This is a genomic window from Streptomyces pinistramenti, from assembly GCF_020564935.1.
Classification (GTDB): Bacteria; Actinomycetota; Actinomycetes; order Streptomycetales; family Streptomycetaceae; genus Streptomyces; species Streptomyces pinistramenti.
The window spans coordinates 1-57,671 of sequence record NZ_JAJCXB010000003.1 but is presented as its reverse complement, the minus strand read 5'-3'; the positions used below and the strand labels follow the sequence as shown (position 1 = coordinate 57,671).

Genomic DNA, 57,671 nt, shown 5'->3' with positions numbered 1-57,671 from the left:
CGCGGGTGTGGGAACAAGGCGCACCCGGTACCCCGGGGAGGACCGTTCGACGTGGGCCGCCATCAGGGCACGCGCTCGATCCGCGTCCCCCCGGGCGACCGCGTCCAGCACCGCGCCGTGGTCGTCCCATACCTGCGACGAACGCAGCGGGGTCTCCACGACGTACATCCACTCGATCTTCCGCCGCAACTGGGTCAGCAGCGCGGTCAGGCTCGGACTGCCGGCGGCCTGGGCCAGCGTCTCGTGGAACCAGCCGTCCAGTTGCGGCAGGTCGGCCGGGTGCGCGTGACGGGTCCGTTCGCGGCCCAGCCGCACCAGGCCGCGCAGCACCTTCAGGTGGGCGTCCGTGCGCCGGGTGGCCGCGCGGGCGGCGCCCAGCGGCTCCAGCAGCGCGCGCAGGTCCAGCAGGTCGGCGGCCTCCTGGGCGGTCGGTTCGGCGACGCAGGCCCCGGCGTGCTGCCGTGCGGTGACGAAGCCTTCGGACTGCAGGGTGCGCAGCGCCTCACGGACCGGAACGCGGGATACGCCGTAACGGGCCGCCAGAATGTCCTCGACGAGCCGTCTGCCCGGCGCGAGTGCACCGGAGACGATGTCCTCGCGAATTGCCGTGCAGACGACCTGCGCGGAAATATGACCTCGCATCGTGGGTGCCTCCGCCGTCATTCCCGGGAAACGCCGCCGAGCGACGGCCTTTTGGCAACTCTATTCGACAGCGGCGGATTTTCGGATGCGTTCATTCATTCATGGATACCTTTTGGCCATGCCGCGCTGCGCCCGAAGGCCGCGTACGCCTGTCCGCACGCGGATACGCCGAAGCCCCGGCCGCGGGAGGTGCCTGCGAGCGGGGCTTCGGCGTATGTGCGTGCGGAACGTCAGACGTTGACGCCGCGCGAGCGGAGGTAGGCGATCGGGTCGATGTCCGAGCCGTAGTCCGGGCCGGTGCGGGCCTCGAAGTGCAGGTGCGGGCCGGTCGCGTTGCCGGTGGCACCGGAGAGGCCGATCTGCTGGCCCGGGGTGACGCTCTGGCCGACCGAGACGCCGAGCGACGACATGTGGCCGTACTGGGTGTAGGTGCCGTCGTGCATCTTGATGACGACATTGTTGCCGTACGCGCCGCCCCAGCCCGCCTCGACGACGGTTCCCGCGCCCACGGAGTGGACGGACGTCCCGGTGGCGGCGTGGAAGTCGATGCCGGTGTGACTGCCGGACGACCACAGTCCGCTGGACGCCTTGTAGGCGGTGGAGACGTACGAGCCGGTAACGGGCGCGACGTAGGCGTTGAGGCGCTTGCGCTCCTCCGCACGGTCGGCGCGGACCTTGGCCGCACGCTCCTTCTCGGCCTTCTCCTTGGCCTCTTCGGCCTGCTTCTTGGCCTCCGCCTCGGCCTTCGCCTTCGCCGCTGCGGCCTCGGCGACGGCCTCCTGCGCGTCGGCCTGCGCCGCGACGTGGTCCGCGAGTTCGTCCCCGAGGACGACCGCGTGCGCAAGGCCGGTGTCCTGCGGGCCGGCCGCGGCCAGCGCGGGCGAGGCCACGGAGGCGACGACGCCGGTGGCGGCGAGACCGGCTATGCCGGCGATGTTGCGGGTCGTCCGAGCGGTGCGGCTCGCACGACGGTGCTTCCCGGTGGCACGGGTGAACGCCATGTGCTGGCTTGTCCTTTCCTTCCTTCTCGCCTACCGGGTTAGCTGACGGGTTCGGAGCAGGAAGGTCTCCTACGGGCTCCTCCGGAGAAGCACCCGATTCACCCCAGGGGACATGTGGGTCCCCGGCTCCCCTGGCTCGCGCCGTACGGGGACTCGGCGATGACTGTCCGGTGCCACGGTTGCGGCGTACGGCTGACGAACAGCGGGGTTGACGCTAATCGGGGCGTCTTTCGATCGGCAAACAGAACCGGCAGTTTGTGCGAAGCGCCACACCTGCACTACGCAACCAGCCGGGAATAATCCGGACATAAAGAGGGATCCCGGGGCGGCTGAGCGCCCCGGGATCCGCTGTGTCGCCCTATGGACGGCGGCTTACCGCAACCGTCCTGTCGGCCCGTCAGCCGCTGACGACCGTCACCTCTCCGATGCCCAGCGCCCTGACCGGCCCGGCGATCTGCGCCGCGTCACCTACCAGGACCGTCACCAGCCGGTCGACCGGGAACGCGCTGACCACCGCGGCCGTCGCCTCGACCGTGCCGGTCTCGGCAAGCCGCGCGTACAACTGCGCCTGGAAGTCGTCCGGCAGGTGCTGCTCCACCTGGTCCACGAGCGTCCCGGCGACCGCCGCGGCGGTCTCGTACCGGAGCGGCGCGACGCCGACGAGGTTCTGCACGGCGACATCCCGCTCGGCGTCCGTCAGGCCCTCCGCCGCGAGGGTGCGCAGCACCGTCCACAGGTCGTCGAGCGCCGGCCCGGTGGAGGCGGTGTCCACGGAGCCGCTGATGGCGAGCATCGCGGCGCCCGTGTGCCCCCCGGGGGAGTCGGGCGCCGAGGAGCGCAGCACCTGGCCGAAGGCGCGCACCCCGTAGGTGTAGCCCTTCTCCTCACGCAGCACGCGGTCCAGCCGCGAGGTGAGGGTGCCGCCCAGGCAGTACGTGCCGAGCACCTGCGCGGGCCACACCCGGTCGTGCCGGTCGGCGCCGATACGGCCGATGAGCAGCTGCGTCTGGACGGCACCGGGACGGTCCACGATGACCACGCGGCCGGTGTCGTCCGCGGTGATCGGCGAGGGGGTGACCGGTTCGGCGAGGGAGCCGGTCCAGGTACCGAGGGTGTCGGCGAGGGCGGCGTCCACGTCGACACCGGTGAAGTCACCGACGATGACGGCGGTGGCCGTGGCGGGGCGTACGTGCGCCTCGTAGAAGGCGCGCACCGCGGGGGCGTCGATGCGCTCGACGGTCTCCTCGGTGCCCTGGCGCGGCCGCGACATCCGGGAGGCGGCCGGGAACAGTTCCTTGGACAGCGCCACCGCGGCACGCCGCGCCGGGTTGGCGAGCTCGTGCGGGATCTCGTCGAGGCGGTTGCGGACCAGGCGCTCGATCTCGCTGTCGGGGAAGGCGGGGGCGCGCAGGGCGTCGGCGAGCAGGCCGAGCGCGCGGTGCAGCCGGGAGGCCGGCACTTCGAGGGAGACGCGGACGCCGGGGTGGTCGGCGTGCGCGTCCAGGGTGGCGCCGCAGCGCTCCAGTTCGGCGGCGAACTCCTCGGCGTCGTGCTTGTCCGTGCCCTCGGACAGGGCGCGCGCCATGATCGTGGCAACGCCGTCAAGACCCTCGGGCTCGGACTCCAGGGGCGCGACGATGTCGATCTCGACGGCGACGACCTGCTGCCCGGGGCGGTGACTGCGCAGCACCGTCAGCCCGTTGGGCAGCGCGCCGCGCTCAGGCGCAGGGAAGGCCCACGGCTTGGGCGCGCCGCCCCGAGGCTGCGGGTGGAACGCCATCGCGGTCATGGCGGAATCTGCGGTCGCGGCGTCGCTCACTGGGCCGCCTCCTCGTCGTTGTCGGCGGTCTCGTCGGCCGCGGTCGGCTCGTACACGAGCACCGCGCGGTTGTCGGGGCGCAGCCGGGCCTGGGCGACGGCCTGCACCTCCTGCGGCGTGATCTCCAGGACGCGCTGCACGGCCGACAGCGCGAGCTGCGGGTCGCCGAACAGAACGGCGTAACGGCACAGTTCGTCGGCGCGGCCGCTGACCGTCGCGAGGCGGTCCAGCCACTCGCGCTCCAACTGGGCCTGCGCGCGCTCCATCTCCTCCGGGGTCGGCCCCTCCGCGGCGAAGCGGGCCAGCTCCTCGTCGACGGCGCTCTCGATGTCCGGCACCTCAACGCCACCGGACGTCTTGACGTCCAGCCAGCCCAGGGACGGCGCACCGGCCAGCCGCAGCAGGCCGAAGCCGGCGGCGACGGCGGTGCGGTCGCGGCGCACCAGGCGGTTGTAGAGCCGCGAGGACTCGCCGCCGCCCAGGACGGTCAGTGCGAGATCGGCGGCGTCGACCTCACGGGTGCCGTCGTGCGGCAGGCGGTAGGCCGCCATCAGGGCGCGGGAGGGCACCTCCTCCTCGACGATCTCGCGCAGCTGGGCGCCGATGGTCTCGGGCAGTTCACCGCTGCGCGGCGGCTGCTTGCCGTCGTGCATGGGGATCGACCCGAAGTACTTGTCGATCCAGGCCAGCGTCTCCTCGGGGTCGATGTCACCGACGACCGACAGGACGGCGTTGTTGGGCGCGTAGTACGTGCGGAAGAACGCCCGCGCGTCCTCCAGGGACGCGGCATCCAGGTCGGCCATCGACCCGATGGGGGTGTGGTGGTACGGGTGGCCCTCCGGGTACGCCATGGCCGTCAGCTTCTCGAAGGCCGTGCCGTAGGGGACGTTGTCGTAGCGCTGGCGGCGTTCGTTCTTGACGACGTCCCGCTGGTTCTCCAGGGACTCGTCGTCGAGCGCGGTCAGCAGCGAGCCCATCCGGTCCGCCTCCAGCCAGAGCGCGAGCTCCAGCTCGTGGGCGGGCATGGTCTCGAAGTAGTTGGTCCGCTCGAAGCTCGTGGTGCCGTTCAGCGAACCGCCGGCGCCCTGGACGAGTTCGAAGTGGCCGTTGCCCTTGACCTGCGCGGAGCCCTGGAACATGAGGTGCTCGAAGAGGTGGGCCAGGCCCGTGCGGCCCTTCACCTCGTGACGGGAGCCGACGTCGTACCACAGGCAGACGGCCGCCACCGGCGTCAGGTGGTCTTCGGAGAGCACCACGCGCAGGCCATTGGCCAGCCGGTGCTCGGTCGCTGTCAGTCCGCCGGAGCCGGCTTGTTCTGTGGCCGTGTGACCCATGGGCATGTACGTCCCTTCGATCCGCTTGCGAGGAAGTTCTGTCACTGTATGCAAGCGCGTCGGCATCTGGCGAAGTTCCCGCCCGAGCGACCCCGTACGAGGGGTCTGCGGCCGGCGGCGGGCCGGCTGAGGGGGAGTCGCGGTCGGCGTTGTCAGTGGGGCGGTCCACAATGGTCCGCGTCAGACTCAGGCAGACTCACCGGTCGATCCCCCAGCCGGTCGGACCGGCGGCTGTTCACCCAACGGCCGGCCGACCCCAACATCGGCAGTAGACGCAGCAGAAGGAGCCGCAGCCGCGATGGCCCGCCGCAGCACGAAGACCCCGCCGCCGCCGGACGACTTCGAGGAGCGCATCCTCGACATCGACGTCGTCGACGAGATGCAGGGTTCCTACCTCGAGTACGCGTATTCGGTCATCTACTCCCGCGCCCTGCCGGACGCCCGCGACGGGCTCAAGCCCGTGCACCGCCGCATCCTCTACCAGATGAACGAGATGGGCCTGCGGCCCGAACGCAGCTACGTCAAGTGCGCCCGGGTCGTCGGCGAGGTGATGGGCAAGCTCCACCCGCACGGTGACGCCTCCATCTACGACGCGCTGGTGCGGATGGCACAGCCGTTCTCGATGCGGCTGCCCCTGGTCGACGGCCACGGCAACTTCGGCTCGCTCGGCAACGACGACCCGCCCGCCGCGATGCGGTACACCGAGTGCCGGATGGCGTCGGCGACGTCCCTGATGACGGAGTCCATCGACGAGGACACCGTCGACTTCGCGCCGAACTACGACGGTCAGGAGCAGGAGCCGGTCGCCCTCCCTGCCGCGTACCCCAACCTCCTGGTCAACGGCGCGTCCGGCATCGCGGTGGGGATGGCGACGAACATGCCGCCGCACAACCTCGGCGAGGTGATCGCCGCGGCCCGCCACCTGATCAAGCATCCGAACGCCGATCTCGAAACCCTGATGCGCTTCGTGCCGGGGCCCGACCTGCCGACCGGCGGCCGGATCGTCGGCCTGAGCGGCGTACGGGACGCGTACGAGAAGGGCCGCGGCTCGTTCAAGATCCGCGCCACCTGCACCGTGGAGAACGTCACGGCACGCCGCAAGGGGCTGGTCATCACCGAACTCCCCTTCACCGTCGGGCCCGAGAAGGTCATCTCCAAGATCAAGGACCTGGTCGGTTCGAAGCGGCTGCAGGGCATCGCCGACGTCAAGGACCTCACCGACCGCGAGCACGGCCTGCGGCTGGTCATCGAGATCAAGAACGGCTTCAACCCGGAGGCCGTCCTGGAGCAGCTCTACAAACTGACGCCGGTGGAGGAGTCCTTCGGCATCAACAACGTCGCCCTGGTGGACGGCCAGCCACTGACGCTGGGCCTCAAGGAACTGCTGGAGGTCTACGTCGACCACCGCTTCAACGTGGTACGCCGCCGCAGCGAGTTCCGCCGTGCCAAGCGGCGCGACCGCCTCCACCTGGTGGAGGGCCTGCTCACCGCCCTCGTCGACATCGACGAGGTCATCCGGCTCATCCGGTCCAGCGAGAACAGCGCCCAGGCCAAGGAGCGGCTGATCGAGCGCTTCTCGCTCAGCGACATCCAGACGCAGTACATCCTCGACACCCCGCTGCGCCGGCTGACCAAGTTCGACCGCGTCGAGCTGGAGTCGGAGCGCGACCGCCTGCAGACGGAGATCGAGGAACTGACCCGCATCCTGGAGTCGGACACCGAGCTGCGCAAGCTGGTCTCCGGCGAACTGGCCGCCGTCGCCAAGAAGTACGGCACGGACCGCCGAACGGTGCTGCTGGAATCGGCAGGCACCTCGGTCGCCTCGGTGCCGCTGGAGGTCTCCGACGACCCGTGCCGGGTCCTGCTGTCGTCGACCGGGCTGCTGGCGCGCACGGCCGGCGGCGACGTGCCGTTCGACGCCGACGCCAAGCGTGTCAAGCACGACGCCATCGTCTCCGCGGTGCCGGCGACGACCCGCGGCGAGGTCGGTGCCGTGACGTCAACGGGCCGGCTGCTGCGCCTCCCTGTGATCGACCTGCCGCAGCTCCCGGACACCGCCGCGGCCCCCAGCCTCTCCGGCGGCGCCCCGCTCGCGGAATTCCTGACCCTGGAGGACGACGAGCAGCTGATCTGCCTGACGACGCTGGACGAGTCCTCGCCGGGCCTCGCCCTCGGCACCGAACAGGGCGTCGTCAAGCGGGTGGTGCCCGACTACCCGGCGCACAAGGACGAGTTGGAGGTCGTCACCCTCAAGGACGGTGACCGCATCGTCGGCGCCGTCGAGCTGCGCACCGGCGAGGAAGACCTGGTCTTCATCACCAACGAGGCCCAACTGCTGCGCTACCAGGCGGCACAGGTACGGCCACAGGGCCGCCCGGCAGGCGGCATGACGGGCATCAAGCTCGGTGAGGGCGCCAAGGTCATCGCATTCAGCGCGGTCGATCCGGCCGCCGACGCCATGGTCTTCACCATCGCCGGATCACACGGCACCCTGGACGACTCGGAGGCGACGGCCAAGCTGACGCCCTTCGACCAGTACCCGCGCAAGGGCCGGGCCACCGGCGGCGTGCGCTGTCAGCGCTTCCTCAAGGGCGAGGACTGCCTGACCTTCGCCTGGGCCGGAGCCGCACCGGCACACGCCGCGGACGCCAAGGGTTCCCCGGTGGACCTGCCCGAGGTGGACCCACGCCGGGACGGCTCGGGCGTGCCGCTCACCAAGGCGGTATCGGCGGTGGCGGGCCCGGTGTAGCCACCCGGCGGCGGAGGCCACACTGTGGCCGTTGGGCGGCCCACCCGTAGTACGGGCACCGCTCGACGGCCACGTCGTGGCCTCTGCTTCGTCTCCGTCGTCCGGCCTCCGTCCACGGGCTACACGGTGGCGGCTACTTGCTGCTGGGCGTTGTGCTGGGCATGCATCCCTGCGCTCCGGCCCCTGACCGCGGTCGCTCGGCCCTCTACGACTCGGCGGCTTCCTGGCCGGCGACATACCGCAGCACGCCCCACATGCTCCGCTCCAAAAAGTCGCCCTCCGGAGCGGCAGGATCATGTCCGACGGCGTCGGTGCCCGCGCTGTGCGGCACGACATCACCTGCCGCAACGAGGCGACAGCCCTCCAACTCCTTGCGCAGCGCCGCCGCATCAATCCCGATGCCGATCAGCACGAGCTGCGTACTGCGTACTTCGCCGCGCTCCCACGGCGACGGGTAGAACCGCAAGAAGTCGCCGACAGCGTGCAGGCCGAACTTCTGCCGGCTACCCGGGACATCGAAGTGGACGAACCCCTTGATGCGATACAGGCCGACGGGACGGCTGTCGAGAAAATCCATCAACCGACGTGGGTGCATCGACTGTTCCGACGTGAACTCCACGCTCTCGTAGGCGCTGTGCAGATGCCCTACGTGACAGCCGTCGGAACACGGCTCACCGGTGACGTGAGTGTGCCCCCCGTACGCATCTGAGCCGACATATCGACGGCGCCGATCCCGCTGCGCGTCCTGGCTGCCATGTGACTGCGACCCGCTGCCGGACGACTCTGCGTCGCCGCTCGGCTCGTCGCTGCACAAGGCGCTGCCATACGGGCTGCCGTCGCGCGAATCGTTACTGTGCGCATCGTTGTACCCGTACGCGGTCCAAAGGTCCGGTACGTAATCCGACGGACCGGCGCTGCCGGCAGCCGCCGTCCGGTAAGCAGCTGTCTCCCTCAGCAGGTCCTCGAACGACAGCTGGCGCACAGCCGCATCGTCAGCCTCACCTGGCCCGCGGTCGAAGAACAGCTCCGGATCGACCCGACCGTACGCCGCGCTGATCACCGGCCGCCCCGGGGCAAGCTCCGCGAGCGTGTCCCTGAGCCTCGCTCGCCTCGCGTCTTCGATGCGGTCGGCCTTGTTGAGGACGACGAGGTCAGCGATCGCCACATGACGGTCGAGCTCCGGGTGGCGGACCCGTGTCGCATCGAACTCTGCGGCATCGACGACCTCAACCAGCCCGCCGTAGACGATGCGGTCGTTCTCGCTGGCCAGGATCATGCGAATGAGTTCCTGCGGCTCAGCCAAGCCACTTGCCTCGATGACGATCACGTCGATACGAGCCGCCGGCCGGGCAAGGCGCTCCAGATAGTCGTCCAGTTCGCTGGTGTCGACAGCACAACACAGGCAGCCGTTGCCGAGCGACACCATCGAGTCCACTTGCCCGGCGACGGTCATCGCATCGATTTCGATGCTGCCGAAGTCGTTGACGATCGCACCGATACGCGTACCGTCGCCGGCGGCGAGCAGATGATTGAGCAGCGTCGTCTTGCCCGACCCCAGAAAGCCCGCGAGGACAACGACCGGAATCTGTTGCGTGGCCAAGGGATGCGCCTCCATGGTGGGCGCCGGACTGAGCTGCGGATGGCGGACCGTGCGAACCGGCGGCGAACGAGCTGCCGATCGTAACGGACCGCCGAAACCGAAACAGGCCCCATCCCCACCCGTACCTCTGGTTGTGGCGGCGCCCGCCTCCCTCTCACTCAGCGACCAGTACGACGCCCTACAACCTCTACCGGGACCACCACGCCCGTAAGAATGCCGACGTGAGGGAGAAGTCGGTACCGTGGCGCCGCCGGCCCACTATCAAGGGGCGAGCGGTTAGCTGCTCGTCATCGCTGCGCACCGAGCGTGATCAACGTCGGCGCTCCCGTTGCCTGCGGGTTTCCCGCGGCCCGCTGTCCCTGGGCCGCGTGGCAGAGGCTCTGCGCCGCTGACTCTTCCCGCCTCCCGCCGCGCGAAAACGATGGTGCTGACGTCCGGGTCGGGAACGTGTCCCACGACGTGTACCGCCTGCACCTGCTTGGGCACCGTCCGCCCGCCTACCCACATCCGACTCTCGACCAGGCAGGTTAGGCTCACCTTTGTGAGCACCTGCACCACCGCTTCCCTCGAAGCGGCCGAATCCTTGGCCGGAACCGCGGCTACGGCCCGAACCTGGCTGCTTATCGAGCAGCCCGGCCCGTGGGGCGAAAAGGCGCTTACGGACAGCCACCTCGACCCGCACATCGGCCGAGCTCTGGAAACCGCGACAGCAGGTACCGGAGTCCGTGTCGCCCTCATCCGAAGGCCTGGACGACATGCCGACGGCCACGGAGCGTTCTCCCGACGGCTCTTCCTCGCGCACACCGCGCCAGGCTGCTCCTGGATCCGTACGACGACGGCCACCGATCTGAAGGATGCGCTCCGACTGGATTTCGCCGCCCTGGGGTTCGGCGATCATGGCGGGCTTTGGAGCCCGCACACGGGCGACCCCGTGGTCCTCGTCTGCACCAACGGCAAGCGGGACCGTTGCTGTGCCGTCCTCGGGCGTCCGCTCGCCGCTGAGCTCCACTCCAGCGGGGTCGACACCTGGGAGGTCACCCACATCGGGGGCCACCGATTCGCGCCCACGCTCTTTGTACTCCCCCACGGCTACGCCTACGGTCGCGCCTCGGCCCAGTTGGTCAAGACCGCCGTGGAAGCGGCGCGCAACGGCAGGGTCACGCTCGACCACTGCAGGGGCCGGTCCGCTTGGGATCGGCCTGGCCAGGCCGCCGAGATCGCCGTCCGCGGCCTTCTGGGGGAGGATCGGGCGGACGCACTCGACGTCGTACGGGCCGACTCGATGCGGCCCGAATCGAGGAGTGCCGGCAACACGCCTCCCGGCGACGGCGCCTCCGCGGGACATACCCCGGTCTGGACCGTGTCCGTCGCGCACTCCGACGGACGCATGTGGCGGGTCGCGGTCGAGCAACGGTCCGATGGAGCTCCGGCGCCCGCGAGCTGTGGCGCCCTGTTCGGCCCACCTACGCGTATGGCCGTGACCGACATCGCTGCTGTTCCTGGCAACCCGGCCATGCCCCAGATCGACTCGCCTACCCTTCCGATCGCCTGACTCACAGGGATCGACCAAGCGGCCAACTCCCTTGGCGGCGCCCGGCCGACGCGCCGTCTGCCCGATAGCGCCAGGACGTCTCCCATCTCGCATGCAGGCAACCCCGATGGCCAGCCCCAGCGCCATCGCCAGCCCCAAGCCGAAAGCCGAGGCCGCCACGTGCACGTCCCAGCCCTTCCACGCAACGCTCCGCAACTGTGTCACCACAGGCCCCGTTCCCCCGCCGACTTCATCGTTTCCAGCTCTTCTCCGCTCCGGCCGCTTCCGGCTCCCTGGCCGGACCGCGAACGCTTTCACCTCACACCCGCGAGACTAAGTCCTCACGATGTGTAGCCGGAAGGGCTGTGGATAACTCACCGAGCCCCGCCGAAGATCACTCAAAGTCGTGCCTCCATTGCTGCACGAGCACCTTCTGAAAGCCTTTGCACTGCATTACCGAGCCAGTCGCTGAGACGCTTACTGTCCGTTCATATGGGCGAGAAGGAAGCACCAGCTCCGCTCCCGAGAGCCACAGGGCTCTCGGACTCCGCACCATTTTCCCGGTCCCGTGTGCCCCGATGGAGCCGCGGCCAGTGAGCCACACAGCGCTGCTCGGCCGCTTTCAGGCATGACCTCGACCGGTGATCAATCTGCGGGTGACGCCGGCCGAACCGCCGCCCGCAAGCGCCCCACGCCTGGGATGGCCACGCCGCGTGTTCTCCCAGGTGCTGATGATGCAGCTGGCGATCACCACCGGCGTCACGGGGCTGGCAATCGGGCTGTTCCTCCTCACCACCGAACTCGACAATCAAGCGATGCACCGCCCTGGCAATTGCGCAATCCACCGCAGCCGAACCCCGCCTGGACGACGCTCTGGTGGCCTCGCGACCGACGCCTCACTGCCCCGTCCAGAATGCAGCCGAACGAATCCGTACCGCGACCGGCACCGAATACGTGGTGGTCATGAACGAGCACGGTATGCGGTGGTCACACACTGATCCCGACGAGATCGGACATCACGTCTCCACCGACCCCAGCGCCGCACTGTCAGGCCGCAACATCATGCAGATCGACGAGAAAACACCCTTGGAAGGTCCCCTTGCGGGACGATAACGGCAAGATCATCGGTGCAGTATCGGTTGGCATCGCGTACGAGAGCGTGCACGAACGGCTGTTGTCACCCGTCCCTCAACTACTAGCCTACGCAGGCGACGCCTTGGCTGTGGGCACCCTGGCCGCCTACCTTGTGTCCTGCCGTCACCAGCACCGCACCCACGACTTGGCGTTCTCCGACATCTCCGCCCTGCTCAGCGCACGTGAGGCGATGCTGCACGGCATCCGAGAAGGCTTCCTCGCTCTCGACCGGCACAGCCGGATCCGCCTGATGAACGACGAGGCGCAACGGCTCCTGGAGCTACGCACCGAGGACACCGGTCGTCCCTTGGGCACCGTGCTCCCCCGGCCGTACGGCAGACGTGTTGACCGGCCGGGTGTCTGGAACAGACCTGCTAGCCGTCAGCGGGCAGCGCGTGCTCGTCACCAACCGCATGCCAACCGACGACGGCGGTGCCGTTGTCACCCTGCGCGACCGTACCGAGCTGGAACGGTCGGAGCGTGAGTTGGATGGCACCCGTGGGCTGATCGACGCCCTCCGGGCGCAGGTCCACGAGCATGCCAATCGTCTGCACACGCTCCTCGGCCTGCTGGAGCTGGGCCTTCATCAGGAGGCCGCCGACGTCGTCATGCAAGCTGTCGGGTACATCGGGCAACAGCTGAGCAGGTCACCGAGCGCATTCACGACCCGCTCCTCGCTGCCCTCATGGTGGGCAATGCGACTGTCGCCGCCGAACGGGGCGCTTCGCTCAACATCTCCACCAACACGCGCCTCCCCAACCAACTGATAGATCCGCAGAGCCTCGTGACCGTTCTCGGCAACCTGCTGGACAACACTCTGGATGCGACGGCTACTGCACACGACGCTCAGCTGAAAGCGGAGGTACACGCCGAAGGCCGGACCGCGATCGTCCAGGTCTGCGACAACGATCCGGGCGTTCCCGAGGCGCAGCGCGCGGAGATCTTCACCGAAGGCTGGACAACGAAGGATCCACCAGCCCACGGTCGGCGTGGCATCGGTTTGGCGCTGACGCGCCGGCTCGCCGAGCGTTACGGGGGCAGGGCAGAGGTTGGTGAACTCCTCAGTGGCGGAGCGAGGTTCACTGTCACTCTCCCCGACGCCCTCTCCGACCCGCTTCCCGCCCCGCATACCGCGGCCGCCCCGGGACAGTCACGGAAACCCACACTCCTGATAGCGGCGAGGATGACGCACCCGCCCACTCCGGCAGCGCCACGGGAACCGGCCGGTGATCGACGTACCGGTCGTGGAGGACGATGTGCGCGTCGCGGAGATCAATGCCGCGTACGTCGCCAAGGTTCCGGGTCAGTCGCATGGCGCACACCTTGGCCGACGCACGGACGGCTCTGGACGCGCGCCCCGTGGATCTGGTCCTCCTGGACCACTACCTGCCCGATGAAACGGGCCTCCACCTGGTGAGTGCCCTACGCTGGTGTGGCCTGCTGACCGACGTCATCATGGTGACGGCGACTCGTGACATCACGATGGTTCAGGCAGCGATGCGTCATGGTGCGCTGCAGTATCTCGTGAAGCCGTTCACGTTTGCCGGCCTGCGCTCCAAGCTGGAGGGCTACGCAACGCTGCATCGCGTTTTCGAGGGCGGCGAGCAAGCGGAGCAGTCCGAAGTGGACCGGATCTTCGGCGCGTTGAGCACTTCCGGTGCGAGCCCAGCAGAACTGCCCAAAGGGCATTCCGTAGCCACCGCCGATCGTGTGCGATCCGTGCTGCGGACCGCCGACGCCCCGCTCTCCGCTCAGGACGTAGCCGTGCAGGCAGGCTTCAGCAGGCAGACGGCGCAGCACTATCTCAAGCTGCTCGAACGGACCGGCGCGTCCGTCTCACCCTCAGGTATGGCGAGACCGGACGCCCCGAGCACCGCTACGCGTGGGTGCAGGCCAAGGCTCGCACCTACGCTGCTCCTGCCCCGGTCAATGCCCGCACTTCGGTCTCCGCGTGCCGGGCCGCGTCGGCCGGTTCCGAGGAAGCCACAGTCCCCAGCCATCCCATGAGGAAGCCCAGCGGAATCGATACGACACCGGGGTTCTCCAGGGGGAAGAGCTGGAAGTCCAGTCCGGGGAAGATCGCTGTCGGGCTGCCGGAAACCACCGGCGAGAGAACCACGAGCACGATGGCCGGAACCAGGCCGCCGTACACGGACCAGACGGCGCCCTTGGTCGTGAACCGGCGCCAGAAGAGCGCATAGAGCAGTACCGGCAGGTTGGCCGATGCCGCCACGGCGAAGGCCAGCCCGACCAGGAATGCCACATTCAGGTCCTGGGCGAGCAGGGCAAGGGCGATGGCCACCGCGCCGACTGCGACAGCCGCGACCCGTGCCACGGTGACCTCGCTGTGCACCCGTCCCGGCTTCGTCCGACGGCTGCGCCGGAGTGTTGCGTAGAGGTCGTGTGCCACAGAGGCCGACGAGGCGAGTGTGATGCCGGCGACGACGGCCAGGATGGTGGCGAAGGCGACGGCCGCCACCACGGCGAACAGCACCGTGCCGCCCGTGGAGCCGGCGCCGCCGCCCAGGTCCAGGGCAAGCAGCGGAACGGCGGTGTTGCCCGAGCTGTTGGAGACGCGCACCGCATCGCTGCCGAGTACCGCCGCCGCTCCGAAGCCGAGCACGATCGTCATCAGGTAGAACCCGCCGATCAGGCCGATGGACCAGATGACGGACCGGCGGGCGGCACGCGCCGTGGGGACGGTGTAGAAGCGGGACAGGATGTGCGGCAGCCCGGCCGTTCCGAGGACCAGTGCGAGGCCGAGGCTGATGAAGTCCAGCCGTTCCGTCCAGCCACCGCCGTATTTGAGGCCCGGAGCGAGGAAGTCCCTCCCGTGGCCGCTGCGTTCGGCGGCGGTCGTCAGGAGGGTGTTGATGTCACCGTGGAAGCGGGTGAGTACCAGGACGGTCATTGCGATGGCACCGCCCATGAGGAGCACGGCTTTGACGATCTGGATCCAGGTGGTGGCCCGCATGCCTCCGCAGGCGACATAGACGACCATGAGGGCGCCGACGCCGACCACCATCCAGGCACGTTCCTGTGCACCCGCGCCTTCCAGCAGCAGAGCGACGAGGCTGCCGGCGCCAACCATCTGGGCGACCAGGTAGAGCACGGAGACAGTGACCGACGCGGTTCCGGCGGCGATGCGTACGGGGCGTTCGCGCATCCTGGCGGCCAGAACGTCGGCGAGGGTGAACCGGCCGCAGTTGCGGACGAGTTCGGCGACGAGGAACAGCACGACCAGCCAGGCGACGAGGAATCCCACGGAGTAGAGGAGGCCGTCGTAACCGAAGAGGGCGATGAGCCCGGAGATACCGAGGAAGGACGCGGCCGACATGTAGTCGCCGGCGATGGCGAAGCCGTTCTCCAGCGGGGAGAAGAGCCGGCCGCCGGCGTAGAACTCCTCCGCTGAGCCGTGCCGCCGGCGGCTCACCCAGGTGGTGATGCCGAGGGTGACGGCGACGAACACGCTGAACAGGATCAGGGCCAGAGACTGGTGGTCGCCGGTCAACGGAGGTTTCCTCCCGTCAGCTCCTGGGTCTCCCAGCGAATGTCCAGCGCGGCATTGTCCCGGCGGAGGCGGGCGTGGCGCGCGTAGGCCCAGGTGAGGAAGAACGTGGTGATGAACTGGCCGAGGCCGGCCAGCATCGCGACGTTGACGGCTCCGATGACGTGGAGGGCCATGAGGTGCGGTGCGGCCGTCGCGGCGATGACGTAGGCGAGATACCAGACCAGGAAGAGGACTGTGGCCGGGATGACGAAGCCCCGGTAGCGGCGGCGCACTTCTTGGAAGGCGGCGCTGCGCTGCACGGCGAGGTACACCTCGTCGTGCTCCGCTGACCTCGGTTTCGGCACCGGTGCAGCTGCCGACGCGGCATGTGTTTCGTATCCGTAGTCCGTCGGGTAGTCCAACTCGTCCCACCTAAGGGCGAGTGCGTCGCTCCAGGGGTCGTCGAGCGGTCCGACCTCTGGCTCTGCGGCCGTGCGGCCGTCGTGCTTGTCCACCGAACACTCCTTGTCGCACGGGCATGTTGACCGTGTGCGTCAAGGATGGACAGAAAGGAAGTTCCTGGACTCTTCCTTCCGTATCCTTCACCCCATCAGGTGATGGTTTACCTGGGTGGCTGCGCGAGGCCGTGACGGTACGCGTAGTGGATCGCTTGTGCGCGGTCCCTCAGCCCCGCTTTGCCGAAGAGGTTGTTGATGTGGGTCTTCACCGTGGCAGTGGAGACGTGCAAGGTGCGCGCGATCTCCGGGTTCGACTGCCCCTCGGCAACGAGCCGCAGCACTTCGACCTCGCGTGCGGTCAGGCCGTCGGGCGGTTCGTCCGCAGGTTGCGGCAGGTCACGTACGGGTTCCGCGAAGCGCTCCAGCAGTCGTCGTTGGATCTTGGGCGACAGGCCGGCTTCCCCGGACAGCACATCGTCGATGGCCCGGACGATTTCGTCGCCGTCCGCGTCTTTGGTGAGGTATCCGCGGGCTCCGGCCTGCAGCGCGGGGAAGAGCGAGTCGTCGTCGGCGTACGTGGTGAGCACCACCACCTGCGTGCCCGGGTGGTCCGCCCGGATGCGGCGGGTGGCTTCGACGCCGTCGCAGCGGGGCATCCGCAGGTCCATCAGGACGACGTCCGGGGCGAGTTCGGCGACCATGCGGACGGCTTCCTCGCCGTCCGGGGCGGATCCCACGACTTCGACACCCGGCAGCAGTCCCAGCAACATCACGATTCCCTCGCGCACCACGGTCTGATCGTCCGCGACCACCACGCGCGCCACCGGCCGCGCCGTCATGCGGGCACCTGCAACCGCACCACGAAACCCTCCTTGCCGGGGCCGGATTCCAGCGTTCCACCGAGAAGTTCGGCGCGCTCCCGCATCCCCAGGAGACCGTACCCGGACCCACTGTTGGCCAGTTCTCCGGGCTTGACGCGCCCTCCCGAGTTCCGCACCTCCAGGACGACGCTGCTTTCCGCATACTCCAGGAGGACGTTCACCCGGGCACCCGGGGCGTGTTTGCGTACGTTCGTCAGCGCCTCCTGGGCGACCCGGCGAACCGCGAGCCCGGCTTCCGGTGACAGCGTGCGGCGCTCCCCCGCCACGGCCAGCTGCGCGCCCTCAGCGGTCGTCAAACCGCGCAGGAAGTCCTCGGCCGGGGCCATCTCCCCGCGGAGCGCCGACAGCGCTTCACGGGTGCCGTCCAAGCCCTCACGGGCCATCCCCCGGCACGCCACCACCCGTTCGAGGATCTGGTCGCGGTCCGCCTCCAGATCGGTGCTGCGGTGGATGAGGAGCCTCGCCGCCTCCAGGTGGACCAGTTGTGCGCTCAGGCTGTGGGCGAGGACGTCGTGGATCTCGCGCGCGATGCGGCCGCGTTCGGCGAGCGCCGCCGTCTCGGCCTCGGCTTTGCGCGCGGCGCGTTCCTGCGCAAGCAGCCGGTGAGCGTTGCCGCGCGCCTCCGAGTCCAGTCGCATCACGTAGCCGGCGAGGGCGAGTCCCACCGTCGTCGTGATGGTGGTGAGCCAGCTGTCGTTGTTGACGGCGGCGTAGGCGCCGAGCGCGGTGGCGAAGCATATGACGGCAGCGCCGAGTGGCAGCCGTTCCATCGCGGTGACCGCGCAGCCACACCACAGGACCAGCGCGGGCAGCGACGCCCCTGCGGCGTGGAGGACGAGTGCGCCGAGTTCCATGGCCAGCAGCAGCCCGAGGGAGGGCCACAACTGCCGGCGCAGGGTCAGCCGGTAGAAGCCGCGGAACGCCAGTACACCCAGCACGATCCCGGCGACGCCGATGACCATGCCCCGGACGTGGAACTCCGACCGCACCATGGTCACCCACAGGAGGACGGCGAGCAGGACGACGCGGATGATCCGGCCGATCCACCTGCGGGCATCGGTCACGCCCTCACGGGAGAGCGACTCCCGCAGGGGCCAGCTCGTCCAGGAGTTCAACGGCACACACGGTCCTTCCGGTGGGTGGCGACGTTTCTCAGCCACCAACAGGAACACGGTACGTGGGCAGTGCGGACCGAGCCTTCCAGACCGTGATTCCACTGCGGGTCAGCAGCATGGCGGCGACGGACAGCATCGTGGCGGGCGTGCCCTGGTGGACGCCCATGAGCACGCCGACGCCGACCACGCCGAGGCGTACGGCCAGTCCGGCGAGCCAGACGAACACCGTCGCCCGGCCGCCCTTCGTCCAGACGGCGCCGTCCTCGTCGGTCCACATCTTGGTTGTCCAGGCCCAGGCCGCTCCGCCGGCCAGGCCGATGAGGAGGCCGACGACGAGCAGCACGACGGAGGCGGCTTGATGTGCGGGGTCCAGGAGGCCGGGCTCGCGCAGCGCCAGCACGGTGAGGACGACGGGAATCAGCCACCACTTCTTGCTGTCGGACACCCGCTGCGCCTGGAACTGGCGGACGAGGACGATCGCGACCACCGCGACGATCACAACGATGTTGAGCAAGCCGCTCATGGCCTGAGCCTCCGTGGGACGACGAAATACGACGTCTCCGACGCTACGGAGCGAGCCCTTCCGGTGGATCGGAGCCAGGGTGGGGAGGAGGTGGAAAACGCGGAGGGCGTTTCTCCACCCGCGGGTGGAGAAACGCCCTCCGGGGCGGCCGGTGACGGCTCAGGTGTCGATGCGCGACCGGTCCAGCGTGGACGCGGAGTTGGTGATGAATTCCTTGCGGGGCGCGACTTCGTTGCCCATCAGGAGGTCGAACGCCTTCTCCGCCGCTTCGAGATCGCTGATGTTGATCCGCCGCAGGGTGCGGTGCCGCGGGTCCATGGTGGTCTCGGCGAGCTGGTCGGCGTCCATCTCGCCCAAGCCCTTGTACCGCTGGATGCTGTCCTTGTAGCGGATGTTCTTACGCTGGAGTTCGAGCAGCGTCTGGCGCAGTTCGTTGTCGGAGTACGTGTAAATGTACTTGTCCTGGCCCTTTTTGGGATTGATCCGTTCGACGCGATGCAGCGGCGGAACAGCGGAGAAGACCCGGCCCTGTTCGACCATCGGCCGCATGTAGCGCTGGAACAGCGTCAGCAGCAGGCAGCGGATGTGGGCGCCGTCGACGTCTGCGTCGGCAAGGAAGATGACCTTGCCGTAACGGGCGGTGTCGATGTCGAAAGTACGGCCGGATCCAGCCCCTATGACCTGGATGATGGACCCGCATTCAGCGTTCTTCAGCATGTCCGAAATCGATGACTTCTGGACATTCAGGATCTTGCCACGAATCGGCAGCAGCGCCTGGAACTCCGAATTCCGCGCCAGTTTCGCCGTACCGAGCGCCGAGTCGCCCTCGACGATGAACAGTTCACTGCGGTCGACGTCGTCGCTGCGGCAGTCGGCGAGCTTGGCCGGCAGCGAGGAGGACTCCAGCGCCGTCTTCCGGCGCTGCGCCTCCTTGTGCTGGCGGGCCGCGATGCGCGTACGGGCCGCGGCCACGACCTTCTCCAGGACTGCCCGCGCCTGCTGCTTCGCATCCCGCTTGGTGGACGTCAGGAATGCCTTCAGTTCCTTGCTGACCACCTGGGCGACGATCCGGGACGCGGCAGAGGTGCCGAGCACCTCCTTGGTCTGCCCCTCGAACTGCGGCTCGGCCAGCCGCACGGTCACCACAGCGGTGAGGCCCTCCATGGCGTCATCCTTGACGACGTCGTCCTCGGCGACCCTCAGAAGCTTGCTGGACCGGAGCGCTTCATTGACGGTCTTGGCGATCGACCGCTCGAAGCCGGAGACATGCGTGCCGCCCTTGGGTGTCGCGATGATGTTGACGAAGGACCTGACCGTCGCGTCATAGCCGGTCCCCCAGCGCAGCGCGATGTCGACACCCAGTTCCCGGGTGACCTCGGTCGGTGTCATGTGACCGCGGTCGTCGAGTACCGGCACGGTCTCCTTGAACGTGCCCTGGCCGGTCAGCCGCAGCACGTCGCACACGGCCTTGTCCTGCGCGAGGTACTTGCAGAATTCGCTGATGCCACCGTCGTAGCGGAAGGTCTCTTCCGTCTTGCCTGCGCCCTCGATGCCGCGTTCGTCGCGGACGACGAGGGTCAGGCCGGGCACCAGGAAGGCCGTCTGGCGGGCCCGCGCGTACAGCGTCTCCAGGGAGAGCTTGGCGTCCTTGAGGAAGATCTGGCGGTCCGCCCAGTAGCGCACCCGGGTGCCGGTCTTCGCCTTGGCGACCCGCTTGCCCTTGAGCAGGCCGTTGCCCGGATCGAACGGGGCGTCCGGGCCGGATTCGGTGAAGATCCCGGGGACGCCTCGGCGGAAGCTGATCGAGTGGGTCTTGCTGTTGCGGTCCACCTCGACGTCAAGGCGCGCGGAGAGGGCGTTGACGACCGATGCGCCGACGCCGTGCAGGCCGCCCGACGCGGCATAGGAGCCGCCGCCGAACTTGCCGCCCGCATGCAGTTTGGTCATCACGACCTCGACGCCGCTGAGCCCGGTCTTGGGCTCGACGTCGACAGGGATGCCGCGGCCGTTGTCACGGACCTCCACCGAACCGTCGTCGTGGAGGATCACCTCGATGTGGTCGCAGTAGCCGCCCAGCGCCTCATCGACGGAATTGTCGATGATTTCCCACAGGCAGTGCATCAGGCCACGGCTGTCCGTCGAGCCGATGTACATGCCGGGGCGCTTACGGACGGCCTCCAGCCCCTCGAGGACGAGCAGATGCCGCGCGGTGTAGTTGGAACCGTCCCGGTCTGCCCCGGTCAGCACTGCGGTGGACGGCACGGACATCTCGGCGGTCACGCGGTTCGCTCCTCGCTGAATTTCTGGCAGTCCGCATTCCGCGGACTCTGTTGGTGGCGGTGTCGCCGGTCAGAGGGTACCGAGGCCCAGTAGAGCCGATGCGACGCCACCCGTAAGCGCTCCCATGCTAGTAGAATTTCGATCGTTCGTTCGATCCCTCGATGGGGTGAGGCCGAGGTGACGTGAACATCACGTTCCCTTCGAGGCATGAACCATTTAGGCTCCGGGCACGTCCTCATCAACGACCGGCAAGCCAGCCGGGAGGACAAACCCCAGCAACCAACGTGAATCAGACCACCACGCAATACGGCTCATTCGCCGCCACCCGGCAGCACCCGGCCCTCCTCGGAGAAATTTTTCGAGGAATAGGCACGAGCGGGAACGTTTTCGGCCTGGTTGGATGTTGACCCTGGTACGACAGCTCGTCGAGCTAGAGAAGAGGCGACGTGACTACTGTTCTGACACCCGCGAGCCCGCTGACGGCCGCTGACCGCTGCGACCGCTGCGGCGCCCAGGCATACCTGCGCGTCGTCCTGATGTCCGGCGGAGAACTGCTCTTCTGCGCCCACCACGGTCGCAAGTTCGAGCCAGAACTCAAGAAGATCGCCGCGGAAATACAGGACGAGACGGAGCGGCTGACCGCCACTCCGGCGTCTGCGACCGAAGAGGACCGCTGACACATCGCATCCACGACGACGAGCGAGTAGCGGCCCAGTGCCGTGTTGCGGGCGGCTTCCCCGGCACAACCGGGGAGACCGCCCGCACTCGTACGCTCACACGCTGCGCGGCAGCTCCGGGCTCTCAGCCGGCACCGTGTGCGGCGACTTCCGGGATCAGTCCGGATGCGCGCGTATAGACCCCGGGATTGCCCCGCTTTCCACAGCCGGTCCCCCAGGACACCAGCCCCACCAGGCGGCCCTGCACGACCAGCGGCCCCCCGCTGTCGCCCTGGCAGGCATCCCGCCCGCCCTGCGGCTCACCCGCGCACAGCATCGACGCGGCCTTGTACGTGCCGTCGGCGCCCCCGGGGTACGCCCGCGCACACTCCGAGTCCGGCAGCACGTTCACCCGCGCAGACCGCAACCGCGTCGCATAGCTACCCTCCCCGGTGGTGTCGCCCCACCCGTAGACGGCGGCAGCGGTGCCCGCCTCATAGGCGTCGGAGTCGCCATCGGCTATCGGGATCGCCCGGTTGGTCACCGGCTTCTCCAGGGTGAGCACCGCCATGTCGCTCTCGTTCGTCCAGCTGTCGTACCGCGGACTGATCCAGACCCTCGTCGCCTTCAGCTCCTGTCCGCCGGCGCGGGCGAGATCCTCCCTGCCGACGATGACCCGCAGATCGCGTACCTTCCGCCAGGGCACGCCCAGCACTTCTTCGCTCAGGCAGTGCGCCGCCGTGACGACGGTTCTGCGGCCGACCAGCACGCCGCCGCAGAACTGCCCGGAGCGTTCACCGCCAAAGCGGTCCTGGGACGCCAGAGCCACCACCCAGGGGCTCTGTGTGACCTGTACGGGCTGACCGCCGACCACCGATCCGTCAGCGGCCGCCGTCACCGGCATGGCAAGGACCAGCGCGAGGGCTCCGGGTACGGCACGGAGAAACGGGCGCATACGAGCTCCTGACTCTGAGGCATCGATCGCCCACCAAGAGTGACCCAAACGGCCGCGTTCCGCACCCGGGCAGCCGCGAGCCCGGCCCTCCCGCGAAGGGAAGACCGGGCTCGCAGCTGTCCGTGCCGGATCTGCTAGTCGAGGTAGTCGCGCAGCACCTGGGAGCGCGACGGGTGACGCAGCTTCGACATGGTCTTGGACTCGATCTGGCGGATCCGCTCACGCGTGACGCCGTAGACCTTGCCGATCTCGTCCAGCGTCTTGGGCTGGCCGTCGGTGAGGCCGAAGCGCATCGAGACCACACCGGCCTCGCGCTCGGAGAGCGTGTCCAGGACCGAGTGCAGCTGCTCCTGCAGAAGCGTGAAGCTGACCGCGTCGGCCGGGACGACCGCCTCGGAGTCCTCGATGAGGTCACCGAACTCGCTGTCGCCGTCCTCGCCCAGCGGGGTGTGCAGCGAAATCGGCTCGCGACCGTACTTCTGGACCTCGATGACCTTTTCAGGGGTCATGTCGAGCTCCTTGGCCAGCTCCTCCGGGGTGGGCTCACGGCCCAGGTCCTGGAGCATCTGGCGCTGTACGCGCGCGAGCTTGTTGATGACCTCGACCATGTGGACGGGGATACGGATGGTGCGGGCCTGGTCGGCCATGGCGCGGGTGATGGCCTGGCGAATCCACCACGTCGCGTAGGTCGAGAACTTGTAGCCCTTGGTGTAGTCGAACTTCTCGACCGCACGGATCAGGCCGAGGTTGCCCTCCTGGATCAGGTCCAGGAAGAGCATGCCGCGGCCCGTGTACCGCTTGGCCAGCGAGACGACCAGTCGGAGGTTGGCCTCCAAGAGGTGGTTCTTGGCCCGGCGGCCGTCCTGGGCGATGATCTCCAGCTCGCGCTTGAGCTTGGGAGCGATCTTCTCCTCGGTGGCCAGCTTGTCCTCGGCGAACAGGCCGGCCTCGATGCGCTTGGCGAGCTCGACCTCCTGCTCGGCGTTGAGGAGCGGGACCTTGCCGATCTGCTTGAGGTAGTCCTTCACCGGGTCGGCAGTGGCTCCGGCCGCGGCGACCTGCTGTGCCGGGGCGTCGTCCTCGTCGTCGTCGGACAGGACGAAACCGGCCGCCTCGGTGCCTTCGGCGGCCTCGGGAGCGTCGCCCTTGGCGGGTGACGGGGTCTCCTCGGCCGCGTCGTCGTCGAGCAGCTCGTCGACGTCCTTCTTGGCCGCCGTCTTCTTAGCGGTCGCCTTCTTGGCCGTGGCCTTCTTGGCAACCGTCTTCTTGGCCGTGGCCTTCTTCGCCACGACCTTCTTGGCAGGCGCGGCCTCCGACTCACTGGACGGCTCGTCCCCCAGGGGGGCGGCCGCCGCGGTGGCCTTCTTCACCGTGGCGGCCTTCGCCGCGACGGTCTTGGTGGCGGTGCGCTTTGCCGGACTCTTCGCTGCGACGCTCTTGCGGGTGCGCTTGGGCGCCTCTGCGGCACTGACCATCAGCGTCACACCCTCCTCGTCGAGGATCTGATTGAGGCTGCGCAGAACGTTCTTCCACTGGGTTGGCGGAATCTGGTCAGCCTCGAAGGCCCGACGCACGTCATCGCCGGCGATCTGCCCATCAGCCTTTCCCCGCTCGATGAGCGCCATCACAGACTCGGACTCGGCGATCTCCGGCGGGAGCGTACGGGATGTGCTGGCCGACACGAACAACCTCTCGGAACGATGGAAACGGCTTCCGACCCCGTCCAGTGTGGACCGGAGCCGACGACCGCCGGTGGGGATGGACCGACGGCGCAAGGGCAACCGGGGAGTTGAACAGCGTCACGAACGCCGCTCGCATTCCCTCCTCGGCTATCACCTCTTAAGTCATCGCGCTTCCCGGAAGAGCGTTACGCCCAATCTGCGTGGCCCGAGTCACACCCCATAACGACACATTCCCAGTCATATGACATGCAACCCTGCCCAAGCGACATCGCCGGATCCGGATCCCGCCCGGATCCGGCGAATGTGCGGGACGCGCGCATACGTCGCGCCCCGAGCCGTCGGGGCGCGCTACACCCGGCCGACGAGGTGCCTACGGTCCGTACGCCCGTGGGTACGGCCCTCAGTGCTCGCGGGGCGCGGGCACGACGTGATCCACGGGCGCACCGGGGACCTGCCCGGCGCCGTCACCGTGAGCGGCGAGCAGCTGGCGCATGGCGCCCTCGGCCGCCGTGGCGTCCCCGCTGCCGATCGCGTCGACGATCCGCATGTGCTGCCCCACGGACGTCTCCACGGGCCGCTCACAGCCTCCCGACGGGCCGCCGGAGACGTGCAGGGCGGAGGAGACGATGCCCGAGAGGTGCTCAAGCATCCGGTTGCCCGCGAGCTGCAGCAGCAAGCCGTGGAACTCGGAGTCGGCGCGGGCGAAGGTCATGGTGTCGCCCTGGGCTGCGGAGTGGCCCATGATCTCGACCATGTCGGTGAGCCGCTGCTGGATGTCCTCGCGGCCGTGTCCTGCGGCGAGACGGGCGGCGAGCGGCTCGATCGTCCAGCGCAGCTCGCAGAGCTCGCGCCGCTGGTCGTCGCGCTGCGGACCATAGGCCCGCCACTCGATGATGTCGGGGTCGAGGAGATTCCAGTCGCTGACCGGGCGTACCCGGGTGCCCACATTCGGGCGGGCGCTGACGAGGCCCTTTGCCTCGAGAACGCGCAGCGATTCACGGACGACGGTGCGGGAGACCTCGAAACGCTGGCCGATCTCCTCGGGAACGAGCGGGCGGTCGGCACCGAGATCGCCGGAGACGATCATCTGACCGAGCTGCTGGACGAGTTGGCCGTGCAGTCCGCGGCCGCGGCTGCCCGCCGCGCGGCGGCCCGCACGGGCCATGTCTGCTTCGGCGCCGTCCCATACCGGCGTGACGCGCTCGGCGCGGTCCACGCCGGCGTTGGCGGCGCCATAGGGGTAGCGGTCAAGCTCGCCCGGGCCTGCGTGGCCGGAGTCGGCGGGGCGAGCCGCGGTCATCATGGTGTGCGCAAGGGTACTCACGCATCCTTTGTCGGCGGCACCCTCAACACCCTTGAGGTCTTTGGTGAAAAGCACACGAAAGGGTGATCGCCTGCGACCTCACAATTGACGCTTTATCGGAAAGAAATGCGCTTTCTGCGGCGAGTTGCGGACAGTACGCACAAGAAGTGGACCGCGAATCGACCGTGCGCAGGTGGTCAGTGAGCCCGGTGCCGCAGCACGGTAAGGGCGTAGGCGCAGACCAGGGCCGCCAGCGACAACGTCAGTGCGCCACCTACGGGTTGAGTGGCCAGGCGCAGCACTACGGATACGCCTTGGTCGATTCCGGAAGGCCACTGAACCAGAGCCGACGACCGCAGCCGTCCGGGCAGACCGGCCAGGGAGCGGGCAGCCGGCTCGGCCAACACATGCTGCACCAGAGGCATGACGGCCACAGGAACGGCGAGCACCGCCGCCAACCCCATTGCCGTGGAACGGAATACACCGGCGGCGAGCACTCCCGCCCATGCGCACCCCACCAGGAGGCCCGCCCAACCAAGGCTGAATACGGGCCAGTCAGAGAGAGTGTTGGCCGCATTCGGCCCGAACAGAGTGCGCGAGGCCACCTCATCCGCGGCGAGCACAGCAGCGCCGAGCGCCAGCGCGGCGGCCCCGCTGACCAGGAGCTTGGCGACGAGCAGTCCGAGACGGCGTGGCACCGCACCGCGTTCGTGCGCCAGCGCCGGGTAGCGGAACTCCTGGCCGAAGGCGAGCGATCCGAGAAGTCCCGCTCCGAGTGCCGCTGGAGGAAACGGGAGTTGACGTGGCCAGCCAGTCATCACCCGGGACGTCGGGGCAGCCCCGTGACGGGCCAGCAGCAAGGCCAACACCAGCGACACAAGCAGCGTGACGACGGCGACGAGCAGGCCGGAGCCATCGCTCAAGGTGCGGCGCAGTTCGTAGCGCAGTGGCCATGCCGGCCCCGGCGCCGGCAACCGCGGAATCGCGAGTCGCTCCGCGAGCGGGGAGCTTGCTGGCGGAGCTTGGCGTGGCACTGATGTCGACGGCTCGATCACCGGGAGGGTGAGGGTGTCGGACAGTGCGTTGCGATCGACGACTGCCGCAGTGTTGCCGGGAGTATGTGACGTAGCGTGCAGGGCGATGTCACCGACAACTGATGTCGTCATATCGATATGTGTGTCGACGTGCGTGCCGGCCTCTCCCGAGGAGGTGACTGCGACCGCCTCGGAGGCTTCGGTCACTGCAGGTGCGGGGCGGCCGTCGGCCCGGTGGAGAGGCGAGGCGAGGGTGGTGTCACCCGCCTCGTCCGTCAGTTGATGCACGAGGATGCGGTGCCGGAACGCCGTTTCACCGACGGCGGCGCAGCTGCTGCCGTAGACGGCGATGCGACTGCCGCTTTCACGGACGACTTCGACGGAACGGCCGATGGCAGGGTCGGATGCGCGTTGCGCTCGTTGCGACTCGTCGATCAGCACGTCCGCCAGGCGGTCGGCGTGCGGGGAGCGGACCGCGACACGGGGGCGCATGCGGGTGCGGGCGAAGGCGACGGCCTCCTGGTCGGCGGCGAGCCTGCCGTCGTGGAGTGTGACCACGTGGTCGGCGATGCGGGCGGCTTCCCTGGAGTTGCGGGAGGTGATGAGTACGGCGCCGCCCTGTGCGGCATAGCCGCGCAGCAAGCCGTGCAGCCATGCGGTTTCCCGGGGAGCAAGCCCTTCGGTGGGCTCGTCGAGGACCAGGGTGTGCGGGTCGCCGAGGAGGGCGGCGGCCATGCCGAGTCGGCGGTCCATGCCGCGGGAGAGGTCACCGATCTGTTTGTCGGCGAGACCGCTGAGGCCGACGAGGTCGAGTACGTCGTCGGCGCGGTCGGCGGGGACGCCGGCCGCTGCGGTGAGCATGCGCAGGTGTCCGCGCGCGGTGCGGGAGGGACGCCCGGGTACGTCGCCGAGGAGCACACCGATTTCGCGGGCGGGGTTCGGGACGCGGTGCAGCGGGCGTCCGCGGAAGAGGGCGACGCCGCGGCCGGTTTCGAGCTGAAGCATCAGGCGCAGCGCGGTGGTCTTGCCTGCTGCGGCAGGGCCGTGCAGGACGGTGACGTTTCCCGGTCGCGCCTCGAAGGTGAGGTCGTCGACGGCGGGCGGCAGGCCGCCGCGAGGCGCGCTGGTCAGTCCGATGGCCTGGATCATCGCGTCCCTCGCGGGGCGTGAGACCGGTCGGAGGCAGCGGGGGGTACGAGAGGACTCACCCCGTCAAGATAGACCTACATGTCTTATTTACCCGTAATTGCCGAGTCCTGACATGGCGTCGTGTCCGACGTCAATCCTGTCGCCCCGCGCTGTGCTGTCACGCCTCCGGGCGGAGCATGGGCGGGTTGAGCAGGGTGGCCCCACCCGCGCTGAACAGCTGGGCGGGGCGGCCGCCCTGACGGGTCGTCGTACCGCCGGTGGGCACCAGGAAGCCGGGAGTTCCGGTCACCTTGCGGTGGAAGTTGCGGGGGTCCAAGGCCACGCCCCACACGGCTTCGTAGACCCTGCGCAGTTCGCCGACCGTGAATTCCTGGGGGCAGAACGCCGTGGCGAGCGAGGAGTACTCGATCTTCGAGCGGGCACGCTCCACGCCGTCTTCGAGGATCTGCGCGTGGTCGAAGGCGAGCGGAGCGGGCAGGTCGCCGTCGCGGCCGGGGTCAGGTGCCTGTTCCAGGAGGCTGTCGACCGGTGCCCAGCGCGCGCTGTGGGCGTCGCCGCCGGCTCGCGGTGCGGGCAGGTCGGGGGCGAGGACGAGATGGGCGACGCTGACGACCCGCATCCGCGGGTCACGGTGGGGATCGCCGTACGTGGCGAGCTGTTCGAGGTGTGCGCCGTAGGCGGTCGGTCCCGCCGGGGCATGGGCGTGCAGGCCGGTCTCCTCGGCCAGTTCCCGGGCGGCCGCGCCTTCGAGGTCTTCGTCGCCGCGGACGAACCCACCGGGTAGCGCCCATCGACCCTGGAACGGCGGCTCACCGCGGCGTACGGCCAGCGCGCACAGGGCGTGCCGACGCACGGTGAGCACGACCAGGTCGACGGTGACGGCGAAGGGCGGGAAGGCCGACGGGTCGTAGGGAGGCATGGCGTGATCATAGTCGTCCGCCTGACGATAAACAGGCCCCACAGCGCCTCAGGACCCCAGCTGCAAGCCATCGGCCGCCTCCTCCACCATGGCCATGCCGAGCCGGCTGATCCGCACGGCGAACGGCTGCTCGGCGATGCTCAGGCCGGTGAACTGGAGCGCGCCCAGCGGAGCGTTGCTCACCGGGCGTACCGCGATCGTCCCCCCGGGGACGTCGGGGCGCAGACCGGCAAGCGCGACCAGGAGATGCACGGCTCCGGCTGCCGCCACCGAGGCGGGGCGGCAGGCCGCCGGATGCGGTACGGGAACGCTGCCCGCGGTGCGCTGCTCCCCTGCGTACATCTCGGGGAGGCGGTGGTCGAAGCTCTCCGCCGCGTCAAGCACGCCCTTGACCAGTGCAGATGCCGCCTTCTCGTGACCGGCTGCGGCGAGTCCTGCGACGGCGACGGCGGTTTCGTGGATCCGGACTGCGCCGCTCCGGTGGCCGAACGGGTTGTAGCCGCTCTCCTTGGCGCTCAGGCCGCGCAGCCCCCAGCCGGAGTCCAGGGCCGGGCTCCCGAGCAGGGCCGCCAGTTGTGCTGTGCGGGTGGCGTCGAGGAGTCCCGGCGCGTGGGTGCCGTCCCCCAGGAGGCCGGTGTCGAGGAGATGGGCGGTCGCGGAGCCGAGGTGCGGGAGGGGGCGGCCGTCCGCGCTGCGCAGGGCCGCGGGGCGGCCGCCGGACCGGTCCTCCAGCCAGAAGTCCTTGCGGAACCGGGTGCGGAGCTGGGCGGCCCAGTCCCGCAGTGCCGCCGCGTCGGAGTATCCGTAGGCATCGAGGAGGTCGGCTCCCAGGAGGGCCGCTCGGTGGGCGTGTGCCTGGGTCTCGCAGCGGTGCGGGCCGCCGGGGGCCGGGTCGGGGACGTAGCCCACGTGGTGTGCGGTGTCGGCGGATGTGCCGGTGCTGCGCAGCCATCGCAGGCAGCGTTCCGCTGCGGGCAGCAGGCGTTCGGTTTCGTGGTCGGGCAGGCCCCAGCGCCGGGCTTCGGCCAGGACGACGGGGAAGAGCAGAGTGGCCTCGACGCCCGTGCAGCTCGGTGGGGCGTGCGGGCCCGCGTCGCGTAGCGGGCCGGGAATTCGGCCGAAATCCGCCCCTGGGACGGCCAGTTGTGTACGGGCGAGGGCACGCAGAGTGCCTGCGGCGAGCCGTGTGCCGAGGGGAAGCAGCATACGGGCCGCCCACAGGGCGTCAGCCGGGGCGAGGCCCGGTCGCCAGGGGATTCCGCCGGCGATGTAGAGGTCCATGGGGGTTTGGGGATCACGTGTCAGGAGGCCGTTGAGGTCGCCGAGGGCCGCCGCCAGGAGGGCGTCCGCGCGTGGGTCGTCGCACTCCAGCCGTGTGGGTGTCCATGGGCACGGCGGGCGGGCTGCCCGGGGGCGGGGCGGGGAACCCGGCCGACTGGCGTCGTCCGGCCCGAGGGGGGCGCCTACGGCGGGCCGGCCCGGTGCTGTGCGGTGGCCTTCCTCGCGGCCCGGGGCAGGGAGTTCGAGGGAGATCAGGAGGTCCAGGGTGCGATGGCCACCGGGCGGCAGTTCCAGTTCCCAGCGCAGTAGTCCGGCGGAGGCCAGTGCGTCATCGGGGGCGGGTGTCGCGGTCACCACGGCATGGGCGCCGGGTCCGGACCAGCGCAGGCCCGAGCCGTGCACGGCGGCGCGCAGCTCGGGGCCCGGAAGTCCGATGGCGACGGCTCCCAGCTCGGTGAGATCGGCGCCCAGCCGGATCTCGACCGGGATCCGGAGGGCGCGCGCGGCGCTGCTTCGGAAGGCGATCCGTTCGGTGCCGTCGGCCCGGCGCAGGCGTTCCATGTGGATCTCGGGGTCCGGGCCGCGCTCCCCCGCCCTGCGCACCGTCCCCACGAACCGGGCGCGGTCCGCAGCCGTCAACCTGCCCTGCACGATGAGGGGTTCCACTCCGGCCACGCGCACTTCGCAGCGGGACAGGATGCGGCGGCCCTCGCGGTAGTAGCCGTCCAGGCCCTCGCCCCGCAGCTGTCCGTCGGCGGGCGAGATCGCGAGGGCGGGCAGGGCCACGCAGATCAGCGAGGAGTGGACGGGCTGAGGCTGCGGGGTGCGGAGCGGCGCGGCACGCTGTGCCCGTGGTGGCCGGTGGGCGGACGGGGTGGGGACTATGCCTGGCACGTGCTGGGCTCCTTCGTGGGTCCGTGGCTCCTTGCGGCTCACGCCACCCACCTGAACGGCGCGGCCGGCGCACAGGTCACGCCGGCCGCGCAGTGCGGGGACGGTCACCGCCGGCTCCGGTCACCGTTTCGTCCGGCGCGTCCCCTGGCCCGGGTGCCTGCTGGGCGGCCGGCGGGCCGGGTCGTGCCGCGCGGGCCCGAAGGCCGGCCGGCTGCCGAGCGGTGGTCGGCAGCCGCCGGGCGGCCCGGCTGTGGCTGCTCACTGTCAGGACTCTTTCCCGGGACGGGTCCGGGCTCTTCGGCAGCGGCGCGGTCCTCGCGTTCCCCCCGCAGGCAGCGGCGCAGCGGCTCCGGTTCGAGGCCGTCGTTGATGCCTTCGTGCAGCAGCCGGGCAAAGACGTAGTCGGGGTCGAGGCTCAGGGCGCGGCTGAGGGCCACCCGGGCGGAGGGTTCGTCCTCGGTGGCCCAGGCGACCCATCCGGCGAGGGTGAGCGGCGCTACGGAGTGCTCGATGTAGCCGCCGGCGCAGCGGCGGGCGAGGGCGCGCCACAGCCGTAGGGCGGGTGCGGCGGCCTGGCCCTCCATCCATTCCGCGGCCCGGTCGCGGGCGACGCGGTCCTGGAGCCCGAGGATCAGCTGGGCGGCCTCGGCGTCGGTGATCAGCGCGTCATCGCAGGCGTCGCGCGCCTTGTTGCTGCCCGCGGGCGTGTCCTGGCGGAAGCGGTGGATCATCGCGGCGGCGCGGTCGAGGGTGTCCTGCCGGACGATGGCTGATCCGTCCTCCTGGAGCATGCGCGGCAGGAGGGCGGCGGCTGCGGTGTCCAGCGCCTTGACCTGGTCGGCGGCCCGCGGGCCGGTGCGCGGGGTCAGCCTCGCTTCCATCTCCTTGAGCGAGCCGCGTACCTGCATCCCCGCGTAGGCGGCGGCCGCTGCCATCACGGACGTGCCCGGCATGACCATGGGCGTTCCTTCGGCGGGACAACAGCGGAAGTCCGGGCAGCAGTAGGACCAGTAGCGGCTGTTGGAGAGGCACAGTGCCTCCAGGACCGGCACGTCCAGGGCGCCGCAGGCCGTGCGGAGCCGCTGGGCGAGGGGGCGGAGGCGCTGCTTCACGTCCTGGCCGCTCTCGCCCTGCGCGGGTTCCTGGCAGACGTAGACGAGCATGCCGGCGGGCCGCTCGCCACGCTGTTCGGCGGCCGAGACGAGGCATTCGGCAAGTTGGTCGGCGATGTAGGGCCACTGGGTCGTGTCCTTCGGGATGCCGAGCCTGACCCTGCCGCCGAAGCGACCGCGCTCGCCGTGCAGGGCGACGAGGACGATGCTGTCGTCGGGATAGAAACCCATGAGGTAGGGCAGCGCGTCGGCGAGTTCGGCCGGGCCGCGCAGAGTGACCTGGGGTACTTCACCCGTGCTGCGATGGGTGCCGTCCGGGTCGGTTGGGGTGCTGTCGGCAGGCTTCGAGGGTGCGGGACGACCGGCACCGTCGGCGCGGGTGGCCGGGATGGAGGGGCTCGGCGGAATGAAGGACGTCGGGGAGAAGGTGGGATCGGCGGAGCGGCGGGGGCGGTTTCCCGGGGCCTGGTCGGCGTCGGGCTCGCCAGGGGAAGCCGGGCTGTCAGGGGCGCTCGTCTGCTGCGGCTCGTCGGTGCGGGTGCGGCGGGAAGTCGGGGTGCTCGGTGGGTTCGCCGGGTCCGGGGTGGCGGTGTGCAGCGCAGCCGGGGCGGCGGACGAGGGTCGCGAGGCGGAGGTGGACGGCGACGGGTCAGCGGGAGACGGCGGGGGCAGGGGGTTCGCCGGCTGCGCTCGGCTTGTGTGCCGCTTCGGCCTCGCCGGGTTCGTGGGCTTCACCGGTCCCTTGCGGTCTGCGGGATTCGGGCGGTCGGACGGTTCGCTGTGCTGATTCATGGCTCGAAGATCCCGCGCTCGGCGCTCCGCCGCGACCCCTGTGGATAACTTGCGGGTGACGTGGTTATCCACAGGTTCGGGCCGGGGTTCGCGCGTTGTCAGTGGCATCGGGTTGCATGGGGGCATGAGCAACGAAGATCTGCGTGCGTCGGCCGATGCCGTTCTGACCCGCCTCGTCGGCGATCCCAGCGGCGCGGCACGGCTGCGTGAGGATCAGTGGCGGGCGATCGAGGCGCTGGTGGCCGACCATCGCCGTGCCCTGGTCGTGCAGCGGACGGGATGGGGAAAATCCGCGGTCTATTTCGTGGCGACGGCGCTGCTGCGTGAGCGCGGCGCCGGGCCGACGGTGATCGTCTCTCCCCTGCTCGCGCTGATGCGCAACCAGGTTGAGGCGGCCGCGCGAGCCGGCATCCGCGCGCGCACGATCAACTCCTCCAACACCGAGGAGTGGGACACCGTTCAGGCCGAGGTGGCCGCGGGTGAGGTGGACGTCCTGCTGGTGAGCCCCGAGCGGCTCAACAACCCCGATTTCCGGGATCAGGTGCTGCCCAAGCTGGCGGCCGCCACCGGGCTTCTCGTGGTCGACGAGGCGCACTGCATCTCCGACTGGGGGCACGACTTCCGGCCGGATTACCGCAGGCTGCGCACGATGCTCGCCGATCTGCCGCCGGGCGTGCCGGTGCTCGCGACGACGGCGACGGCCAATGCCCGGGTGACGGCCGATGTCGCCGAGCAGTTGGGGACGGGCGAAGGGGCGGCGCAAGCCCTGGTGCTACGTGGCCCGCTGGACCGGGAGAGCCTGAGTCTGGGGGTGCTGACGCTGCCGGACGCCGCGCACCGGCTGGCCTGGCTGGCGGACCATCTGCACGAGCTGCCGGGCTCCGGGATCATCTACACGCTCACGGTGGCCGCGGCCGAGGAGGTCACGGCGTTCCTGCGGCACCGCGGCCACACCGTGTCCTCGTACACCGGTAAGACGGAGAACGCCGACCGGCAGCAGGCGGAGGACGATCTGCTGGCCAACCGTGTGAAGGCGCTGGTGGCGACGTCCGCGCTCGGCATGGGTTTCGACAAGCCCGACCTGGGTTTTGTGGTGCACCTGGGCTCGCCGTCCTCGCCGATCGCCTACTACCAGCAGGTGGGGCGCGCCGGCCGTGGGGTGGAGCACGCCGAGGTGCTGCTGCTGCCGGGCCGGGAGGACGAAGCGATCTGGAGGTACTTCGCGTCGCTGGCCTTCCCGCCCGAGGAGCAGGTGCGTCGGACCCTGGACGTCCTGGGGGCGGCCGGCCGGCCGGTGTCGCTGCCGGCTCTGGAGCCGCAGGTGGAGCTGCGTCGTTCGCGGCTGGAGACGATGCTCAAGGTGCTCGATGTGGACGGGGCGGTGCACCGGGTGAAGGGGGGCTGGACGGCCACCGGGCGCCCTTGGTCGTACGACGCCGAGCGGTACGCCTGGGTGGCGCGGCAGCGCGAGACCGAGCAGCAGGCGATGCGGGACTACGCGGTCACGACGGGCTGCCGGATGGAGTTCCTGCGGCGGCAGCTGGACGACGAGGCGGCGGTGCCGTGCGGGCGGTGCGACAGCTGTGCCGGATCGCGGTTCACCACGGAGGTGTCCGCAGCGTCCCTCGATGCGGCGCGCGGTGAGCTGGGGCGGCCTGGTGTGGAGGTGGAGCCGCGGCGTATGTGGCCGACGGGGCTGCCTGCCATCGGCGTCGACCTGAAGGGGCGGATTCCCGCGGGTGAGCTGGCCGCGACCGGCCGTGCGCTGGGCCGGCTTTCGGACATCGGCTGGGGCAATCGGCTGCGGCCGATGCTCGCGCCGCAGACGGCCGACGGCCCGGTGCCTGACGATGTGGCGTCCGCGGTGGTCACCGTCCTCGCCGACTGGGCGAAGGGCCCGGGTGGCTGGGCTTCGGGCGGGGTGGATGCGCCGGACCGCCCGGTGGGGGTGGTCGCTCTCGGATCGCGCTCCAGGCCGGAGTTGGTCCAGTCACTCGCCGGGAGGATCTCCGCCGTCGGCAGGATGCCGTTCCTGGGGACGGTGGTGTCGGTGGATGACGGAGCGGACACCAGGATTCCGCGGAGCAACAGCGCCCAGCGGCTGCGGGCCCTGCACGGGTCGCTGACCGTGCCGCCGGAGTTGGCCAGGGCGCTGGAGTCGGCGGGCGCCCCGGTGCTGCTGGTGGACGACTACGCCGATACCGGTTGGACGCTGGCGGTGGCCGCTCGACTGCTGCGCAAGGCCGGCGCGGGCGGGGTGTTTCCGCTGGTCCTCGCCGTCCAGGGCTAGTCCGGGTGACGGTTGCCGAGCCGAGGTGAGGGGATGGAACCGGCATCACGAGACGTCGCAGCGGGCAGGATGGGGGCAGCGCAAGGGCGATCCAGGGGCCGGAGGACGGCGGGAGCATTGCCGCATGCGTGTGCGACCGGGAGAATGGGCGTCACTTCCCTGTACCGGCCCGGCCCGGCCGTTCATGGTCCGGCTCTGCCGTCTCGTGCCCTGTCGTGTCCGGTTGCCGGGCTGGGTGCGGATGTATGGACGAAGGGAGGACCGTGGCCTTCGGCTTTACCCCGCACACGCCTGCCTCCCCGTCTGCATCCGCCGATTCCGCCGCCCGGCTGGGTCGAATACTGGAGCCCGCCGAGTGGGCGTCGGCAGGCATTCCGCTGCTCCGCAATCCGCGTGAGATCGTCTCCGGTCTGTACGAACGCCATCACCCGGTCCCTTCGACGGCCGTCGTCGCGGTGCTGAATCCGCAGCAGCGGGTGATCGCGAGCGCTTCCTTCAGCGAGCCCGCGGAGGAGGCGGACGGCTGGAAGCTGCGCAATGTCCTGCTGCCGCACCTCCGGCGGGTGGTCCCGCACGATCTGCGGCTGCGGGTTCCGGTCCGTACGGCGGTGCTTCTGTACTGCCGGGAGGGCGAGCCACGCTGGACGGAGACGGACGGGGCCTGGATGTGGGGGCTGCGCGACGCGTGCACGCTGCACGGGTTGCGGTGCGGGGCGTACATCACGCTGACCCGTGACCGCTGGCAGGTCCTGGGCGAGAAACGGGGCGGGCGCCGGCCCCGGGAGCACCGGGGCGAACTGCCAAAGCCTCGTGGCCCGTTGGCCGGTTCTGCGGCGGATGGGCGCGGGTCGCCCGCGTCGGCGCGGGCCGTGCCGCAGGGCCCCGGTGGCGGGCAGCCCGGCGTCCCGGAGCGAGCCGGGGCCGCGGGCCCATGCCGTCCGCCGGAGACACCGCGTCCGGCGGCGCGTGCGCAAATGCCGGAGCGGTCACGGCACGGGAGCGGCACGGCTCCGCGGGCCGGTGGCGGCGCGGCGAAGGCCGAGCGGCACGCGGCGGCCCGCTGACGGCAGGCGATGTTCCGGAGGGGCCGGAAGCGGAGTTCCGGGCGCCGCGTGACTGCCACGGGGTGTCCGGGCGCGCGAGCGAGCCCGACCGGCCAAGGGCCGGCGGGCTGCTTCGAGCAGTGGTCCGTCAGGCGTGCGCGCCGAGCACGGTGTTGATCTGCTGCGGGTCTCCGCAGACGATCAGCAGTGCTCCGGCACGGGCCAGCGCGGCGGGCAGGGCCCGTGCAGTGGCCTCGTCGGTGCCGCCGTTCACCGCGACGACCACGACGGGCCGTCCGGTGGGACGCTCGGCAGCGGCGTCCGCGTAGAACACATCGTCCGCGGCGTCGTGTTGTGCCCAGTAGGACGCTTCGCCGAAGGACAGTTCGTGCGCGGCCCACGGGTGGGTTTCGCCGGTGGTGAGCACCAGGATGTCGCCCGGCGCCCGACCGGAGTCCAGCAGGAGATCGACGGCTTCGTCGGCGGCGTCGACGGCACCGTCGGCCGGGGCCGGGATCAGCTGAAGCTGCGCCCCGGTTGCCGTACCGGCATCGGCGGCAGCGGGCGTCGGGGGGCCGGTGCGCTGCGCCGGCGGGGCGGCGGGCCCACGCGGCGGGGCAGACGGTCCGGGTTTGCCCGGACGGACGCCGGCCGCGGGAGCGCCACGCGGAGGGGCGGGGCGGGGGCCGGGGCCAGGAACAGGACGGGGGGTCGGCGCGGTGCGGCCGGCGGCCGGAGTTGCGCGGGGACCCGGGACACTCTCGTGAATCTGAGGCTCCTCGGGGATGAGAGGCATAAAGGGATGTCTATCAAACGTGGGTGCGGGACATGACAGCGGGTACCGCGTTGATGCCCGCACCGCTCAGAAGTCGAAGCCGAGTTGGCCACCGGCCTTCAGAGCGGCTGCTTCGGGGGTGACGCGCACCTTCTTCAGATGCCGCCACCGGGGCAGCGCATCCATGTAGGACCACGACACCCGGTGGTGCGGCGTAGGACCGTGCTCCTCCAGGGCGATGCGATGGGTCGGGGAGGGATAGCCGGCGTTGGCCGCGAAGTCGAATTCCGCGTGGTCCGTGCCCAGTTCGGCCATCATCGCGTCGCGACGCACCTTGGCGATCACGGATGCGGCGGAGACCGCGATGCAGGACTGGTCGCCCTTGATGACCGTGCGGACCTGCCATGGCTCGCCCAGGTAGTTGTGCTTGCCGTCGAGGATGATCGCGTCCGGGCGGACCGGCAGCGCCTCCAGGGCACGGATGGCCGCGAGCCGGAGCGCCGCGGTCATGCCCAGGGAGTCGATCTCCTCGGGTGAGGAGTGTCCCAGTGCGTAGGCCGTGACCCAGGTGCCGAGAACATCGGCGAGTTCGGTCCGGCGCTTGGGGGTCAGCAGCTTGGAATCGGTGAGTCCGGCGGGCGGACGGCGCAGGCCCGTGACGGCTGCGCAGACGCTCACCGGGCCGGCCCAGGCTCCTCGCCCGACCTCGTCGACACCTGCGATGATCTTGGCGCCCGTCGTGGCGCGCAGTGATCGCTCGACGGTATGGGTGGGAGGCTCGTACGGCATGGCGCCAGCCAGCGTACGCCTATTCGGGGCGGGCGTCCGCATCGGATCCGGATCAACCGCGGATCGACCGGAATGCGGGCCCGGCGAAGGGGGGTCCGGGGGCACGGAGGGAAGATCACCAGGTCGGCGGCGTGCTCGTGGATGCGGCCGGTGTGCGGGGGCTCGCGGCCCGTGCGCGGCGTCCGGAGGGGCCGAATCCGGCCGGTGCGGCATCGGTGCCGCGCGGGGTCACGTGGGGCGTGAAGTCGGCGGCGGGCGGCGCCAGTTGGACGTGCCCCGGGAGCGTCCCCCCAGTGTGGGGCGGCCGCGCCGCGGCGGGTTCATCCCGCCGGGAGGGGCACCCAGGACGGGAGGGCTTCCGTGCCGTCGAGCCATTCCCGGGGCGGGTGGCCGCCGCGGCCGGACGCGACGATGCCGCCGACGATGGCGCAGGTGGTGTCCACGTCGCCACCTGCCTCGGCGGTGGCCCAGAACGCCTGCTCGTAGTTGCCGAGGTGGCGGGCTGCCGCCCACAGGGCGAAGGGGACGGTGTCGTGGGCGGTGGTGCGCCGTCCGCAGCCGAGGACGGCGGCGACGGTGCCCGAGTTCGCGTAGTCGAGCATGTCCCGGGCACGGCGCAGTCCGGCCTGGACGGCGCTGCGCGGGATCAGCGCCAGTACGCCGTCGATCAGCTGCTCGGGGCCGGGGGCGCCGGACGGGTCGGCCGCCAGGGCGGCGGCTGCGGCGACGGCCATCGCGCCGACCACGGCCTCGCGGTGCTGGTGGGTGGTGTAGGCGGAGATCTCCGCCTGGTGGGTGGCCTGCTCGGGGTCGTCGGCGTACCAGGCCCCCAGGGGGGCGATGCGCATGGCGGCGCCATTGCCCCAGGAGCCCTGGCCGTTGAAGAGGCCGGAGGCCAGTTCGCGCCAGTCGCCGCCCTCCCGGATCAGGTCGAGCATGCGGTTCACGGCCGGGCCGTAGCCGCGGTCGGCGTCGTGGTGGTCGGCGAACGATCTGGCCAGTGCGTCCTGGTCGATGCGGCCGTGGGCGGCGAGGACGGCCAGCACGGAGCAGGTCATCTCGGTGTCGTCGGTCCACCGCCAGGGGGCGGGTGGCAGCGCGCGGCGCTTGAGGGCGGGGTAATGGGCGGGGACGAAGAACTGGGATCCGAGTGCATCGCCCACGGTCAGTCCGCGCAGGCTCGCCAGGGCCCGCTCGGAGCGGTCTGCGTCATGGTGGTCGGCAGTCATCGGTGGCACTCTAACCGCTGAGGCCGTAAGGCTCCGGTTCACACCAGCGCTCGAACGGCCGGTCCAGTGCGTAGCGTCCGTCGGGCCGCAGGAGCAGGGTGCGCCGTTCGGCGTTGCCCGGGTTGGAGAGCGACTCGAAGTCGGCCACCGTCCAGTGGAACCAGCGCATACAGAACAGCCGCATGGTGAGACCGTGGGTGACGATCAGGACGTTCGGCGGATGGTCCGGGTCTTCGAAGCTTCGCCACAGGCTCTCCAGGAACGCCCCGACGCGGTCGTACACATCGGCACCGGACTCGCCCTGGGCGAACCGGTAGAAGAAGTGCCCGTACGCGTCCCGGTACGCCTTCTGCAGCCGTACGTCGTCCCGGTCCTGCCAGTTGCCCCAGTCCTGCTCGCGCAGCCGCGGCTCCTCGCGTACGCGGACCTTGCCGGGATCCAGGCCGAGGGACCGGAACGTCTGGTGGGTGCGGCGGTACGGCGAGACGTACGCGGAGATCCGTTCCCTGCCGAACAGCTCCCGCAGCGGGCCGCCGGCCTCGCGGGCCTGGCGCAGTCCGTTGTCCGTCAGGCTCAGCGCGTGGTCGGGTTCCCGCTCGTAGACGGTGTCGTCGACGTTCCCCGCCGACTCTCCGTGGCGAATGAGGACGATGCGTCGGGGCCGTGCCATGGCGCCACCTTAGAACGCCTGCCGTGTGCATGCCGCAGCCGCCCTCGGTACCGGGCCGGATCGGGCCTGGTCGGGCGGCGGCTCCCCCACGCGGACCGCTTGGATTCCGCCCCTCAGCCGTCGGCGCGGGCCGGGCGGCCGTCGCGTATTTCGTAGTGGATGCCGCCGAAGCGTCGGCTCAGCAGGCGGTCGTGGGAGACCACGACGAGGGCGCCGGGCCAGGCGCTCAGGGCCGCCTCCAGCTCCTCCACCAGGCCGAGGGCGAGGTAATTGGTGGGCTCGTCGAGCAGCAGCAGGTCGGCGGGGCGTGCCAGCAGGCGGGCGAGTGCGAGGCGGCGGCGCTGTCCCGCCGAGAGGGCGCCCACCGGCACCCGCAGGTCGGGCTCCCGGAAGAGGCCGAAGGACAGCAGCAGGGCCACCAGCTCTTCCGCCTCGCCCGCGAGTCCCCTGCGGAAGGCCGTCAGCAAGGTCTCCGCGGGGCGGGTGGCCGCGATTTCCTGGGCGAGGAAGCCGATTCTGCCGCGGCGTTGGACGGTGCCCAGGTCCGGCTCGGTGAGGCCGGCCATGACGCGGAGCAGGGTGGTCTTGCCTGCGCCGTTGGTGCCGTGGATCAACAGACGTTCTCCTGCGGCGACCGAGAGCGCGTCCACCGCCAGGCGGTCCCCGACGCGTACGCCGTCCAGGGTGACGAGGGCGCCCGAGGTGTCGCCGAGGCCCGGTGCCGCCCGGAAGCGGAGCGGCTCGGGCGGTCGGAGGACCGGCTCCTCGTGCAGTCTGCGCAGCCGTTCCCTGGCGTTGCGCACCCGGCTCGACACGGACGCCTGGACGCGGCCCCCGGCGCGGTCGTACGCCATTTTGTTGCCGTCCTTGATGGCCCGGCCCCGGGCGACGTTGTGGGCCGCGCCGCGGGAGAACTCGGTGAGCTGTGCGATCTGGTCGCACCACTGCGCGTATTCCTGCTCCCAGCGCTGCCGGACCGCCGCTTTCGTGGCGACGAACGTGCCGTAGCCGTCGCCGTAGCGCACGATCTGGCGCCGCTCGGCGTCCACCTCGATGATCGCGGTGGCGATCCGCTGGAGGAAGAGCCGGTCGTGGGAGACGGCCAGGACGGTGCCCCGGTGGGCGAGCAGCGCCTCTTCCAGCCAGTCGAGGGCGCCCGCGTCGAGGTGGTTGGTCGGTTCGTCGAGCAGCAGGACTTCGGGGGCGGCCGCGATCAGGCAGGCGAGCCCGAGCCGGGCCTGCTCGCCGCCGGAGAGGCTGCCGAGCGGCCGGTCGTGGGCCACCCGGTCCAGGCCGAGTCCGTGGAGCGCCTTGTCGACGCGGGCATCGGCTTCGTAGCCGCCGCGCAGCTCGAAGAGGGTGAGCAGGTCGCCGTACGCCGCCAGTTCCTCGACCGTGGCACCGCCCAACTGTCCTTCCATGGAACGCAGTCGGTGTTCCATCGCCCTGAGATCGGCGAGTGCGGTGTCGATCGCGTCCTGGACGGTGTGGTCGGCGGGTAGGTCGGGTGTCTGGCTCAGGTAGCCGACGCCGCCGTCGGCCCGGAGCACCACACGGCCTTCGTCGGGCTGTTCGGCACCCGCGATGATGCGCAGCAGCGTGGACTTGCCCGCGCCGTTCTCCCCGACGATGCCGATCGTTTCGCCGGGGCGTATCGACAGGGAGACGTCGTCGAGGAGCGGTCGGTCGGCGTAGGACTTGGTGACATCGTGCAGCGAGATCCGGGTGGGCAATCAGTGCTCCGTTCCGGTTGGTCGCGCGGGCTCGCCGGACCTGGGCCGCGTCGGCAGGCGGCACACTGGACCGGCAAACACAACTCATGTTGCGTTATGTTGATGATGACACGAAACCCGCACTAACACAACAGGAGTTGCAATTGAATGAGGAATCCGCACCCGGCACCCGGCGCCCCGGCGGACGTACCGCCCGCACCCGCGCAGCCGTCCGGGACGCCGTCCTGACCGGCCTTTCCGAGCACGGCTACCCCGGCCTGACCGTCGAGTACGTCGCCGAGCACTCCGGCGTGCACAAGACGACGCTCTACCGGCGGTGGGGCGACATCGAGGGGCTGGTGGCCGACGCCCTGGACCTCGCAGGCGAGGACAGCTGGCTGCCGCCGGACACGGGGACACTGGAGGGCGATCTGTGCGCGCTCGCCCAGGAGGTGGTGCAGTCCTTCGCGGACCGCGAGGTGGGCGCGTCCGGGTCCGCGATCATCGCGGCGGCGTTCCACTCGGAGCGTGCCGCGGGCGCGCTGCGCGCCTACTACGCCGAGCGGTTCGGCCGCTGCGAGATCATCGTGGAACGCGCCGCGGAACGCGGCGAACTGCCCTCCACCCCCGAGGCCGCCGTCGATGCGGGCGCACTGGTGCGGGCAGCGGCGGCGCCGGTCTTCTTCCGGCTCTTCATCACCCGCGAGCCGGTCGACACCACCCTGGCGGTGCAGTCCGCGGCAGCGACGGTGGCGGCGGCCCGCGCCGGCGCGTTCACCGTTGGAGCCCGGAAAACGCCGGCTCCGTAGGCCCGCACCCGCGGCAAATCCCGCCCCCTCCGCAGTCCTTCAGCCCCGTGCCGCAGCGCCGATCAGACCGTCCACGAGGGTTCAAGCTGTACGACGTCCCCGGCCAGGGCCTGGACGTCGGCCGCTATCTGCGCCCGCAGGGCAAGCCGTTCCACCCGTTCCTGGCGGTACTTTCCGCGTTCGGCGGCCGACTGCCACATCGACAACACCAGGAACTCCTCTCCCGGAGCCCGCCCCAGCATCCCGCGCACCATTCCCGGCGACCCGGCCATCGCCGGATTCCAGACCTTTTCCTGCATCAGCGTGAAGTGGTCCACGCGGTCCTCACGCACCTGGGAGTGCGCAAGACGCAGCACGTCCACGTCGCCGAAGACCGGCTCGAATCCCACCTTCACGTCGAATTCGTGCTCGAAGAGGCGCACTTGGCTGTCCTTGAAGGTTCCCACCTGCGCCGCGGCCAGCCGGTCGTGGGAACGCGCCATGAACGAGTCGTAGAACGCCCGGCTCTCCCAGAAGGCGACCAGGTGCGCGACACCCGGCCGGCCGCGGCTCCACCCCCCGCCCTGCCCTCGAAACCCGGGCTCACCCAGCAGCCCCGCCCATTTCCGCTGCCCCCGCTCGAACCCTCGACGGTCCACAACGGTGAGGCGAATCCACTTGACCAGCACCGCGCCATCGTACGGCCCCGTGGTGGCCGGAATCACTGCCTCTCATGCCGTGCACGCCCTGAACTTCCTTACGAGTGCGGGTCGATGGGGGTGAGGACGCCCAGCCGTCGCTCCACCTCCTGGGCGGCGTCCCGACACAGGTCCTCCCGGTAGGGCCGCCCGACGAGCTGGACACCGTAGGGGAGCCCGTCCGCCACCCCGGTGGGCACGGCCACCGCGGGGACGCCGACGAAGCTCGCCGCCGCGCACAGGCGCATCGCGCGCTGCACCCGCAACGCGCTGTCCGCGTCCCGCAGTTCGTCCCCCGGGACGAATGGCGGATCGGTGAACACCGGCCCCAGGAGCAGCGGACAGGCGTCCAGGAAAGCCGCCCAGTCCCGCCGGATGCCCAGCCGCACCCCCGTAAGCCGCAGGCACTCGGCCAGTTCCACCGGGCCGGACCGCTCCGCCCCCAGCTCGATGCAGCGCCGGCCACCCTCCCCCAGCAGCGGCTTGACCGCCGGCCAGCTGACGGGGAAGTCGGTGAGCGTCATCCGGGCGTAGACCTCCAGGGCGTCGTCCAGGCGCGGCACGTCCGGCACCTCGCACACCTCGTACCCGGCGTCCCGCAACGCGTCGGTGGCGGCCTCCACGGCCCCGCGCACCACCGGGTGCACGCCGTGGCCACCGGGGTCGGCCAGCACTGCCACCCGGAGCGGGCGGGGCAGCGGCTCTCCGTACGAGGGCACCGGTACGGCCCTCGGGTCGCGCGGATCGGCACCCGTCAGTGCCTCGTGGACCCGTCGCAGATCGCCGATGGAGCGCGCCAGGGGCCCGTCGACCACCAACTCCTGGGCGGCGAGCGAGGGATCGCCCGACCCGATGCGGTGATCGGCGGCGCACCGCCCGTAGGTCGGCTTCAATCCCGCGACGCCACAGAAGGACGCCGGGATCCGCACCGATTCCCCGGAGTCGTTGCCCAAGCCGATCGGCATCATCCCGCTCGCGACCGCCGCAGCGTCGCCGCCACTGGTGCCGCCCGGCGTGACCTCTCCGCTCCAGGGGTTGGCCGTGTCGCCGAACAGTTCACTACGGGTGTGGATACCGGCCAGGATGAGGGTCGGCATGTTGGTGTGCCCGAGGGGGATGGCACCGGCGGCGCGCAGCCGGGCCACCGGGGGGCGCATCGGGAGGGGCGGTGAAGTCGCGGAAGCGCGCGGCACCGAAGGTCGTCCGCACTCCCTCGATCCCGGTGGTCTCCTTGCCCCTGAACGGCACTCCCGCCAGCGGCCCCAGGGCAACGCCGGCGGCCCGGCGGCGGTCGGTCTCCGCCGCGTCCGCCCGTGCCCGTTCGGCGAGCAGCTGCGTCACGGCGTCGACGGCCGGGGTGACCTCGGCGATCCGCGCCAAGTGACCGTCCATCAACTCGGCCGCCGCCACCGTGCCGCCCCGTACGGATGCCGCCTCCTCGTGCGCCGGCATCCGCCACAGCATGTCCCGCACGACTCGCCCTCTCCCGGTGCCGTCATCCGGAAGCGCCGGCTCCCCCGCGCTCCGGGATGACGCATTCCCGCCCTCACAAGACGTTGTGATGCATGTGCATCGAATAGGCGTCGTAGCCTTGCCTCCGATACGAACGCATCGAATAAAGCGGAGTGCATGCCATGCCCAAACTGGTGGACCACGAGAGCCGCCGCCGCCGGATCGCCGACGCCGTCTGCCGGCTCGCCGAGGAGAGCGGCCTGGAAGGCGTCACCCTCCGGGACGTCGCGGCCCGCGCCGAGGTCTCCATGGGAGCGGTCCAGCGCTGCTTCCGCACCAAGGACGAGATGCTGACCTTCGCCCTGCGGCATATCGGTGAACGGATCTCCGCACGGGTTTCGGCGCGCCTCGTCCAGTCCCCCGCCCAGTCGGCCCGTACGGCACTGGGGCACGCCACGTCGGAGCTCTCGCTGCTCCGGGAGGAGCACCGGGCCGAGGCCCGCGTCTGGCTGGCGTTCCTCGCGCAGGCGGCCGTCAGCCGCCCCCTGGCCGAGATCCTGCGGGCCAACTACACCGGCCTTCAAGAGGTGTTCACGCAGCTCGTCGCCGAGGCCACGCCCGACTGCGACCCGGCCCTGGAGGCCCGCACGCTGCTCGCACTCGTCGACGGCCTCACCACCCACGTCCTGATCGACCACATCTCGCCCGCCGCCGCGCTGGATGTACTGGACCATCACCTCCGCCGCCTGTGGGGCGAACCGGCCGGCTGAGGAGCCCGAAGGCCCTACGGAGAGCCCCGGTTTCCCGGCCGCCTCCCGGGAGCCCGCGACCGCCCGCACCGGACACCGCAACGAGTGGAGCGACGCCCGGAAGAGGCAATGCAATCAGGCCATCTCTCATGCCCAACCCGGTTTTCCACAAGTGCAGTTCACCCCGCCGCGATCCCCCTCCGACATGGCACCATGGAAGGTCAACGGGGCGTCCTGGCGAGTGGTTCGCACGAGCACGGGCGAGCGGTCTCTCCAGGGGCTCCGCGGCTGCCCGTCGGCCGGCCGGGACCGTACCCCCGATCACCGACCGGCCGGCAGCCGGCCGCGCGCGGAGCCGTTCCGCGCGCCCCGGTTCGACGGAACGCGAAGGAAGGGAAGCCCGGTGAGCACGCTCAACAAAGGGATCGAGAAGGCCGAGGTCACACTGAAGTGGGATCCCAGCCCCCTCGGCGAGCCGGACAACGACCTCGACATCATCGCCGCGACGTACGAGGCGAACACGCCTCCTGGCGAGCCGTGCTACCTGGTCCACTTCGACAGCCGGTCCCCCGACGGGACGATCACCCTCAACCGTGACAGCCGCACGGGCCAGGGTTTCGGCTCCGACGAGGTCATGACCCTGGAGCTGGACCGGCTGGCCGACAGCTACCAGCGGGTCGTGGTGGGGGTCGCGATCCAACAGGGCGGCGGCCGCAAGACGTTCGGCGACATAGACAACACCGAAGTGGAGATCCACGAGGGCTACAACGCCCTTGCCGAGAACGACTTCTCCACGGTCGCGGCGTCAACTGCCGCAGTCGTGGCCGAATTCGCCCGGGATGAGGAGGGCGAATGGCGCTTCCGTGCCGCTGTCCGCGGATTTGACGCCGACCCCAACGAATTCGCCGCACTCATGGGCAGCTGACCGGGCCACCGAGTGAAAGGCCACGTCCGGCTAAGAGTCTCCGGGCGTGGCCATCGTGCCGTATCCCCATGCGCCCACGCCGAGGGGATCCGGCTCTCAGGGAAAAAACCTCGGGACGCCGGGGCAGATCGCCTTTCCCGGCAGACGCTATTCCTCAGATCCCGGCCAACGATTCCCCCAGCCGCGACCCTGACAAGCCCACAGTGACCGAGCATCGATCGGTCCCGTGCCGGACCGGCCATCGGCCAACTCGCCGAGGAGCGCGGAGTCCGAGCGAAGTGCGCGCCCAGAAGGAGCGGCACATTCTTGCCGACCGAGCGCCGGCGCTCAGGTATCTCCGGAAGCCGCCGACGGCAGTGCGGGAATCGAAGAGGGGACCGGCCGTCGGCCGGTCCCCTCGTGATCTGCTGATCAGCTACGTCCGCGGGCTACGTCGGATGATGCACCCGGCGCAGTTCCGCGCATTTTCAGCTGCACCCGCTGGTGGATCCGCAGCCCTCGCACAGGTAGCAGCTGCCCGCCCGCTGCATCTTCGTGCCGCAGGAGAAGCAGAGCGGGGCGTCCGCGTTGATGCCGAGCTGCATTTCGACCAGTTCGGCGTTGGTGTGCGCCTGCCTCGGCGCCGGAGCCGCGGTCTCCTCGACGATCTCGGCCGCCGGAGCGGCCTTCGGGGCCTCGGTCTGGCGCGGTGCGGACTGCGCCAGGGACTCCACGTCGACCTCGTCGGACGGCTCGTACGAGCCGGTGTCCAGGTGACGCTGGCGCTCCTCGACGGAGTGGATGCCGAGCGCCGAGCGGGTCTCGAAGGGCAGGAAGTCCAGCGCCAGGCGGCGGAAGATGTAGTCGACGATCGACTGCGCCATCCGCACGTCCGGGTCGTCGGTCATGCCGGCCGGCTCGAAGCGCATGTTGGTGAACTTCGAGACGTAGGTCTCCAGCGGCACGCCGTACTGGAGGCCCACCGAGACCGCGATGGAGAAGGCGTCCATCATGCCCGCGAGGGTCGAACCCTGCTTGGACATCTTCAGGAAGACCTCGCCCAGACCGTCGTCCGGGTAGGAGTTGGCGGTCATGTAGCCCTCGGCGCCACCCACCGTGAAGGAGGTGGTGATGCCGGGACGGCCCTTGGGGAGACGCTTGCGGACCGGACGGTACTCGACGACCTTTTCGGTCGCCGGCTCCGGGGCCTCGGCCTTCGGCTCTTCCTTCTTCTTGGCCGACAGCGGCTGGCCGACCTTGCAGTTGTCGCGGTAGATCGCGAGCGCCTTCAGGCCGAGCTTCCAGCCCTCGAAGTAGACCTCCTCGATCTCCTCGACGGTGGCCGTCTCCGGGACGTTGACCGTCTTGGAGATCGCACCGGAGAGGAAGGGCTGCGCCGCGGCCATCATGCGGACGTGGCCCATCGCGGAGATCGAACGGGCGCCCATGGCGCAGTCGAAGACCTCGTAGTGCTCCGGCTTGAGGGCCGGCGCGTCGACGACGTTGCCGTGGTCGGCGATGTGCGCGACGATCGCCTCGACCTGCTCGGGCTGGTAGCCGAGCCGCTTGAGCGCCTTGGGGACCGTGTTGTTCACGATCTGCATGGAGCCGCCGCCGACCAGCTTCTTGAACTTGACCAGGGCCAGGTCGGGCTCGACGCCAGTGGTGTCGCAGTCCATCATCAGGCCGATGGTGCCGGTCGGTGCGAGCACCGAAGCCTGCGCGTTGCGGAAACCGTTCTTCTCGCCCAGGCGCAGCACGTCCTGCCATGCCTCGGTGGCCGCGGCCCAGACCGTGGTGTCCAGGTCGTCGGCGCGCACCGCGGCACCGTTGGCGTCGGAGTGCTGCTTCATGACGCGCTTGTGGGCGTCCGCGTTACGGGCGTAGCCGTCGTACGGGCCGACGACCGCGGCCAGTTCGGCGGAGCGCTTGTAGGAGGTGCCGGTCATCAGGGAGGTGATGGCACCGGCCAGCGCGCGGCCGCCGTCCGAGTCGTAGGCGTGGCCGGTGGCCATCAGCAGGGCGCCGAGGTTGGCGTAGCCGATGCCCAGCTGGCGGTAGGCGCGGGTGGTCTCGCCGATCTTCTCGGTGGGGAAGTCCGCGAAGCAGATGGAGATGTCCATCGCGGTGATGACCAGCTCGACGACCTTGGCGAAGCGCTCGGCGTCGAACGACTGGTTGCCCTTGTCGTCATCGCGCAGGAACTTCATGAGGTTGAGCGAGGCGAGGTTGCACGAGGAGTTGTCCAGGTGCATGTACTCGCTGCAGGGGTTGGACGCGGTGATCCGGCCCGACTCCGGCGAGGTGTGCCAGTGGTTGATGGTGTCGTCGTACTGGATGCCGGGGTCGGCGCACGCCCAGGCCGCCTCCGCCATCTTGCGGAACAGGCCCTTGGCGTCGACCTCTTCGATGACCTCGCCGGTCATCCGGCCGCGCAGGCCGAACTTCGATCCGGACTCGACGGCCTTCATGAACTCGTCGTTCACACGGACCGAGTTGTTGGCGTTCTGGTACTGGACGGACGTGATGTCGTCGCCGCCCAGGTCCATGTCGAAGCCGGCGTCGCGCAGCGCGCGGACCTTCTCCTCTTCCTTCACCTTGGTCTCGATGAAGGCTTCGACGTCGGGGTGGTCGACGTCGAGGACGACCATCTTGGCCGCGCGGCGGGTGGCGCCGCCCGACTTGATGGTGCCGGCGGACGCGTCGGCGCCGCGCATGAAGGAGACCGGGCCGGACGCGTTGCCGCCGGAGGAGAGCAGCTCCTTGGAGGAGCGGATGCGGGAGAGGTTCAGGCCGGCGCCCGAGCCGCCCTTGAAGATCATCCCCTCTTCCTTGTACCAGTCCAGGATCGACTCCATGGAGTCGTCGACGGACAGGATGAAGCAGGCGCTGACCTGCTGCGGCTGCGCGGTGCCGACGTTGAACCACACCGGCGAGTTGAAGCTGAAGACCTGGTGGAGCAGCGCATACGCCAGCTCGTGTTCAAAGATCTCGGCGTCCGCCGGGGAGGCGAAGTAGCCGTTGTCCTCGCCCGCCTTGCGGTACGTCTTGACCACGCGGTCGATGAGCTGCTTGAGGCTCGCCTCACGGGTCGGCGAACCCACCGCGCCGCGGAAGTACTTGCTCGTGACGATGTTGACCGCGTTCACCGACCAGAAGTCGGGGAACTCGACGCCACGCTGCTCGAAGTTGACCGAGCCGTCGCGCCAGTTGGTCATGACGACGTCACGACGCGCCCACTCCACCTCGTCGTACGGATGCACGCCGGGGGTGGTGTGGATGCGCTCGATGCGCAGACCCTTGCTCGCCTTGCTGCCCTTTGCGCGGGAGCCGCGTGCCGGGCCGCTCGTCGTCTCTGTCATTCCGCCTCCCTGTACGGGCAAAAACGCCCATATGTGCGCACTTCTTCCCGTGGCACGGTGTATGTCTGTCTGATTCCGGCGCACGCCTGCGCGTGCCCCGGTCAGGTTCTGGATGCGCGCCGAGCTCAGTCGGCGGCGATGGCGGGCTCGGGCACAGGGACGGCTGGGCCGTCGGCCGCACCGTCCGTCCCGCAGCCCCGCTCGGGCGGTCCCTGCTCGCGCTGCTCCCGCAGCTCGGCGATGGCCGCCTCGAAGTCCTCAAGCGAATCGAAGGCCCGGTACACGGACGCGAAACGCAGGTACGCGACGAGGTCGAGTTCCCGCAGCGGGCCCAGTATGGCGAGCCCGACGTCATGGGTGGACAGCTCGGCGCTGCCGGTGGCGCGTACCGCCTCCTCGACCCGCTGGCCGAGCTTGGCGAGGGCGTCCTCGGTGACCGGGCGACCCTGGCACGCCTTGCGCACTCCCGCGATGACCTTGCTGCGACTGAAGGGCTCGGTTACCCCGCTGCGCTTGATCACCGTCAGGGACGCCGTTTCGATGGTGGTGAAACGGCGGGAGCAGTCGGGGCACTGACGCCGCCGCCGGATCGACGTGCCGTCGTCGGTGGTGCGGCTGTCGACGACCCGGCTGTCTGGGTGCCTGCAGAAGGGGCAGTGCATGGCTCCACCCTCCTCACCCTCGGAAACGGACGTACGCCACCGGACTCCGCGTACGACTGAATGGCCTCCGGACGGCCCCTACGGGCCCTTCGGCGCAGCCACCAGCATAGGCGATCCCTGGGGCCGAGAAGGACCAGGCACCACAACTTGTAGGCGGTTGTCGCCATCAAAGCACTAGATGTGGTGTCGGGCCGCTTATAACCGCCTACCGCGTGTCGCGGTGCGGGCGGGCCGTGGAGGTCGCCCACGAGAGTACGGGAACCCACCCGGACGGCGGGCCGCAGGGGCAGAACTGGCAGAATCGACCACGGCACGGCCGGACGGCAGGTGCGCCGATCGCGCAGCCACGGAACACCTGGCCGGAAAGGGAAGTGCCGAGCGGAAGGCGACCCGCACAGGGGCGGAACGCCGTTCGAACACATCGGCTATACACCCAGCCACTCGATCGAGTCAGCTAATCGGCAAATTTTCACTCGAACGTGTGTTTGGCGCAACCTTTCGAAAGCAACTACCGTTGGCTAACTAGGGAGCACATTCCGAGAGGGGCCGACGTGACCACCACCGCAGACAGCGCGACCATCACCGCACAGAGCCACTCCCAGAGCCGGTTCGAGAATCCTCAGACGGCACGGAGCAGGCCGATGGACGACGCCACGTTGGACTCCGACGAGCAGAAGCCCACGCGCTCGCTGCCAGGACGCCCGCCAGGAATCCGGGCCGACAGCTCCGGGCTCACGGACCGCCAGCGCCGGGTGATCGAAGTCATCAGGGACTCGGTCCAGCGTCGCGGCTATCCGCCGTCGATGCGGGAGATCGGCCAGGCCGTGGGGCTGTCCAGCACCTCGTCCGTGGCCCACCAGCTGATGGCCCTGGAGCGCAAGGGCTTCCTGCGCCGCGACCCGCACCGCCCCAGGGCGTACGAGGTCCGCGGTTCGGACCAGACCACCAGTGCGGCCACGGAGACGGCAGGCAAGCCCGCGGCCTCCTATGTCCCGCTCGTCGGCCGGATCGCCGCCGGTGGTCCGATCCTGGCCGAGGAATCGGTCGAGGACGTCTTCCCGCTCCCCCGCCAGCTGGTCGGCGACGGCGAGCTGTTCGTGCTCAAGGTCGTCGGCGACTCCATGATCGAGGCCGCGATCTGCGACGGCGACTGGGTCACCGTCCGCCGCCAGCCCGTCGCCGAGAACGGCGACATCGTCGCGGCGATGCTGGACGGCGAAGCCACCGTCAAGCGCTTCAAGCGCGAGGACGGTCATGTGTGGCTGCTCCCCCACAACTCCGCCTACCAGCCGATTCCGGGCGACGAGGCCACCATCCTCGGCAAGGTGGTGGCGGTGCTGCGGCGGGTCTGACCACGCCCTCACGACCGAGCCCCGGGACCACTGCGCCGGTTCCGGGGCTCTGTGCCGCCCGCAGCCGATCCGACCGCTCCCCGGCAGCCCACCCGGCTGCTGCGCTCTCGCTACTCCGCCTCCTACTCCTGCTTCTTTGCCGCTGCATCAATCGCCGCGAGTGACCTGCGGACCTGATTGCGGTCGGTGGTGTACCAGAACAGCGGCATCGACTTGCGGAGGAAGGAGCCGTAGCGGGCCCGTTCCAGACGGGGGTCCAGGACGGCGACGACGCCGCGGTCGCCCGTGGCACGCACCAGACGGCCCGCGCCCTGGGCCATCAGCAGCGCCGCATGGGTCGCGGCGACCGCCATGAAGCCGTTGCCGCCGGCCTCTTCCACCGCCTTCTGCCGGGCGCTCATCAAGGGATCGTCCGGACGCGGGAACGGCACCCGGTCCATGACCACCAGCTGGCAGTTCGGGCCCGGCACATCCACGCCCTGCCACAGGGACAAGGTGCCGAACAGGCAGGTCCTGGCGTCCTCGGCGAACGTGCGGATCAGCTCACCCAGGGTTTCTTCGCCCTGGAGGAGAACCGGCACATCGAGGCGGCCGCGCATCGCCTCCGCCGCGGCCTGCGCCCCGCGCATCGAGGAGAACAGCCCCAGCGTCCGGCCACCGGCCGCCTCGATCAGCTCCGCCAGCTCATCGAGCATGTCGCCCCGGCTGCCCTCCCTGCCGGGCTGGGCGAGATGCTTGGCGACGTAGAGGATGCCCTGCTTTCCGTAGTCGAACGGCGATCCGACGTCCAGGCCCTTCCAGACCGGGACGTCCTCGCCCTCCGTGCCCTCGGGGGACAGTCCCATGGACGCGCCGACGCCGTTGAAGTCGCCGCCCAATTTGAGGGTGGCGGAGGTCAGCACCACCGAGCGGTCGGTGAAGAGCTTCTCGCGCAGCAGCCCCGAGACCGACAGGGGTGCCACGCGCAGGGACGCGCCGAAGCGGTCATGGCGCTCATACCAGACCACGTCCCACTCGGAGCCGTTCGCGATCCGCTCGGCGACGGCGTGGACGTTCTCCACCGAGGCGAGGGCCTGCTTGCGGACCGCGTCCTCGTCCTGGACGTTCTTGTCGCGGGTGGAGCCGAGGGCGGAGATGACCGTACGGGCCGCATCCCGCAGCGCCATGAGGCAGTAGCCGAGGTCCTCGGGGATCTCTTCGAGGCGGCCGGGCAGGGCCAGCTCCATCAGCCGCTCGAAGGTCTCCGACGCGGTCTGCAGCTGGTCGGCGGCCTTTTCGTTGACGAGCTTGGCGGCCCGACGGACGGCGCGGTTGACCTGGCCCGGGGTGAGCTCGCCGGTGGCCACGCCGGTGACCCGGGAGACCAGCTCATGGGCCTCGTCGATGATCAGGACTTCGTGCTGCGGCAGGACCGGGGCGCCCTCGATGGCGTCGATCGCGAGCAGCGCGTGATTGGTGACGACGACATCGGCGAGCTTGGCGCGCTCCCTGGCCGCCTCGGCGAAGCACTCCGCGCCGTACGCGCACTTCGAGGCGCCCAGGCACTCCCGCGAGGAGACCGACACCTGGCCCCAGGCGCGGTCGGAGACCCCGGGGGTGAGGGCGTCGCGGTCGCCGGTCTCGGTCTCGTCCGCCCAGTCGCGCAGCCGCAGCAGGTCCTTGCCGAGCTTGCTGGTCGGGGTCGCCGATTCGAACGGGTCGAAGAGCGCCTCCTCCTCTTCCTGCGGCACGCCTTCGCGCAGGCGGTGCAGGCAGAGGTAGTTGGAGCGGCCCTTGAGCATGGCGAAATCGGGGCGGCGGCGCAGCTGCGGGTGCAGGGCATCGACCGTGCGCGGAAGATCGCGCTCGACGAGCTGGCGTTGCAGCGCGAGGGTGGCCGTGGCGACCACCACGCGCTCGCCGTGGGCCAGCGCCGGCACCAGATAGCCGAGGGACTTTCCGGTGCCGGTACCGGCCTGCACGAGCAGGTGGGCCTGGTGGTCAACGGCCTCGGCGACGGCCTCGGCCATCGCCACCTGGCCTGGGCGCTCGGTGCCGCCGACGGCGGTGACGGCGGCATGGAGCAGATCGGGGAGGGAGGGCTTCGTCATAGCGTGGCAAGCCTACGCGGGACCACTGACAGCCGGCCCGGTCACGGCGCGTGCAGGGGGTTGGGCACGGTCCCGTGCACGGTGGCATGGGGGCGCGCGGCGCGGTCGCGGTAGCCGTCGGTGTGCAGACGGTTGCGGTTCAGACACAGCCGGTCGATCCGGGGAGTGAGCAGGTCGAAGGTCGCGTGGCGCTCCTTGAGCTGCGGGAAGCGGCTGTGGTGGCGCAGGATCTCCGCCCGTACGAGTGACCAGAATTCCCCTTCGGGGACGCCCAGTTGGTCCTCGCAGAGCGGCGCAAGGTAGCGGAAGACGCCGATGAACAGGCCGGAGTGGATGAACTGGGTGAGGAAGGCGGGCGGTTCGGTGAGCAGCACCTCCCGGACGTCGTCCGGCATCGAGGCGTGCTCCGGGAGGGGCGTCGCGCTGGTGTTGACGTCGTCGACGAAGTCCTTGACCGCGAGGCGGACGGGGATGTCGTGCGCGTCGAAGACGACGATGGCGTTCTCGCCGTGCGGGGAGAAGACCGTGCCGTAGCGGTAGAGGAAGTGCAGGAGCGGCGGCAGCAGGGCGGCGAACAGGTGGTGGAGCCAGACCTGCGGGGGCAGGCCGGAGCGCCGCACCAGTTCGGTGGTCAGGGCGCGCCCCTGGGGGTCGGTCTGGAGCAACGAGGCCAGGGTGCGGGCGCGTTCGCCGGGGTCGAGGTGGTGGGTGAGCGGCTCGCGCCAGATACAGCCGAGGAGTTCCTTGAACTGATAGGGGACGCCGGGCATCCGGTCGTAGAGGGGGTGTTCGACGGTGACCGACGCGGTTTCGCCTAGGAGGATCACCCGGGTCTCGTCGCGCAGGTACGGGTCGTTGTCGCGGAGTTCCTGGACCCAGGCGGTGACGGCGGGGGCCGCGAGAGTGCGCTCGGTGGGCAGGCCGCGCCAGACGAGCGTGTTGAGGATCGACAGCGGCAGTTTGACCGTACGGGCCTGCGGGCGGCTGAGGTTGAGGAAGGTGCGGATCGACTGCTGCGGGAGTCTGAGGTCGTTGTCAGTGGGCAGCGCGATGATGGATCTGTCGGCGAGTTGCGGCGCGAAGAGCGGGGCGATGGTCTCGTCCCACTGCCAGGGATGGACGGGGAGGTAGAGGTAGTCGGCGGGGTCGCGGCCTTCGGCGGCGACGGTGCGGGCGTAGCTGTCGAGAAGGGCGGGGGTGAGCTCTTCTCCGTAGAGACGATCGGGGGTGGCCAGTGCGGGGATGCCGCGGTAGCGCGCGAGGTCGCGGTGTGCGGCGATCCAGGGCAGCCGGTGCGGGGTGCGGGCCTCGGGGGCCCACTGCGCGGCGTCGGCTGCGGAGAATCCGAGCCGGCCCTTGTTGGCGACGAGCCAGGGGTGGCCGGTCTGGTGGCCTTCGAGTGCGGCGTAGTCGAGGTCGGCCAGGCCGGCGGCGCTCAGTGCCGTGGTGTCGAGCCGGGTGTCGGCGGCGAGGGTGGCGGTCACCTCGCGGATGAGGTGGCCGGTGGTGTCGCCCGGCAGGTCCAGGATCGTGTCGTGGGCGCGGGCCAGGAAGTGCAGGGGGTCGCCGTCGGGAGTGAGCGATGCGGGGTCGATGCGCCAGTGTCCGTAGGCGCCGCGGCGGGCGGTGAAGCGGTAGACGAGGTCGGCGGTGACGGGCAGCCGGTAGTGCGCGGCGCCGTCGGATTCCGGTCCGTCCGGGGCGGTGCCGTCGGAGGCCGTGCCGTCGGGCTCGGGGCTGATGATCTCTTCGTACGCGAACTCCGCCAGGGTTTTGGCGAGCAGGCGTCGCGCGGCGTGCTGCCAGGCGCTGTGCGAGGGCTGGGGCTCAGGAGACAAGGCGGGACTCCTCGAAGCGGGACCGCACCGGCACGGGCGGGGGACAGCCGGGGGTCACCGGGTGGTGGATAGATGGGTGGTGCGTGGCTGGACGGATGGATGCGACGAGTGTGACCCGGGGTGCCGGGCCGGATGCGGGAAGTGGCCGGATTCGGAGGGCGAGACGCATCGGGGAAGGCGTGACAGGGGGTGAGGGATGTGACAGGTCGGCCGGAAGGGATCGGATGGACAGGGGCCGGGAAGGGGAGCGGGGCCGTCGATGGACGGCCCCGGCGTCAGAGCAGGTGGCGATGGACGCGGTCGCGGATCATCAAGGCGGCGCGTTTGTCGGGCAGTTCGAGTTCGTCCGCGTAGCGGAACCCGGCGGTCAGGAAGGCGGCGACGGAAGGGGTGTTGCGCAGGTCGGGTTCGGCGACGACGCGTCCGCACCGCGGGCGGTGATCGAGGACGAGGTCGGCGGTGGCGCGCAGCAGGGTCGTACCGAGGCCGCGTCCCCGGTCGCGTGCCCCGCCGATGAGGAGGTGGATGCCGGTGTCGTGCGGACGGGCCGGGTAGTGACGGGCGAGCGGATCGAGGTCGGCGCGGTAGATCTCCCAGTAGCTCATCGGGACGCCGGCCAGGACACCGAGGCAGGGGACGCTGCGTCCGTCGCCTTCGCACTGGGCGCGCAGGTGGGCGGCGGTCGTCGCGCTGGGTCCTGCCAGCTCCCAGAAGGCGGCGACTGCCGGATCGTTCATCCAGGCCGCGATCCGTGCGAGATCCCGTTCCAGGTCGACGGGGACGAGCGCGAACGGCCCGGCCGGAGTGTCGGCGGGTGCCCAGTCGGCCAGGCCGTCGAGGAGCGGGCCGGCAACGGGTGTGCCGGAGGCCCGCCGCGGACGGACACCCTCGTCCTGCAACGCGCCGGGGCCGGGCGGCAGTTGCAGGTCGAGGGTGTCATCGGAGTCGGATCTGGTGCCGGATTCGGTGGGTGGCACGGCGACGCTCTCCTCTCGTGGCCCCGGGGTACGCGGGTCGGCGCGGTCCGGGGCCGGGTCAGGGCGGACGAAGACCTGGGGTCTCCCCCAGGGCTCGTCAGGTTCCCCCTGTCCGCCCGGAGGCTGGGCGGAAGTTCGCCGATACCACCTGTTTGAGTGAGTCCGCAGCCGTCGTGGCGCCCCCACGGCGACGCACCGGACTCGCCCTAGGAGACCAGCGGGTTGGGCAGTGCCAGGTAGACGGATTGGGTGTCGACAGGGCCGACGAGTTCGTCCAGGCCCTGCAGCCGGGTCGCGAGGTTGGCCTTGCAGCGCAGGGTGCGGGACGTCAACAGGTGCTCCGGCAGGGGGGAACGGTGCTCGGCGGGTGCGGCGGCGGCCTCGACGAGGAAGCGCCGGAAGGCGGCGAGCAGGATTTCCTCGCGGATCAGGTCCTCCGCGCCGAACGCCCCGATGAGGCCGAAGACGTTGTTGATGCCGAGGTAGTAGGCGAAGCGTTCGTCGGTGACGTCGTCGGGGACGAAGGTGTCGCTGACCGCGCCGATGCCGGGCAGCCGCGCGGTGAGTGCCGTGCGCCGGGATTCGCGGAAGTAGTAGCCCTGGTTGTCGCGGTACCGGCCGCCGGCGGGCCAGCCGTCCGGATCGAGCAGCACGAGGGTGTTCTGCTGGTGGGCCTCCAGCGCGACGCCTGCCGTGCCGTCGAGCCACAGGACGGGGCGTACGACCGCTTCGAGGTAACGGAGGAACCACTCGGTGGCGACGGCGCCCGGTGTGCGGCCGGTCCGTGCGCTGAGTGCGGTGACGAGCACGGCGAGCCGGGAGCGCATGCCGGGCCGGCCGGGCCAGGGGCGGGGCGAGGTGAGCCCGGCGATGCAGACCGCGTCGTCGGCGGTGGTGAAGGGGTTGTGGCGGATGACGGCGTCCAGACCCTGGACGGGTTCGCCGTCGGGGCCGTCGACGGCGAGGTAGGCGGGGTCGCGGACGATGTCGAAGCCAGGGTGGGCGGCCTGCCAGAGTTCGGCGAGGCCGGTGCGCAACAGGCGGTGCACTTCCACGCCGCGCTGGAGTTCCTTACGGAGGTTCTCCCGGCGGGAGTTGGTGATGCGCAGGCCGAGGGAGAGCTTGAGCATGGCGTCGGCGCCGGGGCGGTAGACGGTGCGGACGGAGGAGGTGGGGTACCACAGCGGTCCGCCGGGGCCCAGGTCGTGCAGCTGTCCCCGGTCGATGAGGGCCGCGACGTCGGGGCGGGCGGCAAGTTCCCTGGCCTGCCAGGGGTGCAGCGGCAGCGGGACGGTGTCCTCGGGAAGCGGGTGGCAGCCGTCGGCGAGGCCGAGGGCGAGCTGTTCGACCGTGACGGGTTTGCCGCGTTCGGTCCAGGCGGAGTCGGCGGCGAGGGCCGAGCGGTGCACGGCCATCCAGTGGAGGGGGAAGGCGCCGCGCAGTTCGGGTGAGTAGGCGCGGGTCTCGGCGTCGGTGAGGCCCTCGCGGCTCTTGGGGGTGGGGTGCAGGGGGTGGCCGAGGAGCAGGGCCTGTTCCCCTTCGAGGAAGAGCGCGCTCTGGTCGTCCGCGGGGTGGGCGCGCCGGTCGGCGAGGAAGACGGCGGTGCTGCGGACGGAGTTGGCGACCCGGCCGACCAGTTCGGCGCCGTCGCCCTCGGCTCCGGGCCGGGCGGCGCCGTGCACGGCTTCGCGCCGGAGCAGGGCGGCGAGGGTGACGGCGTCCAGGGGTGCGGCGTCGGCGGGGGCGCCCTCCAGGATGGGGGCGCCGAGGCGGTGCCAGCCGGTGGGCGACCAGTAGCGGACGGGGATGTGCAGGGCGGTGGCGCTGGCGTGCAGGGGGATGCGCAGCCGGCCGCCGGCCGGGCGGTGGCCGCCGCTCTCGCGGATCCAGCAGCGCAGCAGGTTCTCGATGCCGGCGGCGTCGGCGGCGACGGCGGGGTCCGGGTGGTCGAGGGGGT

Annotated in this window: 38 protein-coding genes, 4 pseudogenes and 1 riboswitch (1 of these 43 running past the window's edge); of the genes and pseudogenes, 11 read left to right on the top strand and 31 right to left on the bottom strand. The window is 70.4% G+C overall.

Annotated features, from left to right (window positions below):
* The 4 genes from LIU39_RS03235 to LIU39_RS03220 all read right to left on the bottom strand — a co-directional run.
* Positions 1 to 642, bottom strand: the 5' portion of a protein-coding gene (locus LIU39_RS03235) for a GntR family transcriptional regulator (RefSeq protein WP_227044321.1). 9 nt of this gene lie to the left of the window's left edge; 642 of the gene's 651 nt are visible here — the first part of the coding sequence; its start codon is at positions 640 to 642; its stop codon lies off the left edge, out of view.
* 230 nt (positions 643 to 872) lie between these two features.
* Positions 873 to 1,643, bottom strand: a complete 771-nt coding sequence (locus LIU39_RS03230; RefSeq protein ID WP_227044319.1) for a M23 family metallopeptidase — start codon at positions 1,641 to 1,643, stop codon at positions 873 to 875.
* A 12-nt stretch (positions 1,644 to 1,655) separates the two neighbouring features.
* Positions 1,656 to 1,812, bottom strand: a riboswitch (cyclic di-AMP (ydaO/yuaA leader).
* 228 nt (positions 1,813 to 2,040) lie between these two features.
* On the bottom strand, positions 2,041 to 3,423 hold the full coding sequence (locus LIU39_RS03225; protein WP_227044750.1) for a M16 family metallopeptidase: 1,383 nt from the start codon (positions 3,421 to 3,423) through the stop codon (positions 2,041 to 2,043).
* Positions 3,424 to 3,458: 35 nt separating this feature from the next.
* On the bottom strand, positions 3,459 to 4,796 hold the full coding sequence (locus LIU39_RS03220; RefSeq protein ID WP_227044749.1) for a M16 family metallopeptidase: 1,338 nt from the start codon (positions 4,794 to 4,796) through the stop codon (positions 3,459 to 3,461).
* 298 nt (positions 4,797 to 5,094) lie between these two features.
* Between LIU39_RS03220 and LIU39_RS03215 the strand changes: the two genes are divergently transcribed.
* Positions 5,095 to 7,545: a DNA gyrase/topoisomerase IV subunit A gene (locus LIU39_RS03215; RefSeq protein WP_227044316.1), complete on the top strand. Its 2,451-nt coding sequence runs from the start codon at positions 5,095 to 5,097 to the stop codon at positions 7,543 to 7,545.
* A 205-nt stretch (positions 7,546 to 7,750) separates the two neighbouring features.
* Here the strand turns inward: LIU39_RS03215 and LIU39_RS03210 are convergent, their stop codons facing one another.
* Positions 7,751 to 9,145 carry a CobW family GTP-binding protein gene (locus LIU39_RS03210; protein ID WP_227044315.1) on the bottom strand — a complete coding sequence of 465 codons (1,395 nt, stop codon included), beginning with the start codon at positions 9,143 to 9,145 and terminating at the stop codon, positions 7,751 to 7,753.
* Between the two features lie 541 nt (positions 9,146 to 9,686).
* Between LIU39_RS03210 and LIU39_RS03205 the strand changes: the two genes are divergently transcribed.
* The 3 genes and pseudogenes from LIU39_RS03205 to LIU39_RS03195 form a co-directional block, all read left to right on the top strand.
* On the top strand, positions 9,687 to 10,697 hold the full coding sequence (locus LIU39_RS03205; protein ID WP_227044312.1) for a ferredoxin family protein: 1,011 nt from the start codon (positions 9,687 to 9,689) through the stop codon (positions 10,695 to 10,697).
* 635 nt (positions 10,698 to 11,332) lie between these two features.
* Positions 11,333 to 12,957, top strand: a pseudogene (locus LIU39_RS03200) (sensor histidine kinase); the annotation flags it as partial.
* Between the two features lie 79 nt (positions 12,958 to 13,036).
* Positions 13,037 to 13,699 (top strand): annotated as a pseudogene (locus LIU39_RS03195) (DUF7342 family protein); the annotation flags it as partial.
* Between the two features lie 17 nt (positions 13,700 to 13,716).
* On the opposite strand, the gene LIU39_RS03190 reads toward LIU39_RS03195, so the two are convergent.
* The 6 genes from LIU39_RS03190 to LIU39_RS03165 form a co-directional block, all read right to left on the bottom strand.
* A complete protein-coding gene (locus LIU39_RS03190) occupies positions 13,717 to 15,321 on the bottom strand; it encodes a monocarboxylic acid transporter (RefSeq protein WP_227044310.1) in 1,605 nt (534 codons plus the stop codon).
* Entirely contained in the window at positions 15,318 to 15,815 is a 498-nt protein-coding gene (locus tag LIU39_RS03185) for a DUF485 domain-containing protein (protein ID WP_227044307.1), read from the bottom strand. The genes LIU39_RS03190 and LIU39_RS03185 overlap by 4 nt, the downstream gene beginning before the upstream one ends.
* Before the next feature lie 107 nt (positions 15,816 to 15,922).
* The gene (locus LIU39_RS03180) at positions 15,923 to 16,597 is read right to left on the bottom strand and encodes a response regulator transcription factor (RefSeq protein ID WP_227044305.1); all 675 of its coding nucleotides are present in this window, start codon (positions 16,595 to 16,597) and stop codon (positions 15,923 to 15,925) included.
* Complete coding sequence (locus LIU39_RS03175; RefSeq protein WP_227044303.1) at positions 16,594 to 17,760, bottom strand: sensor histidine kinase; 1,167 nt, start codon at positions 17,758 to 17,760, stop codon at positions 16,594 to 16,596. Before LIU39_RS03175 ends, LIU39_RS03180 begins: the two co-directional genes overlap by 4 nt.
* 31 nt (positions 17,761 to 17,791) lie before the next feature.
* Complete coding sequence (locus LIU39_RS03170) at positions 17,792 to 18,277, bottom strand: CcdC protein domain-containing protein (protein ID WP_227044302.1); 486 nt, start codon at positions 18,275 to 18,277, stop codon at positions 17,792 to 17,794.
* A 159-nt stretch (positions 18,278 to 18,436) separates the two neighbouring features.
* Positions 18,437 to 20,557, bottom strand: coding sequence for a DNA gyrase/topoisomerase IV subunit B (locus LIU39_RS03165; RefSeq protein WP_227044300.1), 2,121 nt, complete (start codon positions 20,555 to 20,557; stop codon positions 18,437 to 18,439).
* 446 nt (positions 20,558 to 21,003) lie between these two features.
* Between LIU39_RS03165 and LIU39_RS03160 the strand changes: the two genes are divergently transcribed.
* Positions 21,004 to 21,234: a DUF7455 domain-containing protein gene (locus LIU39_RS03160; RefSeq protein ID WP_227044298.1), complete on the top strand. Its 231-nt coding sequence runs from the start codon at positions 21,004 to 21,006 to the stop codon at positions 21,232 to 21,234.
* A 124-nt stretch (positions 21,235 to 21,358) separates the two neighbouring features.
* Here LIU39_RS03160 and LIU39_RS03155 read toward each other — a convergent pair whose 3' ends face one another.
* From LIU39_RS03155 to LIU39_RS03125, 7 genes are all read right to left on the bottom strand, one after another.
* Positions 21,359 to 22,168, bottom strand: coding sequence for a S1 family peptidase (locus LIU39_RS03155; protein ID WP_227044296.1), 810 nt, complete (start codon positions 22,166 to 22,168; stop codon positions 21,359 to 21,361).
* A gap of 134 nt (positions 22,169 to 22,302) precedes the next feature.
* Positions 22,303 to 23,856, bottom strand: a complete 1,554-nt coding sequence (locus tag LIU39_RS03150; RefSeq protein ID WP_264482334.1) for an RNA polymerase sigma factor — start codon at positions 23,854 to 23,856, stop codon at positions 22,303 to 22,305.
* A gap of 394 nt (positions 23,857 to 24,250) precedes the next feature.
* Positions 24,251 to 25,228 carry a FadR/GntR family transcriptional regulator gene (locus LIU39_RS03145; RefSeq protein ID WP_308409338.1) on the bottom strand — a complete coding sequence of 326 codons (978 nt, stop codon included), beginning with the start codon at positions 25,226 to 25,228 and terminating at the stop codon, positions 24,251 to 24,253.
* Between the two features lie 122 nt (positions 25,229 to 25,350).
* The gene (locus LIU39_RS03140) at positions 25,351 to 27,336 is read right to left on the bottom strand and encodes an ATP-binding cassette domain-containing protein (protein WP_227044291.1); all 1,986 of its coding nucleotides are present in this window, start codon (positions 27,334 to 27,336) and stop codon (positions 25,351 to 25,353) included.
* Between the two features lie 157 nt (positions 27,337 to 27,493).
* Entirely contained in the window at positions 27,494 to 28,255 is a 762-nt protein-coding gene (locus tag LIU39_RS03135; protein ID WP_227044288.1) for an NUDIX hydrolase, read from the bottom strand.
* Between the two features lie 48 nt (positions 28,256 to 28,303).
* The gene (locus LIU39_RS03130; RefSeq protein ID WP_372463804.1) at positions 28,304 to 30,322 is read right to left on the bottom strand and encodes a glycogen debranching N-terminal domain-containing protein; all 2,019 of its coding nucleotides are present in this window, start codon (positions 30,320 to 30,322) and stop codon (positions 28,304 to 28,306) included.
* A 212-nt stretch (positions 30,323 to 30,534) separates the two neighbouring features.
* Entirely contained in the window at positions 30,535 to 31,815 is a 1,281-nt protein-coding gene (locus tag LIU39_RS03125) for a DUF4192 domain-containing protein (protein WP_227044740.1), read from the bottom strand.
* Positions 31,816 to 32,458: 643 nt separating this feature from the next.
* Here LIU39_RS03125 and LIU39_RS03120 point away from each other — a divergent pair.
* Positions 32,459 to 34,624: a RecQ family ATP-dependent DNA helicase gene (locus tag LIU39_RS03120; RefSeq protein WP_227044286.1), complete on the top strand. Its 2,166-nt coding sequence runs from the start codon at positions 32,459 to 32,461 to the stop codon at positions 34,622 to 34,624.
* 263 nt (positions 34,625 to 34,887) lie between these two features.
* Positions 34,888 to 35,490 (top strand): annotated as a pseudogene (locus tag LIU39_RS03115) (hypothetical protein); the annotation flags it as partial.
* Between the two features lie 325 nt (positions 35,491 to 35,815).
* Here the strand turns inward: LIU39_RS03115 and LIU39_RS03110 are convergent.
* The 5 genes from LIU39_RS03110 to abc-f form a co-directional block, all read right to left on the bottom strand.
* Entirely contained in the window at positions 35,816 to 36,463 is a 648-nt protein-coding gene (locus LIU39_RS03110) for a hypothetical protein (protein ID WP_227044281.1), read from the bottom strand.
* A 66-nt stretch (positions 36,464 to 36,529) separates the two neighbouring features.
* Positions 36,530 to 37,231 carry a ribonuclease HII gene (gene rnhB / locus LIU39_RS03105; protein WP_227044279.1) on the bottom strand — a complete coding sequence of 234 codons (702 nt, stop codon included), beginning with the start codon at positions 37,229 to 37,231 and terminating at the stop codon, positions 36,530 to 36,532.
* A gap of 320 nt (positions 37,232 to 37,551) precedes the next feature.
* Positions 37,552 to 38,460 carry an ADP-ribosylglycohydrolase family protein gene (locus LIU39_RS03100; protein ID WP_227044276.1) on the bottom strand — a complete coding sequence of 303 codons (909 nt, stop codon included), beginning with the start codon at positions 38,458 to 38,460 and terminating at the stop codon, positions 37,552 to 37,554.
* 10 nt (positions 38,461 to 38,470) lie between these two features.
* The gene (locus tag LIU39_RS03095) at positions 38,471 to 39,130 is read right to left on the bottom strand and encodes a histidine phosphatase family protein (RefSeq protein WP_227044275.1); all 660 of its coding nucleotides are present in this window, start codon (positions 39,128 to 39,130) and stop codon (positions 38,471 to 38,473) included.
* A 113-nt stretch (positions 39,131 to 39,243) separates the two neighbouring features.
* Positions 39,244 to 40,863 (bottom strand): ribosomal protection-like ABC-F family protein, encoded by a 1,620-nt coding sequence (gene abc-f / locus LIU39_RS03090; protein ID WP_227044271.1) that lies wholly within the window; start codon positions 40,861 to 40,863, stop codon positions 39,244 to 39,246.
* A 143-nt stretch (positions 40,864 to 41,006) separates the two neighbouring features.
* Between abc-f and LIU39_RS03085 the strand changes: the two genes are divergently transcribed.
* Positions 41,007 to 41,651 carry a TetR/AcrR family transcriptional regulator gene (locus tag LIU39_RS03085; protein WP_227044267.1) on the top strand — a complete coding sequence of 215 codons (645 nt, stop codon included), beginning with the start codon at positions 41,007 to 41,009 and terminating at the stop codon, positions 41,649 to 41,651.
* A gap of 62 nt (positions 41,652 to 41,713) precedes the next feature.
* Here the strand turns inward: LIU39_RS03085 and LIU39_RS03080 are convergent, their stop codons facing one another.
* Both LIU39_RS03080 and LIU39_RS03075 read right to left on the bottom strand, forming a co-directional pair.
* Entirely contained in the window at positions 41,714 to 42,319 is a 606-nt protein-coding gene (locus LIU39_RS03080) for a YdbC family protein (RefSeq protein WP_227044266.1), read from the bottom strand.
* Positions 42,320 to 42,387: 68 nt separating this feature from the next.
* Positions 42,388 to 43,780 (bottom strand): annotated as a pseudogene (locus LIU39_RS03075) (amidase family protein).
* 182 nt (positions 43,781 to 43,962) lie between these two features.
* On the opposite strand from LIU39_RS03075, the gene LIU39_RS03070 reads away from it, so the two are divergent.
* Together LIU39_RS03070 and LIU39_RS03065 are read left to right on the top strand one after the other, a co-directional pair.
* The gene (locus LIU39_RS03070; RefSeq protein WP_227044262.1) at positions 43,963 to 44,550 is read left to right on the top strand and encodes a TetR/AcrR family transcriptional regulator; all 588 of its coding nucleotides are present in this window, start codon (positions 43,963 to 43,965) and stop codon (positions 44,548 to 44,550) included.
* A 382-nt stretch (positions 44,551 to 44,932) separates the two neighbouring features.
* Positions 44,933 to 45,454 (top strand): TerD family protein, encoded by a 522-nt coding sequence (locus LIU39_RS03065; RefSeq protein WP_227044260.1) that lies wholly within the window; start codon positions 44,933 to 44,935, stop codon positions 45,452 to 45,454.
* A 467-nt stretch (positions 45,455 to 45,921) separates the two neighbouring features.
* Here LIU39_RS03065 and LIU39_RS03060 read toward each other — a convergent pair whose 3' ends face one another.
* Together LIU39_RS03060 and nrdR are read right to left on the bottom strand one after the other, a co-directional pair.
* Positions 45,922 to 48,795: a vitamin B12-dependent ribonucleotide reductase gene (locus LIU39_RS03060; protein WP_227044258.1), complete on the bottom strand. Its 2,874-nt coding sequence runs from the start codon at positions 48,793 to 48,795 to the stop codon at positions 45,922 to 45,924.
* A gap of 125 nt (positions 48,796 to 48,920) precedes the next feature.
* Positions 48,921 to 49,457: a transcriptional regulator NrdR gene (gene nrdR / locus LIU39_RS03055; protein ID WP_227044256.1), complete on the bottom strand. Its 537-nt coding sequence runs from the start codon at positions 49,455 to 49,457 to the stop codon at positions 48,921 to 48,923.
* 551 nt (positions 49,458 to 50,008) lie between these two features.
* On the opposite strand from nrdR, the gene lexA reads away from it, so the two are divergent.
* Positions 50,009 to 50,809: a transcriptional repressor LexA gene (gene lexA / locus LIU39_RS03050; protein WP_227044253.1), complete on the top strand. Its 801-nt coding sequence runs from the start codon at positions 50,009 to 50,011 to the stop codon at positions 50,807 to 50,809.
* Between the two features lie 122 nt (positions 50,810 to 50,931).
* Here the strand turns inward: lexA and LIU39_RS03045 are convergent, their stop codons facing one another.
* From LIU39_RS03045 to LIU39_RS03030, 4 genes are all read right to left on the bottom strand, one after another.
* Positions 50,932 to 52,899 (bottom strand): ATP-dependent DNA helicase, encoded by a 1,968-nt coding sequence (locus tag LIU39_RS03045; RefSeq protein WP_227044251.1) that lies wholly within the window; start codon positions 52,897 to 52,899, stop codon positions 50,932 to 50,934.
* A gap of 41 nt (positions 52,900 to 52,940) precedes the next feature.
* Entirely contained in the window at positions 52,941 to 54,737 is a 1,797-nt protein-coding gene (locus LIU39_RS03040; RefSeq protein ID WP_227044249.1) for an IucA/IucC family protein, read from the bottom strand.
* A gap of 275 nt (positions 54,738 to 55,012) precedes the next feature.
* Positions 55,013 to 55,714, bottom strand: a complete 702-nt coding sequence (locus LIU39_RS03035; protein WP_372463793.1) for a GNAT family N-acetyltransferase — start codon at positions 55,712 to 55,714, stop codon at positions 55,013 to 55,015.
* 206 nt (positions 55,715 to 55,920) lie between these two features.
* Positions 55,921 to 57,671: IucA/IucC family protein (locus LIU39_RS03030; RefSeq protein WP_227044247.1), on the bottom strand; the 1,751-nt coding region annotated here is incomplete at its 5' end.

Coding starts and splice junctions, on each gene's coding strand:
- LIU39_RS03070 (WP_227044262.1), top strand. CDS start 43,963: ATGCCCAAACTGGTGGACCACGAGAGCCGCCGCCGCCGGATCGCCGAC.
- LIU39_RS03060 (WP_227044258.1), bottom strand. CDS start 48,795: ATGACAGAGACGACGAGCGGCCCGGCACGCGGCTCCCGCGCAAAGGGC.
- LIU39_RS03155 (WP_227044296.1), bottom strand. CDS start 22,168: ATGCGCCCGTTTCTCCGTGCCGTACCCGGAGCCCTCGCGCTGGTCCTT.
- LIU39_RS03180 (WP_227044305.1), bottom strand. CDS start 16,597: ATGACGGCGCGGCCGGTGGCGCGCGTGGTGGTCGCGGACGATCAGACC.
- LIU39_RS03100 (WP_227044276.1), bottom strand. CDS start 38,460: ATGACTGCCGACCACCATGACGCAGACCGCTCCGAGCGGGCCCTGGCG.
- LIU39_RS03140 (WP_227044291.1), bottom strand. CDS start 27,336: ATGATCCAGGCCATCGGACTGACCAGCGCGCCTCGCGGCGGCCTGCCG.
- LIU39_RS03045 (WP_227044251.1), bottom strand. CDS start 52,899: ATGACGAAGCCCTCCCTCCCCGATCTGCTCCATGCCGCCGTCACCGCC.
- LIU39_RS03135 (WP_227044288.1), bottom strand. CDS start 28,255: ATGCCTCCCTACGACCCGTCGGCCTTCCCGCCCTTCGCCGTCACCGTC.
- rnhB (WP_227044279.1), bottom strand. CDS start 37,231: ATGCCGTACGAGCCTCCCACCCATACCGTCGAGCGATCACTGCGCGCC.
- LIU39_RS03225 (WP_227044750.1), bottom strand. CDS start 3,423: ATGGCGTTCCACCCGCAGCCTCGGGGCGGCGCGCCCAAGCCGTGGGCC.
- LIU39_RS03170 (WP_227044302.1), bottom strand. CDS start 18,277: ATGAGCGGCTTGCTCAACATCGTTGTGATCGTCGCGGTGGTCGCGATC.
- LIU39_RS03120 (WP_227044286.1), top strand. CDS start 32,459: ATGAGCAACGAAGATCTGCGTGCGTCGGCCGATGCCGTTCTGACCCGC.
- LIU39_RS03215 (WP_227044316.1), top strand. CDS start 5,095: ATGGCCCGCCGCAGCACGAAGACCCCGCCGCCGCCGGACGACTTCGAG.
- LIU39_RS03110 (WP_227044281.1), bottom strand. CDS start 36,463: ATGCCTCTCATCCCCGAGGAGCCTCAGATTCACGAGAGTGTCCCGGGT.
- LIU39_RS03095 (WP_227044275.1), bottom strand. CDS start 39,130: ATGGCACGGCCCCGACGCATCGTCCTCATTCGCCACGGAGAGTCGGCG.
- LIU39_RS03230 (WP_227044319.1), bottom strand. CDS start 1,643: ATGGCGTTCACCCGTGCCACCGGGAAGCACCGTCGTGCGAGCCGCACC.
- LIU39_RS03220 (WP_227044749.1), bottom strand. CDS start 4,796: ATGGGTCACACGGCCACAGAACAAGCCGGCTCCGGCGGACTGACAGCG.
- nrdR (WP_227044256.1), bottom strand. CDS start 49,457: ATGCACTGCCCCTTCTGCAGGCACCCAGACAGCCGGGTCGTCGACAGC.